The organism is Vibrio sp. Y20_XG_PY13 (assembly GCF_024181925.1).
Classification (GTDB): Bacteria; Pseudomonadota; Gammaproteobacteria; order Enterobacterales; family Vibrionaceae; genus Vibrio; species Vibrio parahaemolyticus.
Genome location: NZ_JAMZAL010000001.1, coordinates 114762 through 172432 on the forward strand (window position 1 = coordinate 114762; position 57671 = coordinate 172432).

51 protein-coding genes (1 of these 51 only partly in view) are annotated in these 57671 nt (G+C 47.1%); 32 read left to right on the forward strand and 19 right to left on the reverse strand.

Annotated elements, in window-relative coordinates; genetic code table 11:
- The first annotated feature begins 212 nt into the window (after nt 1–212).
- Nucleotides 213–1451 (forward strand): NRAMP family divalent metal transporter, encoded by a 1239-nt coding sequence (locus tag NL646_RS00550; protein ID WP_253663697.1) that lies wholly within the window; start codon nt 213–215, stop codon nt 1449–1451.
- A gap of 47 nt (nt 1452–1498) precedes the next feature.
- Here NL646_RS00550 and NL646_RS00555 read toward each other — a convergent pair whose 3' ends face one another.
- Both NL646_RS00555 and clcA read right to left on the reverse strand, forming a co-directional pair.
- Nucleotides 1499–2446 (reverse strand): TDT family transporter, encoded by a 948-nt coding sequence (locus tag NL646_RS00555; protein ID WP_005499251.1) that lies wholly within the window; start codon nt 2444–2446, stop codon nt 1499–1501.
- A 443-nt stretch (nt 2447–2889) separates the two neighbouring features.
- Complete coding sequence (gene clcA / locus NL646_RS00560) at nt 2890–4293, reverse strand: H(+)/Cl(-) exchange transporter ClcA (protein WP_253663698.1); 1404 nt, start codon at nt 4291–4293, stop codon at nt 2890–2892.
- A gap of 503 nt (nt 4294–4796) precedes the next feature.
- On the opposite strand from clcA, the gene NL646_RS00565 reads away from it, so the two are divergent.
- Nucleotides 4797–5375, forward strand: coding sequence for a hypothetical protein (locus NL646_RS00565; RefSeq protein WP_253663699.1), 579 nt, complete (start codon nt 4797–4799; stop codon nt 5373–5375).
- Here the strand turns inward: NL646_RS00565 and NL646_RS00570 are convergent.
- Complete coding sequence (locus NL646_RS00570) at nt 5362–5769, reverse strand: transcriptional regulator (protein ID WP_005499247.1); 408 nt, start codon at nt 5767–5769, stop codon at nt 5362–5364. The two genes, NL646_RS00565 and NL646_RS00570, sit on opposite strands and share 14 nt — an antisense overlap.
- 95 nt (nt 5770–5864) lie before the next feature.
- Here NL646_RS00570 and NL646_RS00575 point away from each other — a divergent pair, with 95 nt between their 5' ends.
- The 5 genes from NL646_RS00575 (at nt 5865) to NL646_RS00595 (ending at nt 11684) form a co-directional block, all read left to right on the forward strand.
- On the forward strand, nt 5865–6773 hold the full coding sequence (locus NL646_RS00575) for an aldo/keto reductase family oxidoreductase (protein ID WP_253663700.1): 909 nt from the start codon (nt 5865–5867) through the stop codon (nt 6771–6773).
- Nucleotides 6774–7131: 358 nt separating this feature from the next.
- The gene (locus NL646_RS00580; RefSeq protein WP_005463571.1) at nt 7132–8136 is read left to right on the forward strand and encodes a response regulator; all 1005 of its coding nucleotides are present in this window, start codon (nt 7132–7134) and stop codon (nt 8134–8136) included.
- Complete coding sequence (locus NL646_RS00585; protein WP_005463573.1) at nt 8136–8573, forward strand: PAS domain-containing protein; 438 nt, start codon at nt 8136–8138, stop codon at nt 8571–8573. The genes NL646_RS00580 and NL646_RS00585 overlap by 1 nt, the downstream gene beginning before the upstream one ends.
- Nucleotides 8574–8662: 89 nt before the next feature.
- Nucleotides 8663–10204 carry an NAD(P)H-hydrate dehydratase gene (locus NL646_RS00590; protein ID WP_021452211.1) on the forward strand — a complete coding sequence of 514 codons (1542 nt, stop codon included), beginning with the start codon at nt 8663–8665 and terminating at the stop codon, nt 10202–10204.
- 433 nt (nt 10205–10637) lie between these two features.
- Entirely contained in the window at nt 10638–11684 is a 1047-nt protein-coding gene (locus NL646_RS00595) for a GMP reductase (protein WP_253663701.1), read from the forward strand.
- Nucleotides 11685–11736: 52 nt separating this feature from the next.
- On the opposite strand, the gene NL646_RS00600 is transcribed toward NL646_RS00595, so the two are convergent.
- From NL646_RS00600 to NL646_RS00610, 3 genes are all read right to left on the reverse strand, one after another.
- Nucleotides 11737–13770 (reverse strand): acetoacetate--CoA ligase, encoded by a 2034-nt coding sequence (locus NL646_RS00600; protein ID WP_253663702.1) that lies wholly within the window; start codon nt 13768–13770, stop codon nt 11737–11739.
- Nucleotides 13771–13853: 83 nt separating this feature from the next.
- Entirely contained in the window at nt 13854–14780 is a 927-nt protein-coding gene (locus tag NL646_RS00605) for an electron transfer flavoprotein subunit alpha/FixB family protein (RefSeq protein ID WP_029797007.1), read from the reverse strand.
- The gene (locus NL646_RS00610) at nt 14777–15529 is read right to left on the reverse strand and encodes an electron transfer flavoprotein subunit beta/FixA family protein (protein WP_017447395.1); all 753 of its coding nucleotides are present in this window, start codon (nt 15527–15529) and stop codon (nt 14777–14779) included. Before NL646_RS00610 ends, NL646_RS00605 begins: the two co-directional genes overlap by 4 nt.
- 159 nt (nt 15530–15688) lie before the next feature.
- Here NL646_RS00610 and NL646_RS00615 point away from each other — a divergent pair, with 159 nt between their 5' ends.
- The 10 genes from NL646_RS00615 to NL646_RS00660 all read left to right on the forward strand — a co-directional run bounded on the left by NL646_RS00615 (nt 15689) and on the right by NL646_RS00660 (nt 27078).
- A complete protein-coding gene (locus NL646_RS00615) occupies nt 15689–17326 on the forward strand; it encodes an electron transfer flavoprotein-ubiquinone oxidoreductase (RefSeq protein ID WP_253663932.1) in 1638 nt (545 codons plus the stop codon).
- Nucleotides 17327–17567: 241 nt separating this feature from the next.
- Entirely contained in the window at nt 17568–18368 is an 801-nt protein-coding gene (locus NL646_RS00620; RefSeq protein ID WP_014233943.1) for an ABC transporter ATP-binding protein, read from the forward strand.
- Nucleotides 18368–20320, forward strand: coding sequence for a long-chain fatty acid--CoA ligase (locus tag NL646_RS00625; RefSeq protein WP_253663703.1), 1953 nt, complete (start codon nt 18368–18370; stop codon nt 20318–20320). Before NL646_RS00620 ends, NL646_RS00625 begins: the two co-directional genes overlap by 1 nt.
- Nucleotides 20320–21213, forward strand: a complete 894-nt coding sequence (locus NL646_RS00630) for a branched-chain amino acid ABC transporter permease (RefSeq protein WP_020333763.1) — start codon at nt 20320–20322, stop codon at nt 21211–21213. The genes NL646_RS00625 and NL646_RS00630 overlap by 1 nt, the downstream gene beginning before the upstream one ends.
- Before the next feature lie 11 nt (nt 21214–21224).
- Nucleotides 21225–22292 carry a branched-chain amino acid ABC transporter permease gene (locus tag NL646_RS00635; protein ID WP_014233946.1) on the forward strand — a complete coding sequence of 356 codons (1068 nt, stop codon included), beginning with the start codon at nt 21225–21227 and terminating at the stop codon, nt 22290–22292.
- Nucleotides 22293–22337: 45 nt separating this feature from the next.
- Entirely contained in the window at nt 22338–23582 is a 1245-nt protein-coding gene (locus NL646_RS00640) for an ABC transporter substrate-binding protein (RefSeq protein ID WP_253663704.1), read from the forward strand.
- A 79-nt stretch (nt 23583–23661) separates the two neighbouring features.
- Nucleotides 23662–24483, forward strand: a complete 822-nt coding sequence (locus tag NL646_RS00645) for an ABC transporter ATP-binding protein (RefSeq protein ID WP_237314862.1) — start codon at nt 23662–23664, stop codon at nt 24481–24483.
- A 9-nt stretch (nt 24484–24492) separates the two neighbouring features.
- Nucleotides 24493–25695, forward strand: coding sequence for a phenylacetate--CoA ligase family protein (locus NL646_RS00650; protein ID WP_253663705.1), 1203 nt, complete (start codon nt 24493–24495; stop codon nt 25693–25695).
- 165 nt (nt 25696–25860) lie between these two features.
- Nucleotides 25861–26463 carry a methyltransferase domain-containing protein gene (locus NL646_RS00655; protein ID WP_253663706.1) on the forward strand — a complete coding sequence of 201 codons (603 nt, stop codon included), beginning with the start codon at nt 25861–25863 and terminating at the stop codon, nt 26461–26463.
- 198 nt (nt 26464–26661) lie between these two features.
- Entirely contained in the window at nt 26662–27078 is a 417-nt protein-coding gene (locus NL646_RS00660) for a hypothetical protein (protein ID WP_253663707.1), read from the forward strand.
- Between the two features lie 189 nt (nt 27079–27267).
- Here NL646_RS00660 and NL646_RS00665 read toward each other — a convergent pair whose 3' ends face one another.
- Both NL646_RS00665 and NL646_RS00670 read right to left on the reverse strand, forming a co-directional pair.
- Nucleotides 27268–27930 carry a c-type cytochrome gene (locus tag NL646_RS00665; protein WP_253663708.1) on the reverse strand — a complete coding sequence of 221 codons (663 nt, stop codon included), beginning with the start codon at nt 27928–27930 and terminating at the stop codon, nt 27268–27270.
- A gap of 43 nt (nt 27931–27973) precedes the next feature.
- Nucleotides 27974–29287: a molybdopterin-dependent oxidoreductase gene (locus NL646_RS00670; protein ID WP_140308092.1), complete on the reverse strand. Its 1314-nt coding sequence runs from the start codon at nt 29285–29287 to the stop codon at nt 27974–27976.
- Between the two features lie 234 nt (nt 29288–29521).
- On the opposite strand from NL646_RS00670, the gene NL646_RS00675 reads away from it, so the two are divergent.
- From NL646_RS00675 to NL646_RS00685, 3 genes are all read left to right on the forward strand, one after another.
- A complete protein-coding gene (locus NL646_RS00675; RefSeq protein ID WP_023623662.1) occupies nt 29522–29878 on the forward strand; it encodes a MerR family transcriptional regulator in 357 nt (118 codons plus the stop codon).
- Between the two features lie 58 nt (nt 29879–29936).
- Nucleotides 29937–30314: a carboxymuconolactone decarboxylase family protein gene (locus NL646_RS00680; RefSeq protein WP_253663709.1), complete on the forward strand. Its 378-nt coding sequence runs from the start codon at nt 29937–29939 to the stop codon at nt 30312–30314.
- Nucleotides 30315–30408: 94 nt separating this feature from the next.
- A complete protein-coding gene (locus NL646_RS00685) occupies nt 30409–31164 on the forward strand; it encodes a PhzF family phenazine biosynthesis protein (RefSeq protein WP_058964958.1) in 756 nt (251 codons plus the stop codon).
- A gap of 58 nt (nt 31165–31222) precedes the next feature.
- Here NL646_RS00685 and NL646_RS00690 read toward each other — a convergent pair whose 3' ends face one another.
- The 3 genes from NL646_RS00690 to NL646_RS00700 are packed head-to-tail and all read right to left on the reverse strand — an operon-like array spanning nt 31223 to nt 33772.
- Complete coding sequence (locus NL646_RS00690) at nt 31223–31351, reverse strand: DUF2474 domain-containing protein (RefSeq protein WP_015313385.1); 129 nt, start codon at nt 31349–31351, stop codon at nt 31223–31225.
- Between the two features lie 20 nt (nt 31352–31371).
- Entirely contained in the window at nt 31372–32379 is a 1008-nt protein-coding gene (gene cydB, locus NL646_RS00695; RefSeq protein ID WP_102599967.1) for a cytochrome d ubiquinol oxidase subunit II, read from the reverse strand.
- A 28-nt stretch (nt 32380–32407) separates the two neighbouring features.
- Nucleotides 32408–33772, reverse strand: coding sequence for a cytochrome ubiquinol oxidase subunit I (locus NL646_RS00700; RefSeq protein WP_029798091.1), 1365 nt, complete (start codon nt 33770–33772; stop codon nt 32408–32410).
- A 154-nt stretch (nt 33773–33926) separates the two neighbouring features.
- Between NL646_RS00700 and NL646_RS00705 the strand changes: the two genes are divergently transcribed.
- Nucleotides 33927–35342, forward strand: a complete 1416-nt coding sequence (locus NL646_RS00705) for a PLP-dependent aminotransferase family protein (RefSeq protein WP_253663710.1) — start codon at nt 33927–33929, stop codon at nt 35340–35342.
- 9 nt (nt 35343–35351) lie between these two features.
- Here the strand turns inward: NL646_RS00705 and NL646_RS00710 are convergent, their stop codons facing one another.
- The gene (locus NL646_RS00710; protein ID WP_005499187.1) at nt 35352–35900 is read right to left on the reverse strand and encodes a sugar O-acetyltransferase; all 549 of its coding nucleotides are present in this window, start codon (nt 35898–35900) and stop codon (nt 35352–35354) included.
- 338 nt (nt 35901–36238) lie between these two features.
- Here NL646_RS00710 and NL646_RS00715 point away from each other — a divergent pair, with 338 nt between their 5' ends.
- Entirely contained in the window at nt 36239–37105 is an 867-nt protein-coding gene (locus tag NL646_RS00715) for a mechanosensitive ion channel family protein (protein WP_005463614.1), read from the forward strand.
- 98 nt (nt 37106–37203) lie between these two features.
- Here NL646_RS00715 and NL646_RS00720 read toward each other — a convergent pair whose 3' ends face one another.
- Nucleotides 37204–37530 (reverse strand): DUF1840 domain-containing protein, encoded by a 327-nt coding sequence (locus NL646_RS00720; RefSeq protein WP_005463615.1) that lies wholly within the window; start codon nt 37528–37530, stop codon nt 37204–37206.
- Nucleotides 37531–37662: 132 nt separating this feature from the next.
- On the opposite strand from NL646_RS00720, the gene NL646_RS00725 reads away from it, so the two are divergent.
- Complete coding sequence (locus NL646_RS00725; RefSeq protein WP_025790892.1) at nt 37663–38499, forward strand: phosphate/phosphite/phosphonate ABC transporter substrate-binding protein; 837 nt, start codon at nt 37663–37665, stop codon at nt 38497–38499.
- An 11-nt stretch (nt 38500–38510) separates the two neighbouring features.
- Entirely contained in the window at nt 38511–41132 is a 2622-nt protein-coding gene (locus NL646_RS00730) for an ATP-binding protein (RefSeq protein ID WP_253663711.1), read from the forward strand.
- A 94-nt stretch (nt 41133–41226) separates the two neighbouring features.
- Here the strand turns inward: NL646_RS00730 and NL646_RS00735 are convergent, their stop codons facing one another.
- The 6 genes from NL646_RS00735 to NL646_RS00760 form a co-directional block, all read right to left on the reverse strand.
- Nucleotides 41227–42129, reverse strand: a complete 903-nt coding sequence (locus tag NL646_RS00735; protein WP_253663712.1) for a hydroxymethylglutaryl-CoA lyase — start codon at nt 42127–42129, stop codon at nt 41227–41229.
- A complete protein-coding gene (locus NL646_RS00740; RefSeq protein WP_253663713.1) occupies nt 42110–44170 on the reverse strand; it encodes an acetyl/propionyl/methylcrotonyl-CoA carboxylase subunit alpha in 2061 nt (686 codons plus the stop codon). The genes NL646_RS00735 and NL646_RS00740 overlap by 20 nt, the downstream gene beginning before the upstream one ends.
- Nucleotides 44163–44945, reverse strand: a complete 783-nt coding sequence (locus NL646_RS00745) for an enoyl-CoA hydratase-related protein (RefSeq protein ID WP_253663714.1) — start codon at nt 44943–44945, stop codon at nt 44163–44165. Before NL646_RS00745 ends, NL646_RS00740 begins: the two co-directional genes overlap by 8 nt.
- 107 nt (nt 44946–45052) lie before the next feature.
- Nucleotides 45053–46660, reverse strand: a complete 1608-nt coding sequence (locus tag NL646_RS00750; protein WP_253663715.1) for a carboxyl transferase domain-containing protein — start codon at nt 46658–46660, stop codon at nt 45053–45055.
- Between the two features lie 98 nt (nt 46661–46758).
- Nucleotides 46759–47928, reverse strand: coding sequence for an isovaleryl-CoA dehydrogenase (locus NL646_RS00755; protein ID WP_140258479.1), 1170 nt, complete (start codon nt 47926–47928; stop codon nt 46759–46761).
- Between the two features lie 45 nt (nt 47929–47973).
- The gene (locus NL646_RS00760; protein ID WP_005373242.1) at nt 47974–48360 is read right to left on the reverse strand and encodes a MerR family DNA-binding transcriptional regulator; all 387 of its coding nucleotides are present in this window, start codon (nt 48358–48360) and stop codon (nt 47974–47976) included.
- A gap of 209 nt (nt 48361–48569) precedes the next feature.
- On the opposite strand from NL646_RS00760, the gene NL646_RS00765 reads away from it, so the two are divergent.
- The 8 genes from NL646_RS00765 to NL646_RS00800 all read left to right on the forward strand — a co-directional run.
- Complete coding sequence (locus tag NL646_RS00765) at nt 48570–49748, forward strand: thiolase family protein (RefSeq protein WP_253663716.1); 1179 nt, start codon at nt 48570–48572, stop codon at nt 49746–49748.
- A 63-nt stretch (nt 49749–49811) separates the two neighbouring features.
- Nucleotides 49812–51305 carry a CoA-acylating methylmalonate-semialdehyde dehydrogenase gene (locus tag NL646_RS00770; protein ID WP_029795697.1) on the forward strand — a complete coding sequence of 498 codons (1494 nt, stop codon included), beginning with the start codon at nt 49812–49814 and terminating at the stop codon, nt 51303–51305.
- Nucleotides 51306–51392: 87 nt separating this feature from the next.
- Nucleotides 51393–52547, forward strand: a complete 1155-nt coding sequence (locus NL646_RS00775) for an acyl-CoA dehydrogenase family protein (RefSeq protein WP_253663717.1) — start codon at nt 51393–51395, stop codon at nt 52545–52547.
- 49 nt (nt 52548–52596) lie between these two features.
- Nucleotides 52597–53373: an enoyl-CoA hydratase gene (locus tag NL646_RS00780; protein ID WP_140316482.1), complete on the forward strand. Its 777-nt coding sequence runs from the start codon at nt 52597–52599 to the stop codon at nt 53371–53373.
- A gap of 10 nt (nt 53374–53383) precedes the next feature.
- A complete protein-coding gene (locus NL646_RS00785) occupies nt 53384–54514 on the forward strand; it encodes an enoyl-CoA hydratase/isomerase family protein (protein ID WP_253663718.1) in 1131 nt (376 codons plus the stop codon).
- Nucleotides 54515–54532: 18 nt separating this feature from the next.
- The gene (gene mmsB / locus NL646_RS00790; RefSeq protein WP_253663719.1) at nt 54533–55429 is read left to right on the forward strand and encodes a 3-hydroxyisobutyrate dehydrogenase; all 897 of its coding nucleotides are present in this window, start codon (nt 54533–54535) and stop codon (nt 55427–55429) included.
- A gap of 9 nt (nt 55430–55438) precedes the next feature.
- Nucleotides 55439–56197 (forward strand): SDR family oxidoreductase, encoded by a 759-nt coding sequence (locus NL646_RS00795; RefSeq protein ID WP_025612311.1) that lies wholly within the window; start codon nt 55439–55441, stop codon nt 56195–56197.
- A gap of 455 nt (nt 56198–56652) precedes the next feature.
- Nucleotides 56653–57671: the 5' end (the start) of a GGDEF domain-containing protein gene (locus NL646_RS00800; RefSeq protein WP_024700722.1), read on the forward strand. It continues 1030 nt past the right edge of the window; 1019 of the gene's 2049 nt are visible here — the first part of the coding sequence; the start codon lies at nt 56653–56655; its stop codon lies off the right edge, out of view.

Genomic DNA, 57671 nt, shown 5'->3' on the forward strand with positions numbered 1-57671 from the left:
CTGAATCATGGGTAAGTGAGTCGCAATAAATAATATTTATGCAATTGTGTGTTGACAGTCACATTCGTTGCTCTTAGTATATGCGCCCAATGAACGGCTGCAACGTGTAATCGTTTGTTTTGAAAAGAGATATCTCTCTAAGTTCAGCTGATCTCGGTCAGTTGTCTTTCTTTTTTTCTAATAATAGAAAGACAACAAATTTGAGACTTGGCATGACTACACAAAGCACTATCAGCACCTCTTCCATTTCCGCTCCTGTAACAGAAACCAGTTGGCAAAAGAAAGCCATGCTAAGTGTCGCGTTTTTGATGGCGACGACCTCTGTTGGCCCAGGCTTTTTGACTCAAACTGCTGTTTTCACGAACATCTACAAAGTCGACATGGCGTTTCCAGTATTGGCTTCGATCTTTATCACGTTTGGTATCGTGATGAACTTGTGGCGCATTGTGGGCGTTTCTGGCATGCGAATCCAAGACATTGCGAACAAAGTGGCACCGGGTATGGGTTATGGTGTCGGTATTCTCCTTGCGCTTGGAGCTGTGGCGTTTAACTTTGGCAACGTAAGTGGCGCGGCGTTAGGCATTAATGTGTTAACGGGCGTGGACACGACTTGGGGTGCGCTGTTTACTGGTGTGGTCGGCTGTTTGCTGTTTGTGGTTCATAACGCCTCCAAACGAATGGACCAAATGGCTCGCTACCTTGGCTTGTTCATGATTGTTCTGATCGCATACGTGGCAATGACGAGCTTACCTCCGATGGGAGAGACACTAAGTGCAGCGGTGATGCCTATGGATGTTGGAAGCATGCTTCTGCCTACATTGACTATCGTTGGCGGCGCAGTTGGCGGTTACTACACGGGTGCACAACGCCTAGTGGACATCGGCTTGAAAGGTAAAGAGAATGTACCTTCCATCACTTCAACGGCGTGGGCTGGTATCTCTATTGCGGTGGTTATTCGCGTCCTACTGTTTTTAGCGGTGTTTGGCGTTATTGCGACAGGCGCAACGTTGGATTCAGCTAACCCGGCAGCCGACGCTTTCCGTCAAGGTGCTGGCCAGCTTGGTTACTTCATCTTTGGCTTAGTACTGTTTGTTGCTTCCATCACGTCTGTAGTGGGTAACTCTTACATGGCTATCTCATTAATTAAGACGCTTTTCCCCGTTGTAGCGCGAAACGAAAAAGCGTGGTGTGTCGGCTTCATTATCCTAACCTCGCTAGGCACGGTTACCATGGATATGCCAATTCTTCTACTTATGTTAGCGGGTTTAGTGAACAGCATTATCCTTCCTATCGTTTTGGGTACCGTCTTAGTTGCGACAAAACGCAAAGATATCGTCGGTGACTACCAACACCCAATGTACTTAACGCTAACTGGAGCAGCGATTGTTATCGTGATGGCTGCATCGAGTTTGACTAACGTCGGTAACTTCATGGCGAAGTTTACGGGTTAATACTTTGTTGATAGTGATAAAAAACGGCCTCTTAATGAGGCCGTTTTTTATGCTTGTTTGGTCGGGGTTCTTACAATTTCTGGCCAGTACATTTTCACATAACCTGCCGATACCCAAACGACCAATACGGTCGCGATACTGAGTTCTAAAAAGCCGAAATCGTGTAACCAATGCCATTGAGGATGAGATTGTGCGAAAAAAGAGGTTAATCGGTGCATCGCAATGGCGCTGATGACTGAAGGAAAAGTCACCGCTGCAATCGAGGGTTGGAACTTCAATCGAAGTAAGCGGAAATAACATAAGTAGATCAGTAGCGTCATTGTGATCGCGATTCCCGCCAACGCGCCCGTCAGAATAGGGTCGGGTTGGGGAAAATTCACTAAATAAGCTGCCAGTGACAAGTTAACTGGCGCGGCCATAATCGCGAGCGTTGGTCTTGCTCGTCTTGGCAGTGAGCCAAAAAACACCAAGCGATACAACACCAGTGGCAGCATAAAGAAGTAAATGCCGATACACATGATCGCGAGGGTTTCGGAAAACAGATTATGACCGAATTGCGAACCAGCCAACGAGCTACTGATTAATCCAACAGGGTAGAGAAACCAGCTCGGGACGATGTTCGACATTTTGAAGTTCATGAGCTGGAAGCCAAAAAACAGCACCATCATTGTAAAATGAAGCAGTACAGCTAAACACCAAAGGGGATAGGCAATGAGTGGTGAAACCGACGCGAGATAATCGGTCAGGATCAATAATGCCATACTCATTGGTGCCATTAAGCTACCACTTAACGGGTGCTTAATATCCGCCATAAATAGGCGAGGATTGGTGGCGTACTTAATCAGAACGGGAGCGAGCAATAACGCGCCAAATGAAGCCAGAAAAGGACGAATTGGCGTACCAATATCGGGAACATAGAGCGCCCACGCTTGGCCAAGCCCGATCATACCCAGTGCCAGCGCCGCTTGAGAAGGTGGGACACTATAAAATTGCACAAGTCTTTTCCAGTTCAAACCTACTCCGAATTGATTTTGCCCGAATGAAACGAAAAGTGATGTTTAAAACCAAATTATCTTTGGTTGCTTTGCGTGTGAAAATCGCGAACGGCGCGGAACCAGAACGTTGATTCTTTTCATCTTAGCCTGCTGCTGCCTTGCATTGCGAAACGCAAATTTTCAACGCATGTTTTACGCAATTGTTGACTCATTTTGGCCTGTAATGGGCGGATTTGAGTGGAACAATTGCTCTATTTTATGGCGCGAATATTAACAAGTTTAACAGGCGATGACGCCTAAACATGATGGGTAAATATCAGAGAATGAGAATTTTGTGAGTTTGGTATCGAATATTTGCGTACCGTTGCAAAATTATAGAAATGCAGGCTCCAAACATTCGTGATACTTACAAGTAGTTTTGGAGCCGGAGTGCTTTAAGTTGCCTAGGAGGCCTGATTTTCAGGGAGATCTTGTTGACGTAGCTTGTCATTTTTAAGCGTACGATGCAGCAACTGGCTGTAAATAGGTTGTCCACCAAGCAACTGTGCGACAATCACCGCTCCTAGACAGGTAATGATTAGCGGAAGAATCAGATAGTAGTTGTTGGTCATTTCGATCACCAACAAAATACCAGTTATAGGCGCGCGAACTGTCGCAGCGAACAGCGCTCCCATTCCTGCAATCGCAAAAACGCCAGGTTCTATATCAAGCGTGGGCAACAGAACATCTGCGCTTGCGCCAAATGCGTATCCAAATAGTGTGCCCAGCGCGAGCATTGGCGCGAAAATACCGCCTGGTGCGCCAGAGCCAAAGCAAAGCAAAGTTGTGACCACGCGACCAATAAACAGCAGCACTAAAATAGAGATCGAGTAGTTACCTGTTGTGACATCGGGAATAAGTGCAATACCCCCGCCCGTTAATTGAGGTACGTAAAGCAACAGCAGGCCAAATACGCCGCCCAAAATAGAGCCCGTGATCAGGTAACGTTTACGGTCGTTTTTATGAATAGCAACAAAGCTGTCTTGCGCCACTGTAATCAGTTTGTTGAAAATCACGCCAAACACGCCAAACAGTGCGCCAAGTAATAGGAACAACCACAACGTTTGTAGCGCTGGGGATTGATATTGCGGCATGGTGATTACGGCGTCTTGACCATTGATGGCGCGGAACACAATGTTCGCCATAATGGCAGAAATGATCACGGCACGAATCGAGATAAGCGAGTAGCGAAACTGAGGTCGCATTTCCTCAACTACGAACATGATCCCCGCAAGCGGTGCATTAAAGGCCGCAGCCAAACCGCCAGCAGCACCAGAAGCGAGCAGGGAATGGCGGGTATCGTCATCTTTAACGCGGAAAATATCGGTCACCATTCGACCTACAGCACCGCCCATTTGCACCGTTGGGCCTTCACGACCGAGCACCATACCAGAGCCAAGTGCGCCCATGCCGCCGAAGAATTTTACTGGCAGGACTCGCCACCAACGCACAGGACGAATGTTGTCCATCGCACCTTCAATTTCAGGGATACCTGAGCCCGCCGACTCTGGGGCAAAGCGGTGAACAAGAAAGTAGCCAATAAAAGCAAGCAGCGCGCTGATCAGCACCGCAGCAAGCCAAAGAGGAAGTACGCTACCGATTTCGCTTCTCAGCCATTCGGTGCGGGTTTCAGAAACAAAATGAACCGCAAGTTCGAAGTAAGTACCGACGAAACCAGCTAACGTGCCGACGATGGCGGCCATAATCAGGACAGAAAATGGTGTGGACCCTCGAGAGACAAACTGGTTAATCGCATCTTTCGGTACGTGCGCTAACACAGATTTCACAATTCTCTCTCGTTTGGTCATTAACAAATTCTCCTGAAGCTTGTGGAAAGGAAGAACGAAAGTATACGCTTCGGAGAGTCTAGACCTAATCAGTAAAGATGCAATTTAGCTTTCCACTATTGAGTGTTCGAAGAATCTCGACGACAACCATTATTTAGGATTGTGCTATTGCTCTCATATTTGGCGGTTTTTTGATATAAAAAAACTTGTTTTCTGAGCAAAATGAACCATGCTTTAAGTGTAAAGCAACATGACTGCTTCAGAAGGAGGGATGTGAGGTTTTACACACAATTTGGATGGATTCAAACCCTACAGTAAGTCCTCGTTTTATGTTCGGGATGCATCAATAGACATCATCGATTCGCAAACTCACGATTGAGTAACGAGGTAGAGGCGCACGCAAGAGTGCGCCTTCTTAATGTCTGCTAGATAACATTTTCGTACTCGCCTCTAAATTATTCTCTTTGATAAATCCAAGCCTAGCGTTAAGGTCGTTGTTTTACGTTTTTCACTTTAAACACACCATGCGATTTGCTTCTCGAACTTTGCTATTTTTTTGCTGTGTCGCAGTATCCTTTTCTTCATTGGCTTCGCAACGCTGGTGGCAAGAAGTCTTGTCTTCTACACCGTACCAGAAACTGAGTGAACAGGTTCAACATGATGGGAACTGGTATCCGTGTGATGTGCAGATTGGCGAGACAGAAAATCTCGGCCGTTCTTTCTGTTTAGATGAGTTTTCTTACTATCAGCAGACGCTATACGGCGAGGTGGTATTCGAAGAAAAGAAAGCGCAATTCTCCTTTTTAACCGAGTATCAGAGACAAACGCTGAGTGAGCTCATTCTTAATCTAAGAAAAGATGGTTTGGTGATGCGAAGCTTAGCAATCGGCAACGAGCAATACGATGTCGCAGCGTCGCTGAAAAACAAATCTGCAGGAGAGGTCGACAAAGAAGTGGTGTTACTGATAAATCGCTACCCGCCAGAGATTGAGAGGTCTATGGTTTGGGTAAAAGCAGATGAGTTTACAGAGCCATCACCGCACGTAGTCATTACTTTACGCAGTGATGGCGAAATGATCGAGTTGCGACTTACTCGGCTTTAGTCTCTTTATGCAAAGCAAGAAATGTCGCCATGGCGGATTCATCTAAAAATCCGTCTGCCTTTTTATGTGCGCGCAGGTATTGGTACCCTGCAATGAGCTTTCGATGAAGCTCTTCTTTATCTTCTGTCAGCTCTTCATTCATCACGTGTTGGAAAGCCAATTTATAGGCATCCATATCCACCACTTCAGCTCGACGGTAGAGATAACCGCAACCCGTCGCTAACCATTCAAGAGAGCAGTTAGCCCGCATCGCAATCTGATTGGCTTTGGTTAGGCTAGGTTCGCTGCCTTTTAGGTACTTTCGGATGAGCGCTTCCGACACATCAACGCGTCGCGCAAATCCGCTGATGCTTTCTTCGCCAATCAAAGTGGCTAAACGTTGGGCAAAAGACATATTTCGTACTCCAGTTCGAATTGCGAAAGTTTACCCGTTGAGACGATGTGAAAACAAGACTAGGATGAATGCAGTTCAATTAAAGGAGAAAACCCATGGTTGCAAAAGTTGTGACTGCACCAAATGGCCCTGAATTTTCAGAGCTAGTTCAAGGATATTGGCGTGCGGCAGATTGGGGAATGACGGCTCAAGAGCGTTTGTCATTTCTTAAGCAACATATTGAGTTAGGGATCACTACGGTCGATCACGCAGACATTTACGGTAATTACGAATGTGAAGCGTTGTTTGGTGAAGCGTTAGCCTTGGATAAAAGTGTTCGCGACCAAATCCAGATCGTGACCAAATGTGACATTAATTTGTGTGGTGACAAAACACCTAAACGCAAAATTAATCACTACGACACAAGTTCTGCACACATTTACCAATCAGTGAACAACTCACTTGAGCGCTTAAATGTGGATGAAATCGATGTGCTATTGATCCATCGTCCAGATGTATTGATGGATGCTGATGAAGTTGCGGAAGCATTCACGGAGCTGCACAAAGTAGGTAAAGTGAAGCACTTTGGTGTGTCTAACTTTACGCCGCGTCAGTTCGAATTGCTGCAATCGCGCCTTGGTAAACCTCTTGTGACTAACCAAGTGGAAATCAACCCGCTTAATTTTGAGGTTGCGCACGATGGAACGCTGGGCCAAATGCAAATGTTGCGCACGCGTCCAATGGCTTGGTCTTGTTTAGGTGGCGGCTCAATCTTCAGTGGGGAAAGCGAGCAAGCGATTCGCGTTCGTAACGAGCTAGAAGCGATTCGTGAAGAAGTGGGTGCGACCAGCATTGACCAAGTTATTTACGCTTGGGTACGTCGCTTGCCATCTAAGCCAATTCCAATCATTGGTTCGGGGAAAATTGAGCGTGTGCAAACGGCCGTGAATGCGCTGAATATCGAATTGACTCGCGAGCAATGGTATCGAGTTTGGGTTGCTTCGAAAGGTCACGGTGTGCCATAGAAAGCGCATTAGCATCGTGATTTTACTTAAGGCATCTTATTAGATGCCTTTTTTGATGTTTCCTCTTTCCTTTCTTCACTTTAGCAAGTAACGAACTTTTTCTCGGTTTTCTGGAGCTTAGATAAACGCAACCCTATGCGTATCAAGGGCTGAGAATGGTCAGTAGGCTTTGTTCGATGTCACTAAATCGACAGTGAAATGCGTTGTTTCTTGTTGGCTAGGTTCACTCATCTATTGATCTTGCGTATGCTTACTGCATAAACAAAAAATACAAATTCCTCGTCAGTTTTCTCGTACTATATGCGGTAACAATCTGGTAGACTCCAGCGCAGATTGTTGAATATAAAAAGGTGATTGAATGTCTTTTCCTGTACTCATCTGTGATGATTCAGCGTTAGCACGCAAGCAGATGGCTAGATCACTGCCAGCAACATTGAATCCGGATATTACGTTTGCTATCCACGGAAAAAATGCGCTTGAAGAATTAGCGCAAAAAGAATTTAAACTGATGTTTCTTGACCTCACCATGCCAGAAATGGACGGTTTTGAAACCTTAGAAAACATGCAGCGTTTAGGAAATAAAACGCCAGTTGTGGTTGTGTCGGGGGATATTCAACCCAAAGCCAAAGAGCGCGTTTTCGCGTTAGGTGCCAAAGCATTTATTCAAAAGCCCATCGCAAAGGATGAGCTAAAAAACGCCCTCAAAGAGCTGATTGAGCCAGAGCCTCGACCGCTTATCATCACACCAAGCGTGATTGAGCTGCCAATTCTCCGCCGACGCGATATTTACATGGAAGTGGCGAACGTTTCTATCGGCCGAGCTGCCGACGCGTTAGCTCGCCATTTTGATGTATTTGTTCAACTGCCTTTACCAAACGTGAATATCTTTGAAGTGAGTGAGCTTCACATGGCGCTGCGTGACTTGGCATCGCATGATAACGTCTCAGGCGTTTGTCAGGGCTTTTGTGGCGAAGGTATTGCCGGGGAAGCATTGGTCATTTTGAGTGACTCTAGCGTATCGGATCTGAAAAAGCTGATGAAAGTGCCAGCCGACAGTGAAGAGCTTGAAGAACTCGAGCTGTTGATGGATATCTCTAACATCTTGGTTGGCTCGTTCCTAAATGGTTTAGGCGAGCAATCAGAAGTGCGCTTCTTCCAAAGTCCGCCGGTATTGCTTGGTCAGCACATTTCGATTGATTCCATTATTGAGTCCACAACGGGCGCATTCAAACGCACAATGACGTTTGAAGTGAGCTACAACATCGAAGGCACATCGATTCGCTGTGATTTGCTGTTTATGTTTGTTGATGAATCGCTGCCATTGCTTGATAACAAACTCGCATACCTAATGGAGGAGTTCTAATGTTGAATATGCCAGCAGAGTTTGAACAATTCCATTGGATGGTCGACATGGTACAGAACGTCGATATGGGGTTGGTGGTGATTGATCGAGATTACAATGTTCAAGTCTGGAACGGTTTTATGACGCACCACAGCGGTTTGCAATCGCATGAGGCAATTGGCCGTTCGATCTTCGATATCTTCCCAGAAATCCCGCCGGAATGGTTTAAGTTGAAGACGAAACCCGTGTACGACTTGGGTTGCAGAAGCTTTATTACGTGGCGTCAACGTCCGTATTTGTTTCGCTGCCGCAACGTACGACCTGTTACACAACAGGCGGAGTTTATGTACCAGAACGTAACGCTCAACCCAATGCGAACACCAACTGGAAAAATCAACTCACTGTTTTTGTCTATCCAAGACGCGACAGCAGAAGCCTTGATGTCGCAACATAAATAGCGATTGAAATTTATTCGTTAAAAGCCAAGGGGAACCTTGGCTTTTTTGTATACTTATAGTTGTGTTTCCCCAATGCGCAGAACGTAAATATGGACTTTAATCTTGCCTTAAAACTCTACACCGCCGAGCAAGTCAAAAACGGAGAAGTGGTTGCCGCCCACATGGCAGGCGTTTCTATGTATAGCCTAATGCAGCGAGCTGGCATGGCTGTTTACGAACGATTTCTTCATTTATACCCAAGAGCGAAAAACGTTCTTGTCGTTTGTGGCAAAGGCAACAACGGTGGCGATGGCTACGTGTTTGCATCCCTTGCAAAGCAAGCTCAGTTGAATGTTCAAGTTTTTCAAATTGGTGATGTAACGCAGCTTCAGGGCGATGCTTTGCGTGCGTATCAAGACTGGCAAACCGTTGATGGTAAAAACAGCAGTTGGGATGATTGGAATACTGCGTTACTTGAAGCGGAAGTGATCATCGACGCTATGTTAGGCACGGGGCTAAAGGGTGAAGTCCGAACTGAATATCGTCGCTACATAGAGCAGATCAACCAAATTCAGTGCCCTGTTATTGCGGTCGATATCCCGTCCGGCTTGTGCGCTAACACTGGCTCAGTTTTAGGTGACGCAATCCAAGCGGACCATACAGTTACGTTTATTGGCGTTAAGCAAGGGTTATGTACCGCTCAAGCGAGAGACCGAATTGGTGAGCTGCACTTTTGTGGTTTGGGCGTCAACGTGGAATTCGATTCCATAGAAGAAGAAAGCGCACTGGGTATTGACCATAAAGTCATCCCTCGTTTGCTTCCAAAACCAAAAGCGACCGCTCACAAAGGTGATAACGGTAAATTACTTTGCGTCGGCGGGAATCAAGGTATGTCTGGCGCAATCCGTTTGTGCGCGTCTGCGGCGGTTCGAAGCGGGGCAGGGTTAACAGCAAGTATTACGCACCCAGATAGTTTCATCCCTCTGCAGGTCAGTTGCCCAGAAGTGATGAGTCAAAGCATAACCACGGATTTACTCAGAGATACGGAAAACGCGCTCACTAAGCGTATTCGCTGGGCGGATGTTTTGGTGTTTGGCCCCGGTTTTGGCGACGATGAGTGGGCGTATCAAGCTTATCAATACCTATCTCAAGAACAAAAACCGAAAGTTGTGGATGCGGATGGTCTAAATATTCTGGCAATGTTAAGTCAACGATGTGATGGCACATTGGTGTGTGACAACCAACGTGTCATCACTCCTCATCCGGGAGAAGCCGCTCGTTTGTTAAATGTGACCACTCAACAGGTTGAAAGTGATCGATATTCCGCAGCACGCCAACTGCAAGAACGCTATGGTGGCGTAGTGGTGTTAAAAGGTGCAGGAACGCTGGTTTTTGATGGTGTCAGAATGTATGTGTGCCTCGCAGGTAATCCGGGCATGGCGACGGGCGGAATGGGTGACGTACTTTCTGGTGTGATTGGTGCACTGCTTGCCAAAGGTTTACCGATCTCTATCGCAGCGCGATTAGGAGTCATGATTCATAGCCACGCAGCCGATCTCAATGCAGAAAAACATGGAGAAGTGGGATTATTAGCCACAGATGTCGTGGAGACTCTTCGCGCTGCGACTCATATTCAGCGAGCGAAAAACTGAATCTCGGGCGAAAATGTGACTTTAGAAGTGAAATTTCTTTAATGATCTTCGAGATGTATACGCGAGATTGAAGGTTAACTGGTTGAGTTTTAATCAGGTTTGAGAGGTATATCGGTCAAGATAAAAGTGAATGACGCAAAGGTTTGCGCAATGGATTAGCTTTTAGGTTTTCTTAAGTTGTTGAATTTGTTAATTAAGAAGAAAAAAGAGTGTCTTGAAAGGGATTTTTGATATGCGATTTTCAAGATGGTAACACAAAAAAAATGCAAATATCAGACTTGTAGGAAAGAAATCACAGCCTATAATGCTGAAAACCGGAGCGTCTGCCAACGCTCCGGTTTTTTTGTGTCCGAAGAACAGTGAACCCGTCTGCCAACGGTTTCACTACGCACTCTGAGATGACACATATACATATGAATCAAGGAATTACACAATGCGTATCGAACAAGAACTTAAGTTAGGTTTTAAAGATGTACTGTTTCGCCCGAAACGTTCTACCCTGAAAAGCCGTTCTCAAGTAAATTTAACCCGCGATTTTACATTCAAGCATAGTGGTCGTCAATGGTCTGGTGTGCCTGTAATCGCAGCGAACATGGATTCAGTTGGTAGCTTTGAAATGGCTAAAGCACTGGCTGAGCATGGTGTAATGACAGCCGTTCACAAACACTACACAGTGAACGACTGGGCAGACTTCGTAAAATCTGCTGACAACGCAACGCTAAAAAACGTGATGGTGTCTACGGGAACTTCTGACGCAGATTTCCAAAAAACAAAAGACATCATGGCACTTTCTGACGAGCTCATCTTTATCTGTGTTGATATCGCAAACGGCTACTCAGAGCATTTAGTTGAGTACGTAGAGCGTGTACGTGCAGAGTTTCCAGACAAAGTGATTTCTGCGGGTAACGTGGTTACTGGTGATATGTGTGAAGAGCTTATTCTTGCTGGCGCAGACATCGTAAAAGTGGGCATTGGCCCAGGTTCAGTATGTACTACTCGTGTCAAAACGGGTGTGGGTTATCCTCAGCTTTCTGCAATCATTGAGTGTGGTGATGCGGCGCACGGCCTGGGTGGTATGATCATCGGTGACGGTGGTTGTTCATGCGCGGGTGACGTATCAAAAGCGTTTGGCGGCGGTGCAGACTTCGTGATGCTTGGCGGTATGTTAGCGGGTCACGAAGAGTCAGGCGGCGAAATCATAGAGAAAGATGGTGAGACCTTCATGAAGTTCTACGGCATGTCTTCTCAGTCGGCTATGGACAAGCACTCAGGTGGTGTGGCTAAGTACCGTGCAGCTGAAGGTAAAACCGTACTATTGCCATACCGTGGTAGTGTTCACGGCACTATCCAGGACATCCTTGGTGGCGTGCGTTCAACCTGTACCTACGTAGGCGCAGCAAAGCTTAAAGAGCTAACGAAGCGTACGACATTCATCCGCGTACAAGAACAAGAGAACAACGTATTCGGTAAAGAGAAGTAATTTAAAACTTCGAATAAATTGAAATAGTAAGAGCCGCAATAGCGGCTCTTTTTTATAGCGCATTGGTCAGTGCGGGCTGTGTTTCAACGGCAATTGCCGCTATCTCTTCCAAAACTTCCGGATTCGCAATTGCGCCGATATTTTTAACTGTCTGACCATTCACGACCTGCTTTACTGCCAGTTCAACCGTTTTGCCGGAACGCGTTCGTGGAATATCACTGAGTGCGAAGATCTTGCGCGGGACATGTCGCGGTGAGCAGTTCGCTTTCAACGTTTGGCGGATCAAGTCAGTCAGTTGTGGCGTTAACTCAACACTTTGGCTTAATTTGACGAATAACCAGATCTCTTCAGATTGCTGGCTCAACTTACCGACGGCAATCGAATCTACGATACCCGATAGCGCGTTCACTTGTTGATAGATTTCTGCTGTGCCAATACGTACTCCGCCGGGATTGAGCGTTGCGTCACTTCGGCCGTAGAAGATAAAGCCGCCGTTTGCGGTTTGCATGACGTCATCACCGTGGTGCCAAGTATCCGCAAATTTGCTCCAGTAAGCATCGTGATAACGTTCGCCATTGTCATGCCAAAAGCCGATAGGAAAGTTTGGCAGCGAGTTGTTACATGTCAGTTCTCCGCGTTGTGAAACTACTTCGCTCCCTGCGTCATCAAGTACTTTTACATTGTTACCGAGCCCCGCGCCTTGGCATTCCCCTTTGTAGACGGGAGAAATCGGGTTACCGAGAACAAAGCAGCCACAAATGTCGGTTCCGCCTGCGATGGAAGCTAAGTGTAAATCCTGTTTGATATGTTGATAAACGTAACTGAACTGCTCAGGATAGAGCACGGAACCTGTGGAGCATAAGGTCTTCAGCGAATCCAAATTATGCTCTGACCGAGGCGAATAATTGGCTTGCTCAAGCGCTTCGAGATACTTTGCAGAGGTACCAAACAGTGACACCGACTGTTCTTCCGCCAAGCGCCAAAGCACAGAATGGTCGGGGTACACGGGGCTACCGTCGTAAATCACCAACGTGGCACCGCTCGCGAGTGCGGAAACATGCCAGTTCCACATCATCCAACCACAAGTGGTGTAGTAGAAAACCTTGTCGAGAGGTTTTACATCGCAGTGCAGCTGATGTTCTTTCAAATGATTGAGTAAGGTTCCACCTACGGAATGGACAATGCACTTAGGCTGCCCTGTGGTTCCTGACGAATATAAAATGAATAACGGGTCATTAAACAGTACTGGTTGGTAGTGAATAGCTTGTGGAGCAATGTGTTCAGACAACTCGTTCCATGTGACGAAGTCGGAGTCGGATCGTTCGTCTCTTGGTTTTAATTCGCTGCTTGGCGTTAAATAGTCAATTTGGCAAACGCTGATGGTGTTTCCGAGTTTGCTGCTAATCGCTCGGTTTTTTTGCGTCATATCGAAGATCTTGCCGCCAAATTGGTAGCCATTACAACAAAACAATACTTTGGGTGTCACTTGGCCGAATCGCTCTAACACGCTGTCGACGCCAAAATCTGGAGAGGTCGATGTCCAAATAGCACCGAGGCTGGTGGTCGCAAGCATCGCGATGACGGTCTCAGGAAGGTAGGGCAAGTAGGCCGCCACGACATCTCCTTTGCCGACACCATTTGCAATCAACCATTGTTGGACGATGGACACTTGCTCAATCAATTGTTGACCAGAGAGCTGTTTTTGCTCGCCATTTTCATTGCTGAAAACAATCAATTGTCGCTCTGGTGATTGCTCTGCGTGTACAAGTAAATTCTGAGCGTAGTTAAGGGTTGTATCGCAGAACCAAACCGTATCTCTGTTGATATTTGGTGAGTTTGAATCGCTCCATTTTGGCTCGCCTAAACTTTTGACTTGTGAACCTAACTTGCCAACGACTTTACAAAATTGCCAAGTGTGCTGCCAAAATGCGTCATTGTGTTCAATAGACCAGCGGTGTAATGACGCATAATCGCTAATCTCATTACTTGCGCTGTTTCGTGTATTAGTGCTCTCGATAAATCGAAGCAGGTTACTGTCTCTGACTCGCTCAGCAGATGGCGACCAAATAGGAGTTTGGCTTGGCATAGTTCCCTCTATATTCAATCCATTGTTAACTTACATTGATCAAAAAGGGCGAGCATCATCATGCTCGCCCTTAGTCGGTTTATTTATAGTTGTTCAGCGAGCTGAGGCAATATCTCAAACAGATCGCCGACTAACCCATAATCCGCCACTTCGAAGATTGGGGAGTCTGGATCTTTGTTGATAGCGACAATCACTTTCGACTCTTTCATGCCGGCAAGGTGTTGGATTGCACCAGAGATCCCGACGGCAATGTAAAGCTTAGGCGCGACGATTTTGCCGGTTTGACCGACTTGTAAGTCGTTAGCGACAAAACCTGCATCGACAGCAGCGCGAGACGCGCCAATCGCTGCGCCGAGTTTGTCGGCGACTTTTTCGATAAGTTCGAAGTTCTCTTTGCTGCCCACGCCACGACCGCCAGAAATCACGATTTCCGCAGCCGTCAGTTCAGGTCTTTCAGAAACAGTCTTGTCGATAGCAACTAGCTCTATAACGGGAGATTGAGCCGAGGTTTGCTGATGTTCGATATCGACTTGGCTGTTGCAAGAAACAGGATCAAAAGCAGATGCGCGCACGGTGACCACACGCAAACTGTCGTTTGAAGTCACTTTAGCGAAAGCGTTGCCCGCATAAATTGGGCGTATAAACGTTTTGTCATCCACCACTTGAACGATGTCAGAGATTTGCCCAACACCACATTTAGCGGCGATACGTGGCGCAAGATCTTTGCCTTTGGACGATGAGTTAGCCCAAATGCCGTCAAAGCCTTCAGCAAGTCCGACTACGACAGGCGCGATATTTTCGGCGAATTGGTGCACCAGCGATTCGTCGTCAATACAAATTACTTTTGCAATACCATCGACACGGCTGGCTTGCTGAGCGACTTCTTCACATTGATAACCAATCACGAGTAATGTGTTATCTTGGCCCGTTTGACTTGCGGCATTCACGACTTTCAACGTATCGGCGTGCAGTTGGTTGTTGTCATGTTCTGCAATAATTAGATTCTTCATGAAATCACCTTCGCTTCGTTACGTAGCTTATCGAGAAGTTCTGAAACAGACTCCACTTTGATACCGGCTTTTCTTTGTGCTGGTGGGGTAACTTCCGTGATGGTTTGGCTAAACACAACTTCAACGCCCAAGCTCTCTGGTGTGATCGTGTCGAGGGGCTTACGTTTGGCCTTCATGATATTAGGTAGGGAAGCGAAGCGAGGCTCGTTTAAACGCAAATCAGTGCTGATCACCGCTGGCAAGTTCATTGCTACCGTCATCAATCCACCATCGACTTCTCGCACCACCTGCACTTTTTGGTCTTCAATTTTTACATCCGATGCAAAAGTAGCCTGAGGCCAGTCAAGCAAAGCAGCCAGCATCTGCGCGACTTGGTTGTTGTCCGTATCGATCGATTGTTTGCCGGTGATCACCAGTTGGGCTTGCTCTTGTTCAACAATCGCTTTGAGCAACTTGGACACCACAAGTGGTTCAATTTTGTCCGCCGTGTCGATATGTATCGCGCGATCTGCTCCTAGTGCTAGGGCCGTGCGCAATTGTTCCTGACATTGTGTGCCGCCAGCACTCACAACGATGACTTCTTCTGCAATCCCTTGCTCTTTTAGTCGCACCGCTTCTTCAACGGCGATTTCGCAAAACGGGTTGATAGTCATCTTGACGTTATTGGTTTCAACATCGCTGTTGTCCGGTTTAACACGGACCTTAATGTAAGGATCAATGACCCTTTTAATTGGCACTAGTATTTTCACGTTAGATTCCTTTTTACAGTGAAGACTATGTGTTTACAGTGAAGACGATGTGATGACGTCTTTAAATTGATGTTAATTTACCTTTACGTTTGCGTCAACTTTAAATATATTGTTGTTTAACAAGTTGGCAACATGCAAAAAGAAGAAGGGAATACAACCATGGAAAGAGACTGCATGGAGTTTGATGTTCTGATTGTTGGCGCAGGGCCTGCGGGCTTGTCTGCTGCCTGCCGCATTAAACAGTTGGCAATGGAAAAAAACCAAGAAATCTCAGTTTGTGTTGTCGAGAAAGGTTCAGAAGTCGGAGCGCACATACTCTCTGGCGCGGTGTTTGAAACGCGCAGTCTGGAGGAGTTGTTTCCTGATTGGGAGGCAATGGGTGCCCCACTGAATACTAAAGTCAATCAGGATAAAACCTACTATCTGAGTAATGAACTCAATGGTCATGAGCTGCCAACGTGGGCAGTGCCTAATACGTTACACAACGAAGGTAACTACATAATAAGCTTAGGTAACTTATGCCGCTGGATGGCGAATGAAGCGGAAAACTTAGGCGTAGAAATTTACCCAGGTTTCAGTGCTAGTCAGGCTATCTTTGACGAGCAAAACCGTGTTTGTGGGGTAATTACTGGCGATATGGGCTTGGATAAAAATGGCGAGCAGAAAGCCAATTTTGAGCCGGGTATTGAGCTTCGCGCTAAGTTTACTCTGTTTGCCGAAGGTGCACGTGGTCATATCGGTAAACAATTGACTAACAAATTTAATCTGGCTGATGATAAAACGCCTCAGCACTATGCGATTGGCTTTAAAGAGCTGTGGGAAGTTCCAGCCGAGCAGCATCAGCAAGGGTTAGTTGTGCATGGATTAGGCTGGCCACTTGCGAGTGAGGCAACAGGGGGAAGCTACCTTTATCATTTGGAAGGTAACCAAGTTGCGGTTGGTCTGATCGTCGACCTTAATTATACCAACCCTCATCTCAGCCCGTTTGACGAATTCCAACGGTTCAAACATCACCCGATGATTGAGCAGTACCTTAAAAATGGTAAGCGCATCAGCTATGGCGCGAGAGCGATCGCTAAAGGTGGGTTCCACTCCCTTCCAACTCAACAATTTGCTGGGGGATTACTGATTGGCTGCGATGCCGGAACGCTCAATGGTGCCAAAATTAAAGGCACTCATACCGCAATGAAATCGGGGATGCTTGCCGCCGAAGCGGTATTCGAAGCAATTTTAAATCAGTCGGTTAGTGCTGATTACCAGAAACATTTCCAACAGTCTTGGTTATACGAAGAACTGTATCAGGCGCGTAACTTTTCTAGTGGTATTCACCGCTTTGGCGCTTGGTTAGGTGGAGGCTTGGCGATGCTGGAACACAACGTGTTAAAAGGCAAAGCGAAGTGGAACGTACGCTGTGATAATCCTGATCATCAGTCGTTACTTTTGGCAGAAAAGAGCAATGAGATTGCCTATCCCAAACCGGATGGCGTATTGAGTTTTGATCGCCTCTCTTCAGTCTATTTGTCCAATATCTTCCACGAAGAAGATCAGCCATGTCATTTGCATCTTACTAGTCAGCGAATTCCAATAGAGCAGAACTTAGCTCTTTACGCCGAACCAGCACAGCGCTATTGCCCTGCTGGGGTGTATGAAATTGTAAAGGGTGAGGAACAAGCTGAATTACAAATTAATGCGGCGAACTGCATTCACTGTAAAACCTGCGACATCAAGGACCCAAGTCAAAACATTACCTGGACACCTCCAGAAGGGGGCGGTGGCCCTAACTATCCGAACATGTAATTTTGCATGTAATTTCTATTAACAATTTATTTACTTAAAGTTTGCGTCAGTTCAAATCTTAATCGATGAACTGGATTGCAACTTCAACTTCTAGGCACTATTCTGACTTTAACTTGACGTTTACGTAAACTGAATAAATGAGTTGATGCATAGGTGTATAAGCAGTTGCCAGTATCAACGTCAGGCTGGATATGGAAATAGTGCTTCACGGAACGCACTCAAAAAGAAAGGGAGATCAACTATGGTATCGGAAACACCTCTTTTGCAGGTAAACGATATTTCATTGGCCTTTGGTGGGGTTAAAGCTTTAACCGATGTGAGCTTCCATGTGAACGAAAAGGAAATCTTTTCAATCATTGGTCCCAATGGTGCTGGTAAAACATCAATGCTCAACTGCATTTCAGGACGATACACGCCTAACAAAGGCTCCGTAGTGTTTGCCGGAAATGACGTCACCAAGCGTACACCGAGTCAACGAGCAGAGTTAGGTCTGGGTAGAACGTTCCAGAACCTGGCGCTTTTTTCTCATATGTCTGTACTCGACAACATCATGGTTGGCCGCCATCACCTGTTGAAAAACAACTTTGTAACAGGTCCGCTCTACTGGTTCTCTAACGCACAAAAAGAAGAGATGGCACACCGCAAGTACGTCGAAGACGTCATCGACTTTTTAGAAATCCAACACATCCGTAAAGCCACCGCTGGCACGCTTTCTTACGGGTTACGTAAGCGTGTTGAGCTTGCTCGCGCTATTGCTTTGAAGCCAAAACTCCTTCTGCTTGATGAACCGATGGCCGGCATGAACCTTGAAGAAAAGGAAGACATGGCACGTTACATCATGGATCTCAACGAAGAACTGGACATAACCATCATCATGATCGAGCACGATATGGGTGTGGTCATGGACATATCCAATCGGGTGCTCGTTTTGGACTTTGGTAAACACATTGCGATGGGGCAGCCAGAAGAAGTCATGGCGAATCCACACGTGAAACAAGCTTATTTGGGTGAAGAACTTCCGACATTAGAGGAGAGTGCATAATGGCACAGCAACATAATGATTGGGCAGATATAACCAACTTAGATACCTTTCCAAAAGTGTTGCAGCACAACGCCAAGCACTGGCCAGATCAGGTCGCTATGCGCGAGAAGGAATTTGGTATTTGGCGAGAATTTACTTGGCAGGATTATGAAGATCGAGTCAAGTGGATGGCGCTTGCACTACAAGATTTAGGTGTTGGTGAGCAAGACGTTGTGGGGCTTTTAGGCGACAACCGACCTGAATGGGTGTGGGGCGAACTGGCCGCGCATGCGATCAAAGGTTATTCACTGGGCATCTATCAAGATTCGATGCACGAGGAAGTGGCGTATTTAATCAACTATGCCAAAGCGAAAGTAGTGATTGCAGAAGATGAAGAGCAATGTGACAAGTTGCTTGAGTTGGGCGATGAGATCCCGAGCGTTGAGTTCATCATTTATTGTGATCCACGCGGAATGCGCAAGTACGATGATCCAAGACTTATCGATGTCGAGAAAGCGTATAAAAAAGGTCAGTTAATCGACAAAGCTGACCCTGACAAATATCTTAATATGGTTGCGGCAACCAAAGGCAGCGATCTTTCGATTCTCTGTACCACTTCGGGTACGACTTCTAAACCAAAGCTTGCACAGCTTCACAGCGGCACGTTTTTGGATCACTGTGCGGCTTATCTTCGTGCCGATCCACGTTCACCAGGTGATAACTACGTTTCGGTACTTCCTCTGCCTTGGATTATGGAGCAGGTATATGTGGTTGGTCAGGCGTTGATTTCCCGTCAAATCGTCAACTTTGTCGAAGAGCAGGAAACCATGATGGCGGACTTACGCGAGATTGGCCCAAACTTCGTTTTATTGGCTCCGCGTGTATGGGAAAACATTGTGGCAGACGTGTCTGCTCGAATGATGGACTCTACGCCGTTTAAGCAAAAAATGTACAAACTCGGCATGAAGTTGGCGAATCAAGCCTTGGATCAGGGTAAACGCTCCAAGCTAGCCGAATGGATACTTCTGCGTGCACTACGTGACCGTTTAGGTTTCTCGAATCTGACCTCTGCGGCAACAGGCGGTGCGGCAATGGGCCCAGACACTTTCCGTTACTTGCAAGCGATTGGTGTGCCACTCAAACAGCTTTATGGTCAGACCGAAATGTGTGGCGCGTACACCGTGCATAAAGCGGATGATGTCGACTACGATTCAGTCGGTGTGGCGTTTGACAATGCGGAAGTGAAAGTTATTAACCCAGACAGCAATGGTGTGGGTGAGATCATTGCCAAAAGTACTGGCATGTTTACCGGCTACCTCAACAACCAAGCCGCTTACGATGAAGATGTGCAAGATGGCTGGATGCACACTGGCGACGCGGGCTACTTTAAGGATTCTGGTCACTTAGTGGTGATTGACCGACTAAAAGACATGTCGGAAACCAGCCATGGCGACCGTTACTCTCCGCAGTTTATTGAAAACAAACTCAAGTTCTCACCATTTATCGCGGAAGCGGTTGTGGTGGGTAAAGACAGACCTTGGCTCTCTGCAATTATCTGTATTCGTTACGCGATCGTCGCCAAATGGGCAGAGCAAAAGGGTATTGCGTTCACCAACTACACCAACCTTTCTGCGCAACCTGAGGTGTATAAAGCGATTCGCGAAGAAGTACTCAAAGTGAACGAGTCTCTGCCGGACGCACAGAAAATCAGCAAATTTATTCTGCTTTATAAAGAGTTGGATGCCGATGACGGCGAGTTAACCCGTACGCGTAAAGTTCGTCGTGGTGTGGTTGCGGAGAAATACGGTGACATCATCGAAACCATTTACAGTGCTGCGCCAAATGTCGATGTCGATACGGTGATTATTTATCAGGATGGGACTAAGACACGCATTCAAACGTCACTGGTGATTGAAACGCTTATTCAACATGAGCTGACACTGGTGGATAGCGAACAACGGAGGATCGCATAGTGAATACGGATTTATTACTGCAACTCGTCATTAATGGCGTAATCGTCGGCATGTTGTATGGCGTTGTCGCCATGTGCTTTGTATTGATTTACAAATCGACTCAGGTGGTGAACTTCGCGCAAGGTGAATTTCTACTGATCGGCGCATGGGTGTGCTGGGCGGCGTTGGTTCACCTTCAATTACCGTTCTTTGTCGGCTTCTTACTGACACTCGCCTTTATGATGGTGTTTGGTATTGCTGTGCAAACCATTGTACTCAGGCCTTTAATCGGTGAGCCGATCATCTCGGTCATTATGGTGACGATCGGTCTGTCGATGTTCTTCCAGGCACTGATGAAATGGATATTTGGCGTATCAGCCGTTTCTTATCCACAAGTATTCGAAACAAACGTGGTGAATATCGGTGGTCTCAACGTTGAATTTGCTTACATCCTTAGCTTGATCTTCTCAATGATCATCATGGGTGCGTTCTACTGGTTCTTCAAATTCAGCAAAATGGGTTTGGCGATGCGAGCGACAGCATTTAACCAGCAAGTAGCCCAGAGTCTTGGCATTTCCATCAAGAAAGTGTTTGCGATCAGTTGGGCTATTTCGGCGATGGTATCCGCGACAGCAGGGATTGTTATCGGGATTGTAAACGGTGTTTCTGACGCGCTATCCATCATCGGCATCAAAGTATTCCCAGCGGTAATCTTAGGTGGCTTGGACTCGGTGGTCGGGGCGATTGTTGGTGGTATCACTATCGGGTTACTAGAGAATCTGGCTGAGTTCTTTGATAGCCAATACCTGCAAGTCGGTAACCTTTACAACATCGCACCTTTCTATGTGCTGTTAATCATTCTTGCCTTCAAGCCATACGGCCTGTTTGGTACCAAAGATATTGAGCGTATTTAAGGAGAAATAACATGGCTCAACTTAGCATGCGCCCATGTGGGGATTTTCGAACCACATACAAAAGTGATACGCCGATTTTTGAAACCAAAACCATTAGAAGACTAGCGATAGCGGGTGTTATCGCGATGTTGGCAGCGCCGCTGGTTCTGGATATCTACTTCCTCAACCTATTTATTCAGATTGCATATCTGGGTATTGCAGCGCTGGGCTTGAACATTCTGGTTGGCTTTACCGGGCAAATTTCGTTAGGTCACGGTGCGTTCTTTGGCTTTGGCGCATTTGCATCGGCATGGCTGAACAACCAATACAACATTCCTGTGGTGCTTGCCATTCCGCTCGCGGGTTACCTGACTATGATTGTCGGGATGATCTTTGGTCTGCCAGCGGCGCGTATCAAAGGGTTGTACCTCGCAATCGCAACCTTAGCCGCGCAGTTCATCTTAGAAGATTTCTTTGCTCGCGCTGAGTGGTTCAGTGGTGGTTCATACGGTGCAAGTGCAAACCCAATCAATCTGTTTGGTTTCGAATTTTCGACCGATGAAAGCTTCTTCTATGTTGCACTGTTTGCGCTGATCTTTATGTACATGTGGGCATCGAACCTGATTCGTTCGCGTGATGGACGTGCGTTTGTCTCAGTACGAGATCACTACTTATCCGCAGAAATCATGGGTATCAACCTGACCAAGTATCGTCTGCTTTCTTTTGGTGTCTGCGCATTCTACGCAGGTATCGGCGGCGCACTCTACGGTCATTACTTAGGCTTTGTCTCTGCGGAAGGCTTCACCATCATGATGTCTATCCAGTTCCTGGCGATGATCATCATCGGTGGTCTTGGGTCAGTAAAAGGCACCTTAATGGGCACGATATTTATCGTATTGCTGCCAGAAGTTTTAGAGTTTGGCGTAACGGGTTTGGCTGCGTTTAGCGATAACACTTCGTTTATTGATGGGCTGGCTTACTTCAAAGAAATGGCAATTGGTCTGGTCATCATGCTGTTTCTGATTTTTGAACCTCAAGGGTTGTCACATCGCTGGCAGCAGATTCGAGCATATTGGAAACATTATCCGTTCTCTTATTAACGTGTACTTAAGTGGAATATACCTCAATAACAAGGACAACGAGTTATGAACAAAGGACATTTAGCGACAACGTTGGTGCTATCTTCGGCACTGTTTACTACCGCATCTTGGGCAAAAGATTCCGTGTTTGTCGGGCATCTGGTGGATTTCTCTGGTCCAACGGCTTATGTAAGTAAACCGTACGGCTCTGGTGTACGAGATGCACTGCAGTGGATTAACGAAAATGGCGGCATCAACGGTACCGAATTAGAATTTGAAACGGTTGATATGGCATACAAAGTGCCAGTTGCGATTTCCAACTACAAACGTTGGGTTGCCCGTAAGAACATGGTAGCGCTGCAAGGTTGGGGTACGGCGGATACCGAAGCGTTAATCTCTTTTGTCACCAAAGACAAAGTGCCAGTATTTTCGGCATCTTACTCGGGCCACTTAACTGACCCAACGGGTAAAAACCCGAAAACAGCCAAACCTGCTCCTTACAACTTCTTCTACGGCGCTTCTTACTCAGATGCCTGTCGTGCATTGGTGAAATGGGCCAAAGAAGACTGGGCAGCGAAAGGCAATACCACTGCGCCTAAATTTACTCACATCGGTGATAACCACCCGTTCCCGAATGCGCCAAAAGAGGCGTGTGCAGAGTATGCTAAAGAACTGGGCTTTGAAGTACAAAACCCAGTGGTCGTGTCACTGAAACCGGGCGATTTCAAAGCGCAATGTCTGTCACTTAAAGAGTCTGGTACCAACTACGGCTACATCGCAAACTTAGGTGGTTCGGTTATTTCTCTGGTGAAATCGTGTAACACGGTCGGCACCGACTTCCAATACATGGCGAACATCTGGGGCGGTGATAAACCAGTTATTGAAGCGGCGGGTGACGGTCTGAAAGACTACGTTTTCCCGGGTATGACCGCATTCTGGGGTGATGATACAGAAGGAATGAAACTGGTTGAGGAAATTTCCAAACTGTCAGAATCAGAACCGGGAGAGTTTCGAACTCACCACTACATCCGTGGCGTTTGCTCTGCGTTCTACATGAAAGAAGCGATGGAGTGGGCGAAAGACAACGGTGGTATTACGGGTGATAACATCAAGAAAGGCATGTACGTACACAAAAACTGGGTACCAAAAGGTCTAGAGGGAGTATGTATTCCTGCTAACTGGCAACCAGAAGATCACCGTGGCACAACAACCGTAAACGTGTTTATGGGCAATAACCAAGGTGGCGCGGTAGACATCAAGAAAGTGTCTCAGGTTACATTGTCACGCCGTGATGATTGGTTAGGTTACTAATCTTCTACTTACTAAGCATAACGATTACTAAGAATAGGATAGGTGAGAGGCAACTCTCACCTGCACAAGGAGTGGCTTGATGAGTGAATTAGCAACGAATATAGAACCAGCAGAAATCCTGCTCTCGGTGAACAATATCGAAGTGGTCTACGACGAAGTAATTTTGGTTCTGCGTGGTGTGAGCCTTGAAGTACCAAAAGGTCAAATCGTGACGCTATTAGGCGCAAACGGGGCGGGTAAATCGACCACACTAAAAGCGATTTCGGGTTTGTTGAAAACCGAAGACGGTGAAGTGACTCGTGGTGAAATTAACTTCATGGGCGAGCGTATCGATAACAAAAGCCCAGAAGAGATTGTCCGTTCGGGCATTTTCCAAGTGATGGAAGGGCGTAGAATCGTCGAAGACATGACGGTTATTGAAAACCTTCGTTTAGGGGCGTTTACCCGCAACGACAACGAGGTCGAGAAAGACATCGAAATGGTGTTTGACTACTTCCCTCGACTCAAAGAACGTACTGGTCTCGCGGGCTACTTGTCGGGCGGCGAGCAGCAAATGCTCGCGATTGGCCGCGCATTGATGGCGCGCCCGAAAATGATCTTACTTGATGAGCCGTCGATGGGGCTTTCACCACTGTTGGTGAAAGAGGTGTTCAGCATCATCGAGAAGATCAACAAAGACCAAGGCATTACCATGTTGCTGGTGGAACAGAACGCAAACTTTGCACTGCATGCTGCCGACTATGGCTACATCATGGAATCCGGCAAAATTGTGCTCGATGGCAGTAAGCACGAGCTGCTTAATAACGAAGACGTGAAAGAGTTCTATCTGGGTGGCGGCGATGAAGAGCGCAAGAGCTTCAAGAATCTTAAGTCCTACAAACGTCGTAAGCGTTGGTTGTAAGGAGCAGTGATGAACGAATTATTCGATGCAAAAGAGTCTTTTTCTCCTGCAGAGAGAGAAGAATCGTTGTTTCAACGTCTGCCGACACTGATTGAAAACGCAAAAGCGAACAGCGAGCACTACGGCAACATCTTCGCAGATATCGACGCGTCAAAAGCAAGTAATCGTGAAGGGCTTGCTCAGTTTCCGATCACTCGCAAATTCAATGTCCCAAGCCAGCAGCAACTCAAGCCGCCATTTGGTGGCTTAAACAGTGTTGCGATTGGTCAGATGGCGCGTGTATACCAATCTCCGGGGCCCTTGTATGAGGCGCAAACGGATGAATCGGACTTCTGGCGTATGGGACGAGCGTTTCATGCCGCAGGATTTCGCTGTGGTGACTTGGTCCACAACACGCTCTCTTACCACTTTTCTCCGGGTGGGTTCATTATGGATGGCGGTGCAAGAGCGTGTGGTTGTGCGGTATTTCCAGCAGGGGTAGGTAATACCGAAGCGCAGATTGAAGCGATCAAACAGCTTCAGCCGACGGGTTACACGGGAACGCCATCTTATTTGTTGACGTTGTTACAGAAATACCAAGAGCAATACGGCGAGTTACCTAGCTTTACCAAAGCGTTGGTTTCTGGTGAAGCCGTCACCGCAGACATGCAACAAGCGTTTACGGACAAAGGGATTGCTGTATTTCAAGCCTACGCGAGTGCCGAGCTTGGTTTGATTGCGTATCAAGTTGCTGACGAGCAAGGCTTAGTGATCGCCGAGGATATTATTGTTGAAATCGTTGATCCCGACGGTATGCCTGTCCCGCCGGGTGAGGTCGGTGAAGTAGTGGTGACCTCGCTTGATGAGAAGTTTCCTCTTATTCGCTACGCAACGGGAGATTTATCGGCTTATTTAGACTCAGACTCCGATTTGCCACGCACAAATGCGCGAATAAAGGGTTGGATGGGGCGTGCGGACTCGGCGGTGAAAGTCAAAGGTCTGTTTGTTTATCCGCATCAGATCCAAGAAGTCTGTCGTCGCCACGATATTAAAGGCTCCTTGAAAATTGAGCGCGATGGCTTCAACGATGCCATCACATTCTGTTGTCATGATGTACATGTATCAGCAGAGGACATTCAAGCGACACTTCAATCCGTCACCAAACTGAAAGGCAATGTTCAGTTTGTCGCAAACGATGCGGATCAGCCCTTGATCAATGATTTGCGTAGTTAGATGAATAATAAGAACAGTCACGTCATTAACAACGTTAAACATCAACACTAGGCATTTAACGATAGGCTATAAAAGAAGAAGGGATACCGAGATTCATCGCGTATCCCTTTCTGTTATGAGTGCATGCTTTTGTTAAATGTGTGCATGTAAGCGAGAACAAGAACGATGAAAAGCAAAGGTTCACCAATCATCAATGAACAATTTTGGGATGCGCTGTTTTTCAACGGCACGATGCCTTGGGATCGTAGCCAAACGCCAAACGAGCTGAAGCACTACTTAAAGCGCATTGCTGACAAGACTCACTCGGTGTTTATCCCCGGCTGCGGCGCAGCTTATGAAGTATCGCATTTTGTCGATTGCGGACATGACGTTATCGCGATGGATTACAGCGCAGAAGCCGTCAACCTTGCGAAATCTCAGCTTGGTCAATATCAAGATAAAGTGATGTTGGGTGATGTGTTTGGAGCCGAGTTGTCACAGTCGTTTGATGTGATTTACGAGCGCGCCTTTTTAGCCGCACTGCCGAGAGAGATGTGGGATGAGTATTTTGCAATGGTCGAACGTTTACTGCCAAGTAATGGCTTGCTGGTGGGGTATTTTGTTATCAGCGACGACTACCGATCGCGTTTTCCTCCCTTTTGTTTGCGTAGCGGAGAGATTGAACAAAAGCTAGCGGCCAACTTCCACCTAATCGAAAGCGCACCCGTTACCGACAGCGTTGATGTCTTCAAAGGCAAAGAACAGTGGAGGGTGTGGCAGAAGAAATGAGGTCATGGCGATTCAATCTGACATTGTTGGTGATCTTTAGTTGTCCAATTACCTATTAGTAGTTTAGTAGTTTAGTAGTTGACTCATTTTTGGATTAGATATGGAGACATAGATTATACCGAATAGACACCTTGCTATCCTCGAACTCCATTGCCTAGACTTTAATCTGATTACCCATGCTAAACGAAGGTATTCTTCATGAAAATAATGTCTAAATGTAATGTGTTCGTTATCTATTTATTCACTTTGGGGCTTTTAGGCTGCGCAAGCACGAAAGACAATATGGTGGCCAAAGGGTTTCCTGTTCAATATGCAGAGGGTTTTGATGACGGGTGCCACAGTGGATACAAAGCGGCTGGAAGCTTGTTTGATGAATTTAAGAAAGACATTTCCCGATTTAACTCTGATAAAAAGTATGCTCAAGGTTGGTCTGATGGATTCAGACAGTGTGAGAGTGAACAGGAAGCAATTGAGCGTCAAACCCGAATAACAATAGAGCAGCAAAAACTGATTGAACAACGCAAAGCCAATGAGCGCTCAGAGACATATCTTCTTGAAAAACATGCATTAGAAGGAGTCGATACAAGCGGACTTGAGAGTTTAACCCCCAAGTAGCGGTGGAGTATTGTGATTGCGAGTCGATGTACTTTCCATACATTTAGTATTTCGCAAAACGACGTAAATGTATGGAATGGGCCGCAGTCGCTTACTATAACTGGCGGTCGCGCTGAACTTCACTTTGTCCAAGGACAGGTTGAATCTCGTGTAATCAAATATCAAATAGCGATAGCTGCTGACGTTTGGTTACCCCCCATAATAGTTAGAAAGGTATTCCAGAATGGCTTCTCGGTCGTCGCCTGATAAATCTTCCATTCCTTGCTCCTCAATCATCCAGTCGAGGGTTTCATCCCATCTTTGGCGGCTTAGTCCTTGTTGTGTGACCATGTGTAACGAATGACAGGTTGAGCAGACTGCTGCGACGAGATCCATATTCTCTCCCGGCGTTAATATCCCATCACCTGGCGATTTAACCTCCAATCCTGATGAAGTCATATTCCAATTGGGTGGTGTCGGGTTTTTCGTTGCAAGCCATGCAATGATAGCCGCGCGCGAACCGGGATCTGTTACGCCAGGGAAGACCATGTTGGTTCCTGGCGCGAAGTCATTCGGAGCGGATAAAAATGCGTCCAACTTTTCAGCGTCCCACTTTCCTTGATGTTGTCTAATTCCGTCGCTGTAACTGAAGCCCTCAAAACTGGCGATATTGCGCTCCGCTAGCCCCCATAAGGGCGGGCCAACCAGCGTTACGCCATTCGGTTCAAATTGATGGCAGGCTTTACAAACCATGGCTTGCTTCTCGCCTGCTGCAATCAACTCGTCATTGCTCGCCAGGACAGGGGCGCTCAACAAAACCAAAAGGGTGAAAGCGAGCGGGAGTACCCGCTCTGATGGTTGTTTTGTTCTCACCGTGTCATGTCCCCTAAGTGCTCACCATTCTGCTACTGACTCTTTAACTTCGTACAATTAATGCGATGCGGTGGAAAGTGTTGTTGAGGTAACCTTTCGGATTCCATGCGATGGCAAAAGGCTGGCTGATGCCTTGATCGTCAGTTGCTTTCGCCCACACTTCGTAGTAACCCGCTTGAGGGAACTTCACCTTAGCATTGAACGTTTGCCAAGCACCGTCATTGGCAGGAGCTGCGAGGTCGGCATCCATCCATGTTGCGCCAAAATCAATCGAAATCTGCACTTTGATCACTTTTCGGTCGCCAGACCAAGCATGTCCGCGAATGGCTATTTCATTGCCATTGACTTCTGTGTTGGTTTGCGGAGAGGTGATGAGTGATTTTACTGGCATGCGCTCTATGATCTCGAAATCCTCTTTAGCCACGTTTTCTCCCGGGGCGACAGGTCGGTTAGGGACTCGATAGGAAGTACCTGTCATTTTTGGCCCATCGTGTATTTGATCGCGAATTTGAATACGAGTGAGCCATTTTTGTGAACAAGAACCCGGCCAACCTGGAACCACTAAACGCAATGGCGCGCCATTCATAGGGTGAAGTGCTTCGCCGTTTTGGGCAAAGGCGATGAGATTTTCACTGCCCATGGCTTTAGCGATGGGTACGCCACGAGAAATTGGCAACTTGCCTTCTTTGCCTGAAAGATGTTTGTCGGCACCATAGTGCGCGGTGTAAACGGCTCCGTCTTTTACGCCTGCTGCTTTGAGCACGTCGGCCAAGCGAACGCCTGTCCAACTGGAGCAAGCCACAGCGCCGTAAGTCCATTGATTACCGGATGCTTTGGGATCAAAGAAAGCACGGCCGTTACCGCCACATTCAACGACCAGTTGTTGTTCTAAGACATCGAAGTTCTTTTTGAGATCGGCAATCGACAGCGACATTGGTTTGTCGACCAATCCATCAATGGTCAACGTCCAAGTTTCAGGGTTCACGTCTGCTGGTGGAATACCGTTGTTGCGAATGAAATGGCGTCGAGTTGGAGTTACGTCGTCATTCAACAAATGGGGTGGGGTTTCTGCATTCATCGGTCTGTCGTTGAGGACCGTTAAACCGTCTTTGCCTTCGATCATGACGTCATCAAGACCCTCTGCAAAAGCTGCGGGGATGATGCCAGCCGGCATATTGCGATGGAATGGGATAAAGCCACCAAGCGCGGCGGCCATGGTCGCTAACCCCGCACCTTTTAGAAAACCGCGCCTGTCTGGGTAGCTGACTCGTCCAAAGACTTTCTCATCCGCAGATTTGGGATTGTTTTCATAATACTTATAGATCCCTTGCGGTTTGTTTTTCTCGTTCTCACTCATGATGTGTTCCTTTGCCGGCACACGCCCAAGAACTGCTACGTCATTCTTGTCCCTTAGTTCGTATCGCCGATCTCTACAGTTGCCTTACTAAAGGGTTTACATCAATAAAAGTAGACGACTATTTATAGTCTTAACAACATCGGTAAGAAACTAGACTGCTTGCTTTGCAAAGGTTATCCATAGTGTGGTTACATTGCTTGTGGTCACAGGAAGGGACAATCCTAGGTAAAAATAATGAATATGAAAGAGTTTTCTAGCGCAGTTGGGTTGTCGTCATACACGCTTCGATACTATGAAAAAATTGGCTTACTGAAACATGTCCACCGAAATAGCAGTGGGCACCGTGTCTACACCCATCGAGATATTGATTGGGTCAACTTCATCAAGCGGCTGAAAGAGACGGGAATGCCGTTAGAAGAGATTCAAGAATATGCTTCATTGAGGGAGATAGGCTCGCAAACGACTGCTGACAGACAAAAGCTTTTGGAAGTTCATCGAGATAACTTAATCGAACATATCCGACAACAAAATGAGCATCTGAAACGATTAGAAGAAAAAATAAATCTGTATAAAAGCGGAAAAGTACGTTGACTTAGAGTTCACTCTAACTTGTAAGGTGTGCGGGTATTCACTCAAAGGAGCTCACAAAATGGAAAATACGCGATTTCAAACAGGGTTAGAGCAGTTATCAAAAATCGATGGAGAGGCTGGCCAAAAAGTTATCGAAAGCCTGAACGACATTTGCTCTGATTTAGCTAAATTCACGATTGAGTATCCGTTTGGCGACATCTACACCCGTGAAGGGCTAGATCTAAAATCGCGAGAGATCGCTACGGTGTCCGCATTGACGGCGATGGGGAACTGTACTCCACAGCTTAAAGTGCATTTACATGCTGCGCTAAATGTTGGTTGCACGGAAGAAGAGATCAAAGAAGTGATCATACAAATGTCTGTTTACGCAGGATTTCCAGCTGCATTAAATGGCATGTTTGTCTTTAAAGAAGTTCTCTCGGAAAGGCAAGTTTAGCTGCTTGCAAGCAACATTGAAAGTGAGCGTTAGGAGTCTCTAACGCTTTTATTTTTATATTTTTTAACGCGTTATTAAACCGCAAGGATGGTGGATGATTAAAGCGCAAATATATGATGTATTTTGTGATGAGTTGGCTCAAGGTAACCCTTGTGGCGTTGTCGAACTAAATCACTGGCTGAGTGATTCTGAGTTACTTCAAATCACTCATCAGGTCGCTCAACCTGTCACATCATTTGTGGTTAAGTCTGGCAGTGACTACCACATTCGTTGGTTTACTCTAGCAGGGGAAATCAACTTATGCGGACATGGGAGTTTAGGAGCAGGAGCCGCGCTCATTTCTAAATATCATCGGAATGAGGTCATTCTTCAAAGTTCGCATGGTCATATTACGGTTTCTGAACTGGATGGAATGTACAGGATTGTGATGCCAAGTTGGCAAGCCAAGCCTCATGCCATCCCCTTGGATATTTCAGGCTTCTCCAATCGCCCCATAGGTGCTTTTACAACGCGTGATTTGGTTGTTGTTCTCGAATCCGAAGATGATGTTGTTCGCTATCAACCTAACTTTGATGAGCTGATTAAAATTGATGAGTTTCATGCTGTCATCGTGACGGCTCAAAGTTCTGATAGTGGCTATGTGTTGCGTTACTTTGCACCTAAAATCGGTATTTCAGAAGATCTTGCCACAGGCTCGGCTCAGTGCTCATTAGCGCCTTATTGGTTTGAAAAGCTGGGCAAAGAAAAATTGACGGCTCGTCAGCTATCTCGTGCTGGTGGTTATTTTGAAGTGGCTCGTGGTTCAGAATCTACTATCGTATTGTCTGCACACGTAAAAAGTCGGACTTGAATGTAAACGCCTCTAGCTCTTACACAAGCTCTAGAGGCATCCATTTAAAAGTGCCGAGCTAAGATTTTAACCCTGCAGCGGTCATCATGACGCGAAACAGCATTGATACGAACCCCAGAGCTAGCACACTGGCCGCCCAGATCCCAACCATCCAAGCCCACTGGCGGCACCAATTTTTGATTTTCATACTCACTCCTTATCAACTCGTTAATGGTACGCTTCGTCTTCTTTCACTTTTCCGGAGAAAACGTAGTAACTCCAAAAGGTGTAAGCCAGAATGATCGGGATGATGATCACCGCTCCAACGAGCATAAAGCGCTGACTGCTTGCAGGAGCGGCTGCTTCCCATATCGATATGTTAGGAGGAATGATATTTGGCCAGATACTGATGCCAAGCCCAGCGAACCCGAGAATCACGATCACCAATGCCATCACGAAAGGGCTGCGCTCTTTTCGCTTTTTTACGGAGTCGGCAATCTTCAAACAGACCAGCCCAGTAATGACAGGTACGGGCAATAAGTAGAACAAATTGGGCAGAGAAAACCATCTTTCCGCAATGGCAGGGTAAGCAAGTGGAGTCCAAGCGCTCACAATGACTAATGCGGAGATCATTGCCAGTAGTGTTTTGTTAGTGAAGCGGTACATCGTGTTTTGCAGTGCACCTTCCGTTTTCATGATGAGCCATGTACTACCAAGCAGCGCGTACGTTGCGACTAAACCCAAACCACAAAAGATGGGAAAAGGGGTGAGCCAGTCTAATTGGCTACCTACGAAGACGCGGTTTTCCACTGCAAAGCCTTGAATTACCGCGCCAACAACGATGCCTTGGAAAAACGTGGTTAAAATCGAGCCGACCATAAAAGAGCGGTCCCAGAACTTTAAGTGGTTTTCCAATGCTTTAAAGCGAAACTCAAACGCTACGCCACGAAAGATCAAAGCAATCAACATCAACGTCAAAGGGATGGTTAGCGCTTCAATAATTACCGCGTAAGCCATCGGAAAAGCGCCAAATAGAGATGCGCCTCCAAGCACAATCCAAGTTTCGTTGCCGTCCCAAACTGGCGCGACACTGTTGACCATGACGTCTTTTTGTTTTTCATCCTTGATGAAGGGCATCAGTATTCCAATACCCAAATCGAAGCCATCCATGATGATGTACATCAAAGTGGCAAAAACGATGATCGCGAACCAAATCACGGATAAATCAAAATGCATATTCTCTACCTTCACTTTGTGACAAATTCTAGATGCGGCCTGAAACAGTCGTCATGTCGTGCTCATCGTGTTCGATAGCATCGGGGCCTTTCTTGATTTGGTGGATCATGTAGTAATACCCAAAACCAAACACCAAGCTGTACACAACAAGGAAACACAGCAGGCTGATGCTCATTTGTAGGTCTCCGTGTGCAGAAACCGCGTCACGCGTTTTTTGTACGCCATACACCACCCAAGGTTGCCGACCAACCTCAGTCGTAAACCAGCCAGCGAGTATTGCGATAAGACCAGATGGCCCCATAAATAATGAAAACTTGAGGAACCAACGCGAGGTATAAAGCGTGTTCTTTTTTCGTAACCACATGCTGTAGAAGCTTTGAAAAATCATCAGAAGTCCTAGCCCGACCATGATTCGAAATGACCAAAAGACGATAGGTGAGTTCGGTCGTTCCTCTTTCGGGAAGTCTTTCAGCGCCGGGATTGGCTCAGTTAAACTGTGGCGTAGGATCAAACTTCCTAGAACAGGAATTTCTAAGGCATAGTCTGTGCGTTCTTGCTCCATGTTTGGCATGCCGAACAAAATCAATGGGGTTGGTTTGCCATCGCTGTTATCCCAATGTCCTTCGATGGCAGCGATTTTGGCGGGCTGGTGTTCCAGAGTGTTTAACCCGTGCACATCGCCAATCACAGCTTGAAGTGGCGCAAGGAACACTAAGATCCCGAGCGACATTGAAAACATCGTTTTTACCGCAGTCGTTTGATTGCCTCTCAATAAATGCCAAGCGGCTGACGCGCCTACAAAGAGTGCTGAACTGACGAAAGCCGCGACGCTCATGTGCGCCAAACGATAAGGAAATGAAGGATTGAAAACGATAGCAAACCAGTCGGTTGGCACCACGCGTCCGTCGACAATTTCATAGCCTTGTGGCGTTTGCATCCAACTGTTGGAGGCGAGAATCCAGAACGTCGAAATGATCGTGCCTAACGCCACCATCGAGGTTGCAAAAAAGTGCAGCTTTTCGCCGACGCGACGCCAACCAAACAGCATCACGCCAAGAAATCCGGCTTCGAGAAAGAAAGCCGTTAACACTTCATAAGTCAGTAATGGGCCAGTGATAGAACCAGCGAAGTCGGAGAAACCACTCCAGTTGGTGCCGAATTGATAGGCCATGACAAGACCAGATACAACACCCATTCCAAAGTTAACCGCAAAAATTTTCGACCAGAAGTGATAGAGCTTTTGGTAATCGGGATTACGTGTTTTTAGCCATAAGCCTTCCAGCACGGCGAGATAGGTGGCCAAACCTATGGTGATAGCGGGGAAAATAATATGAAAGGATACCGTAAAGGCGAACTGTATCCGTGCAAGCATAAATGCGTCGAGGCCAAACATTAAACTTCCTTTGATCTTTTAAGTTTTATGAGAGAGCTATTTTAAAAGGAGCGGAATGAGGGAAGTAGGTACAGACAGTGACTATAAACCTATAACAGATTAAATATTGAAGTGTTATTATTTTGAATTCGGCTTTAGGGAAGGGGATTTGCGTTTGGCGAAGTATCAAGAGTTAGTGGAACAGCTTAAAAGGCAGATAAAATCGGGGATATGGCATCCGGGTGACAAGCTGCCTTCTCTGCGTCGCCAATCTGAACACTCGTGTTTGAGCTTGATGACGGTATTGCACGCTTATCAAATTCTGGAATCTCAAGGCTGGGTAACGTCACAGCCGCGCTCTGGTTATCGAGTCGCTCCCAATATTAAGAGTGCAAATGAACCCCAAGCGCCAGCCGCGGTTTTGTGGACAGAGCAGGTAGACATCAATGAGTTTATCTTTGATGTGCTGCAGGCGAGTAAAAATCCATCCATGATCAATTTTGGCTTTGCCTATCCAGATCCAAGTTTGTACCCACGCTATCACGTGAATCGGGCGATGAGCGCAGCCGCCCGCAATATGCCGATTTCTACCGCCTTTGATAACTTACCGCCGGGAAACGAACAATTACGCACCATCATCGCGAAGCGTTATGCTGCGAAAGGCATTGAAATTTCACCCGATGAAATTGTTATTACGGCAGGCGCGCTGGAGGCGTTAACGCTCAGTTTGCAAGCCTGCACAAGACCGGGAGATTGGGTGGTTGTGGAGTCGCCTGCATTCTACGGTGCATTACAATCCTTAGAGCGGTTAGGTTTGAAAGCGCTCTCAGTAAGAACAGACCCAGTCACGGGCATTGACCTAGACTCATTGGAACGAGCGCTGCAAACACACGATGTGAAAGCATGTTGGCTGATGTCGAACTTCCAAAATCCTCTGGGTTTTACGCTCACCAACGAGAAAAAACAAAAGCTGATTGAGCTGACACAGCGATATAACGTGCCAGTGATTGAAGATGATGTGTACAGCGAACTGCATGCCGAGAATGACTCGGTTTACCCACTAAGAATGTTTGATGACACGGGCAATACCATGTTGTGCTCCTCGTTTTCAAAATCGTTAATCGCAGGGCTACGTATTGGTTGGGTTGCGGCGGGAAAGCGGGCGCTAGAGGTACAAAAGTTACAGCTAATGAGTACATTAGCGACGAGCGCACCAGTGCAAATGACATTGGTGCACTATTTAACAAGCCGCAATTACGAATCGCATTTGAAGCAGTTACGGAAAAAGCTGTTTGAACGTAAAAGTAAGATGACGGATCTGCTTAGTGAGCTGTTACCTGAAGAAGTCAAAGTGTTAAGCCAAAGCGGCGGGTACTTTATTTGGTTAGAGCTTCCCAAGCATATCGACGCCTTGCAGATATATCGAGAAGCGCTAAAAGATAATATCAGCATCGCACCGGGAAAGATGTTCAGCCTGACAGAACAATACGATCACTGTATTCGTCTTAACGCTTCTTTTGAGCTTAATGACAAATACGTCCATGCTCTCAATTTGCTTGCCAACATTATTCGCGATCATTTGGCGAAATAGCGACTTTCTTCAGTTTTTTGGTTTAATGGAGCGCGCCGGATTTCCAGCAACTCGATCGCCCGGCGCAACGTCTTTGGTTATGACAGAGCCAGCGCCGACGACGGCTTCATCGCCAATGGTCACGCCTGGCAGTATGATTGCGCCCCCACCAATCCAAACGTTATTGCCAATTTTTACCGGTTTGGCGATCTCATCTCCGGCTAAGCGTCTTTGTGTATCGAGTGAATGAGCGGCTGTGTAAATTTGCACTCTAGGCCCAATCATGACGTTCGCGCCAATCTCAACCTGCCCATTGTCCAGAATAATGGCATCCCAGTTGATGTAGGTGTTTTCCCCGATGGACAAGTGACAACCGTAGGTAAGTTGAAGCGGTGGCTCTATACAGGCGCTGTTTTCTAATTGGACGCCCATTTCTGCCAATAGTTGTCTACGGATATCTGGGTTTGGCTCGTGGTTAAATTGGAAGACAAGCTGCGCGGTTTTGGCGCGCATTAGCTTTAGTTCTTCATCCAGACAATTATAGGTTTCTCCAGAGCGCATCCGAGTCAGTTCTGACATAACAATCATTCCATCAATATTATTTGCAATAAGGTGCATAATGATAAGTGAAGGAGATTCGAAGTGAAAATTTGATGCTTAAAAATCAGAAAGTTATCACTGATTTGCCTTGCGTATTCAGTCGGTTGATTGGCTCGTTTAGTACACAAAGACGTACTCCTTAAATGGCTTAATCGTGTTGAAGCCAAAGCGGGAAACCACTCGAAGCGTTTTGCGTAGATTACAATATAGTTAATAAAAAGAACTTAATTGAGCCACTTGCGCTATCGATTGGGCTAAAAATATAAGACTTATGCGCTCTGGCTTGCTGGTAACGATGAATCAAGAGTGAGCACTTTATGTTCGAACGGGTCATTTCATTTTTAGAAACAACGCTGTTTACCTTTAACGAACAACCTATCACGTTGTGGGCGATATTGATGGTGCCGACATGGGTGATTGTCGCTTTATGGTTGTCCAAAATTTTAATCAAAACCGTTACGTCAAGAATGTCTTCATCGGGGAAAGATCCAAACGTCATTCATTTGGTTAAACGGATATTATTTGTCATCGCTCTCGCCATTATTTTTATGACCACACTTTCGATGATCAATGTACCAATTACCGCGTTCGCCTTTCTGTCTGGTGCCATCGCTATCGGCTTCGGTTTTGGTGCACAAAACATCATTAACAACTTCATAAGTGGCTGGATTTTGATTGGTGAAAAGCCAATCCGAATTGGGGACTTTTTAGAGGTCGAGGGCGCCAAAGGCATTGTCGAGCAAATAAATACACGTTCAACGCGAATCAGGCGAACCGATGGCGTTCACATGCTCATTCCCAACAGTCAATTGATTGAGAACGTGGTGATCAACTGGACGTTATGCGACAGATTAGTTCGTGGCTCGGTCGTCGTCGGCGTCGCGTATGGGAGCGATGTCAAACAGGTTGCTGCCTTAATGGCGGAGGTGACTTCGCAGCAAGCGCAAGTTCTGAGTTCGCCAGCTCCAGACGTGTTTTTTCAAGACTTTGGCGATAATGCTTTGATCTTCGAATCTTATTTTTGGATTAACTCAACGGTTGAAGGCGGGATTCGATCGGTCGCAAGTGCCATACGTTTTGAAATCTATGAAGCTTTCGAAAAGCACGGTATTGAAATCGCGTTTCCACAACGAGATGTGCACATTGATGGGGAAATCAAGTTGTCTAGGGAGAGAAACGGATAGGGCGATAAGCGGTGTTGGTGCCCTTATCTTGGCTTCGAGTAGTGAGAGCGAGGCGGTCACAATATGGATTCACCTCGCTAGAAACCAGTTTGAAGGCGTTATTGGTTGTCCCACATGACTTCGCATTCTTCTTTGATTGCTGATTTTAGCAACTCAATCAGTGGAAACGCTCTGCGCCCTAAGCTTACCGCAGGCTCTACTTGTTCTTCCTTTTCGTCTACATCTACATCAGTAGGGAGGTTTTCCTCAGCCGCATTTTTCGCAGATAGAGCAGAAGTTAACTTTGATAGCGCGTCAGGAACATCTTGAGCGGAAATTGACCCCGGCACTGTGCCGCTGTGACCCATCATTTTGATCATCTCTAATGCAATGTCGCCAAACATCGTGACATTTGCGTAGCTACGACAACGAAATGTAATAAGCATGTACTGCTCCTATTTTTAGGTGTTCGTTTGAGTATAAATCCTATCCGAGACATGAGGCAATTTAACGCGTTAATTCGCAATCTTTCAAATAGCTATCTATCTTTAACGGAAGACAAACACAAGGAGGTGATTTTGTTGAATTCTCAATTGCAGAAGCTGACTTGGCTGTTTAAAAGGCGAATTTTTACGTTGCTTATGACGTTATGCATATTGTCGCCTTCCATCTTCGCTCAGCCCTCTCTTGTTTTTGGTGTAGTGCCACAACAATCGGCCACCAAATTAGTTCAACAATGGCAACCCTTACTGCAACGTTGGGGCGAGCTTGCCGGAGTTGAAATCAAATTTGCTACTGCGCGTGATATTCCTACTTTTGAAGCCCGTTTATTGGCTGGAGAATATGACATCGCGTACATGAATCCTTATCACTTTACGCTGGTGAATCAAACTCCGGGTTATACGGCGTTAGCAAGAGCGAAGAACAAGCGTATTACAGGGATTATTGTGGCGAGAAAAGGGCAGTCAGTTACTCTTGATGATCTGCAAGAAGAGACGATTGCTTTTCCGGCTCCGCGCGCGTTTGCGGCTTCCATCATCACGCAATCTGAACTAGAACAGAAAGGCATCAAATTTACGCCCAAATATGTGGGTTCGCACGATTCGGTCTATTTAGGTGTTCTGAAAGGCTTGTATATCGCTGGTGGTGGCGTGAAGCGTACCTTTGAGAGCTTGCCGAGTGAAACCAAAGAACAACTGAGCGTGATTTATACAACCGCAGGTTATACCCCTCATGCCATTGCAGTCTCGAATGAGGTAGATGAAGAGATGGCTTTGGCATTGCGAGCGGCGATCTCACAACTCAATGAGGATCCCAAAGCACAGGAGAGCTTCGCTTTACTCAATATTGATGGATTGCAATTGGCGCAAGACCAAGATTGGCAAGACGTCGTCCAATTGGGCATTTCGAGATAAGTGGGCGCTTTATGACGCTGCGTTCAAAAACGATAATCGGCATTGCACTCATCGAAGCACTTGCGCTCGGTGTACTCATCATCAGCGGCCTCAACTGGTTTAAAAGCTCGAACGAGACCAGTCTCGAAGTTGGTAGCCAGAATTTGGTGAGTGTGTTTGCTCAAGCTTCGAGAGACGCGGTAATCGCAACGGATCTGGCGTACTTAGACAGCTTTGCACGCTCTGTCGTAAGTGAGCACAAGTTGGCTTACATCCGTATCGTCAATCAAGATGGCATCGAACTTACGCTTCAAGGTGATTACACAGGCGTTGACACCAATGTTCGTCCTTTCGATGCAAGCGACGGTGTTTATGACGTGGCGAAAGCAATCACTTTAGGCGATCAGACTTTTGGCGTGGTAGAAATGGGTGTTCACGTCGAGCATGTTCATCAAATGCTTTCGTTTGCGACTCATGCGAGTTTGGTGATTGCCTTTGTCGAAATGTCGCTGGTGGCGTTGTTTTCATTTGCGCTAGGCAGCTACTTGATGAAGCGTCTGGATCTTCTCCGCACTGGGGTAATTAAGGTTTCACAGCAAGGGCCGGGTTCGCAAATTTCTATTTCAGGCAATGATGAAGTCACGCGCGTTGGAGAGGCGTTTAACCAAATGTCGCGCTCTTTAGCGCTAGCGCAAAATAAACTTCAGCAAGAACATCAGACCCAACAGCAGTTATCCGCAAAAATATCGCAGCTTGCCGAGGTGGCGGAACACGCTCGCGATACCATCATCATTACGCATCCTGACGGCACGATTGCTTGGGTAAACTCTGCGTTTGAGCAGTTAACCGAATATTCGTTAGAGGAAGTGGTTGGTAAATCACCGGGCGAACTGCTGCAAGGTGAAGACACCGACGCAAACACCGTCGCGCTGCTCTCGCAAAGTGTTCGCAGCCATTCCCCGGTTAGGGTTGAGATACTCAATTACACCAAGTCGCGGCGCCCATATTGGGTCGAGTTGGAGCTGTCTCCAGTGTTTGATGAAAATGGCGAGCTACTGCGTTTTATTGCGGTAGAACGTGACATCACCGATAGACGCGAGATGGAGAAGCGTTTGTCGTCTGCATTGGATAAATCGAAAAAAGCCACGCAAGCCAAGTCGGAATTTCTGGCGAACATGAGTCATGAGATTCGCACTCCAATGAACGCGATCATGGGGATCAGCGAGATATTGCTTGAGAACGAAAACCGCCGAGAGCCAAGGGAGTTATTGCTCCTGCTGCACAAATCTGCCAATAACCTTGTGACCATCATTAACGACATCCTCGATTACAGCAAAGTCGAAGCAGGCAAGTTGACGCTTGTTGAAGAGGAGTTTGATTTGCGCTCGTTAGTCGAGAGTTGCACGGCATTGTGTGCGTATCAAGCGGATAAAAAGAACCTTAAGTTATTGGTTGATATGCCATTAGCCATGAATACGGTCGTGGTCGGTGATAAAGGTCGGATTAATCAAATCTTACTTAACTTGCTCGGCAATGCAGTGAAATTCACGGATGAAGGTCATGTGCAGCTGAAAGTAAGAGAAAGTGAGCTCGGTTTTGATTTTTCAGTGACCGATACAGGCATTGGAATTCCTGAAGACAGGCTAACTCATATTATGGATAAATTTGAGCAGGTCGATACCTCCGCGACAAGGCGACATGAAGGAACGGGCTTAGGGTTGGCAATCTCAAAACGTTTGATCAGCATGTACAACGGTGAGCTTTGTGTGCACTCGGATTTTGGCAAAGGATCGTGTTTTAGCTTTAGTTTGCAGTTGCCTAAACGAAGTCAGCCTCATTCTGAACCGGTAGAACTGAATGCAAATCGACTATTGTTGATTGATGATTATCTACCGCGCGTGGAACATTTGATGCGCTTAGCTAAAGAGATTGGCATCGAGGTGACTCATAGCAACGATTGGGCTGCGGCGCAGTCTTTGGGCAGAGATTTGGATGATTTTGACCGCATCATCGCGAGCGTGAACAATGCTCAGGATAGAGATGCGCTCTATGAGCTTGATGCGACAGAATCAGCCGCCAAACGGGTACTGTTTCTCGCCCCTTGTGTGATGGAGGAAGGGCTGGCATGGTCGTGCGAACGGGATCGTTTACTGCCGCAACCTGTCACGCAGCATAAACTGCAAACCCTGTACTCTAGCAAAATACAAAAGCGTCGAGCGCTTTCCTCACAAGACAATCCAGATTTTTCTAATTTGCACCTTTTGGTTGCAGAAGACAGCCATATCAACCGAATCTTGATTGAAAAAATGTTGCAAGACACCGGTGTGAAACTGACGTTGGCGGAAGATGGTGTCGAGGCCGTTGAACTCTACAAGCAGCTTTCCCCTGATTTGGTGATTACCGATATTTCTATGCCAAACAAAGATGGTTTTGGTGTGACAAAAGACATTCGTGAGTTACAGGAAAACGGTGAGTTTCCTTGGTGTCCAATCGTGGCGTTTTCTGCTCACGCGATGCAAGAAGAGCAGCAAAAAAGTATTGCACTAGGGATGAATGATTACCTGACGAAGCCAGTTCAGAAAAGCGATTTACTCGATATGATTGCGAAGTGGGGACGGCATACTCAAATGGCTGAAAAGCACGCCTCTGGTTAGTGCTTTTGTGAATCGTATTTGGCCCTAATAAAACGGGCATGTTGTTACGCATGCCCGTTTGTATTTATTGGTTGCTTATCGCGGATGGAGTCTTTTACAAGCAGTGCGGATCACCCAGAGCGAGTGCTACTTTGGAAAACGGACGTTTACCTAACGCACGGCAAATTTGCCAACCCGCTTCATTGATAATGTTGAGATCAATCCCCGTTTCAATGCCAAGCTGTTCACACAGATAAAGCACATCTTCCGTTGCAACATTGCCACTGGCCCCCTTTGCATAAGGGCAGCCGCCCAAACCAGCTACAGCGCCGTCAATGGTGTTGATGCCCATTAACAAGGCTTGGTAAATATTGGCTAGTGCTTGCCCGTAGGTGTCGTGGAAGTGCACTGCTAACGCGTCTTTCGGCAGTTGCGTTAACAGCGAATCCAGCATGGCAATGACGCGATTAGGCGTTGCCTTACCGACAGTATCGCCCAGAGATATTTCATAACATCCCATATCAAACAACGTATTGGCGACCGAAGTGGTTTGCTCTGGCTTCATTTCTCCCTCATAAGGGCACACCATGGTGCAAGACAAATATCCGCGCACAGGTATGTTATGGTGCTTTGCGAGTTCGATAACCGGTTCAAAGCGAGAGAGGCTTTCGGCAATACTGCAGTTGATGTTTTTCTGGCTGAACGCTTCTGAAGCGGAGCCAAATACCGCAATTTGCTTTACACCGCTTTCCAGCGCACGTTCTAACCCTGCGAGATTTGGTGTGAGCGCGCTATAAACCACGTTTGGCTTTTGCGTGATACCAGCAAACACCTGATCGGAATCGGCCATTTGAGGTACCCATTTCGGCGAGACGAAAGAGCCTGCTTCAATGTGCTCTAAGCCACTGTTGCTTAGCAGATTAATCAACCGGATTTTATCAACCAGCGTCACTGCCGTTTCATTCTGCAAGCCATCACGCGCGCCGACTTCGACGATATTAACCTTCGCTGGTAGCATATTCGTGCTCCTTATCTTCACAGACATTATCGGGTGCAGAAATTAAATGCAGCAGGATGGAACCGTGCTGTACTTGGTCTCCATGTTGATAAAACACTTCATCAACGGTCGCTGCTACCGGAGCGGTAATGGTGTATTCCATCTTCATCGCTTCGAGTACTAACAGCGGATCGCCAGCCGCTACTTTGTCTCCCTTATTTACCATGACCGCCGAGATCACGCCGTTCAGTGGTGCGGTTGGACTAAGTTCGTCGTCTTTGCCTTTTGGTGATTCAAAATTGGGTTGATGAGCGAACGTACGTTGCTGACCAAGATAAAACACGGTTGTCTTTTGTTCGTCGTTGAGCGCGTTAAAGGTGTAACGCACATTATCAATATCGACGATAAACTGGTTGCCACTTTCAAGCAGGATGACCTGATGCAGCTCCTCACCGCATCGGACAGTTATGTGATTAAGGTGCAGAGCCCCTGTTTCTTGCGATGATTGTTGCAAGCGTACTTGATGGTTGGCATTGGCATCCGTGAAGTTAAATCGATAAACGTTGTCAACTGATAGCCTAAAACCTTGCGTGGTTGGAGAGGGTAACGTTGAGCTGCCTGATTTTGAAGTGAGATCATTCCAGCGAGCAACCGCCGCCAACGTTAGCCAGATAGAATCCGACACGTTTTGCTGCTCACTTATGCCTTGCTGGTGTGTGACGAGGAAACCTGTATCAAGCTCAATCTCGGCAAAGGCTGGCTGCGAAATAATGCTATGCAGATAACCGATGTTTGTCGTTACTCCACGTACGTGGTATTGAGTCAACGCCTGTTTAAGCTGTTTTAGGGCGATATCACGAGTTTGACCCCAGACGATCAGTTTGCTGATCATCGGATCGTAGTATTCGCTGATGGTATCGCCTTGGGTAACACCACTATCAACGCGTACACACGCTAGGCGCACATTGCTGTCTGATACGGGTTCTTTTAAGTAATCAATGCGGCCAGTCGACGGCATAAAGTCGTTGTCGGCATCTTCGGCGTAAATTCGCAGCTCGATTGAGTGACCGTTATGAGTGATTTCAGATTGCGAGATCGGTAAATGCTCGCCAGCCGCAACTTTGAATTGCCATTCAACCAAATCAACGCCGGTGATCAATTCAGTGACAGGGTGTTCAACTTGCAGACGGGTATTCATCTCCATGAAGTAGAATTGACCGTGGCTATCGAGCAAGAATTCAACCGTACCAGCGCCAACATAATCGATCGCTTGAGCGGCCTGAACTGCGGCTTCACCCATTTGTTTTCGCAGTTCATCACTAAGACCGGGGGCAGGTGCTTCTTCCACAACTTTTTGGTGACGACGTTGAATGGAACAATCGCGATCAGACAGATAAACACAGTTGCCATGTTGGTCAGCAAATACCTGAACTTCAACGTGGCGAGGCTGCAATATGCATTTTTCGACAAGAAGCTGCTTATCGCCAAAGCTTGAAAGTGCTTCACGCTGCGCACCGTCGATGGCCAAGGGCATTTCGGCTGCGCTATTGACCACTCGCATGCCTTTACCACCGCCACCTTGAGTCGCTTTTAGCATCACCGGATAACCAATTTTGTCCGCTTCCGCTAATAAGTGCTCTACGCTGTTGTCTGTGCCGTGATAGCCGGGAACCAATGGTACGTTCGCCTCTGACATGATGGCTTTGGCTTGCGACTTCGAACCCATTGCTTCAATTGCGCTGGTGGGAGGGCCGATAAAAACAATACCATTTTCGCTGCACGCTTTGGCTAGTTTCGGGTTCTCGGAGAGAAAACCATACCCAGGATGGATAGCATCGGCTTGCCATTTTTTCGCCGCGTCGATAATCGCATCGATATCGAGATACGATTCACTCGCCGGAGCAGGGCCGATAAACTCGGCGAAATCCGCCTGTTTTACATGTAAGCTGCTGCGATCCGCTTCGGAATAGACGGCAACCGTCTCGATAGCCATGCTTTTTGCGGTTTTAATGATTCGGCATGCAATTTCACCACGATTTGCGATCAGTATTCTTTTAAACATGATTCCTCCAATTGGCGGCGCGCTTTTCGAAAAATGCACTCAGTCCTTCTTGCCCTTCACTGGACACGCGGGCGGTTGCAATGGCTTGGCTGGTGTATTCAATTAATGAGTGATCGATAGGTTGATTGTCACAACGTAAGCAGAGTGCTTTTGCTGCCTGCATGGCTTGCGGACCATTATTAAGCAGGTGATCAATGATGCGGTTGACGGCTTCTCGTGGCTGAGAGTCGGTCTGGTGAAGAATGTTCATCGATAGCGCGGTTTCGGCATCAATCAACTCGGCAGTTAAAAAGTAGCGTCGGCTTTGGCGTTGTCCAATTGCTCGGATCACGTAGGGGCCGATGGTCGCGGGCAATAAGCCGAGTTTCACTTCACTCAAACAGAAGCGGCTTTCAGGTGTGCCGATACCGATATCGCAGCAGCAGATAAGCCCCAGTGCACCACCAAATGCAGCGCCATGCACCATAGCAATGGTTGGTTTGCTAAAGGTATCCAGCGTATGCAAAAGTTTTGCTAGTTGCTGTGCATCTTGAAGGTTTTCACTCTCGGTTTTGGTGGCCATTGACTGCATCCAGCCGAGATCCGCACCCGCAGAAAAGTGTTTTCCCTGTGCAGTTAACACCAGTGCACGGAGAGAATCTTCCTTTTCGAGTTGTTCTAGTGTCTCAATCAGTGAAGCAATCAATTCGTCATTAAACGCGTTGTGTTTTTCTGGTCGATTGAGGCTCAACCAGGCAACGCCATTGCTGTCTTTTTCAAGCAGTAGTCCGGTCATGTGACTTCCTTTGTCTGACATTTCAGTCTGATATTCCAATGCTCGCTAATCAGCATTTGATTCGTCATTGCTAGGTAGCGAAGAGTTAAGGTTTGCCTTGTATCTGGCTACATGCGGAAAATGCCAAATTTGCTGTCTGGTATTGGAGCATTAAGCGCAGCAGACAGAGCTATACCGACAACATCGCGTGTTTTCGCCGGATCAATAATCCCGTCGTCCCACAGGCGGGCACTGGCGTAATAAGCGTGGCTTTGGACTTGATATTGCTCCGCAATTGGACGTTTGAACGCTTCTTCTTCCTCTACGCTCCAGCTTTCACCTTTGCGAGTTTTGATATCGCGGGTCACTTGCGCCATCACGCCAGCCGCTTGCTCTCCACCCATTACGGAGATGCGCGCGTTTGGCCACATCCACATCATGGTTGGATCATAAGCTCGGCCACACATGCCGTAGTTCCCTGCGCCATACGAGCCACCAATAACCACGGTAAACTTCGGCACGTCTGCACACGCAACAGCAGTTACCATTTTCGCACCATGTTTGGCGATGCCTTCGGCTTCGTACTTCTGACCGACCATAAAGCCCGTTATGTTCTGGAAGAAAAGCAGAGGAATTTTGCGTTGTGCGCACAGCTCAATAAAATGCGCGCCTTTCTGCGCCGACTCTGAGAATAGAATGCCGTTGTTAGCGACGATGCCAATCGGCATACCGTGAATATGGGCAAAGCCACAGACTAAGGTTTCACCAAATAGCGCTTTAAATTCATCGAACTGCGAATCATCAACAATTCGGGCAATCACTTCTTTTACATCAAACGGCTTTTTAAGATCGGTTCCGACGATGCCGTACAGTTCTTGTGCAGGAAAGCGTGGTTCCTGTGGTGCCTTTTGCTTGAGTTGGACGGGTTTCAAGTGGTTGATTTGTGAAACCGCTTGTCTTGCCAGCTCTAATGCATGGTGGTCGTTTTCTGCGTAATAGTCCGCCACACCAGATGTACGGCAGTGAACGTCTGCGCCGCCAAGATCTTCCGCACTGACTTCTTCGCCTGTTGCTGCTTTTACCAGAGGAGGGCCCGCTAAGAAGATCGTGCCTTGTTCTTTTACGATGATGGAAACATCGCACATGGCAGGAACATAAGCACCGCCAGCGGTACACAGCCCCATCACCACAGCAATTTGTGGGATGCCTTTGGCCGACATACGGGCTTGGTTATAGAAAATACGGCCAAAATGGTCTTTGTCTGGGAAGACTTCATCTTGGCGGGGTAGGTTAGCACCGCCAGAGTCGACTAAGTAAACACACGGCAGTTGGCATTTTTCTGCAATTTCCTGTGCACGTAAGTGTTTTTTCACCGTAAGTGGGTAGTAACTGCCGCCTTTTACCGTCACGTCGTTAGCGACGATCATGCACTCAGTGCCGTCTACCACACCCACACCTGCAACCACTCCGGCGCATGGAACGTAATCAGGATACACATCCCAGCCAGCAAACTGACCGATTTCTAAAAAAGATGAACCGGGGTCTAGTAGGGCAAGAATGCGCTCACGTACCGGAAGTTTGCCTTTCTTCTGCTGATGTTCTCTAGCTTTTTCACCGCCACCATCTTCTATTTGGGCAGTCACGGTATAAAGTTGATCTACAAGCGAAGCCATAGAGCGGTAGTTTTCCTGATACTGCTCTGAATGGGTATTAATATTGGTCGTCAAACAAGCCATAAATAGCCGATCTCCATTCGGTAGACGGGTGACAAACCCCGTCTTTATTTAGGTTGAATAAGGAAGTTGTTTCGAGTTAGAACGCCTAGGTATGTTGATTAGGCGCTTTCGTTAAACAATTCGCGACCAATAAGCATGCGGCGAATTTCTGAAGTGCCCGCACCGATTTCATACAGCTTGGCATCGCGTAGCAAACGACCTGTATCAAACTCATTGATATAGCCATTACCGCCAAGTAACTGAATGGCATCCAATGCCATCTTGGTTGCCAGCTCAGCGCTGTAGAGGATCGCACCAGCAGAGTCTTTACGTGTGGTTTCACCACGATCACAAGCGGCAGCGACGGCGTAAACGTAGGCTTTTGCGGCATTCATTTGCGTGTACATATCGGCGATTTTTGCTTGAACAAGCTGGAATTCACCGATGGATTTGCCAAATTGTTTGCGGTCATGGATATAAGGCACAACGATGTCCATACATGCTTGCATAATGCCAAGCGGGCCACCGGCAAGCACCACTCGCTCGTAGTCCAAACCGCTCATCAACACTTTCACACCTTGGTTTTCTTCGCCGAGAATATTTTCCGCAGGGACTTCGCAGTTTTGGAAGACCAGCTCACACGTATTCGAGCCGCGCATGCCCAACTTGTCGAGTTTTTGTGCTTGAGTAAATCCAGGGAATCCGCGTTCTACGATAAAGGCCGTGATGCCTTTAGAATGCTGGCTTGGGTCGGTTTTGGCGTAGACAACATAGGTGTGTGCATCTGGGCCGTTGGTGATCCACATTTTGTTGCCATTTAGCAGGAAAATATCGCCTTTACGTTCGGCTTTGAGCTGCATGGATACCACATCGGAACCTGCGCCAGGCTCGCTCATTGCTAGCGCACCAATATGTTCGCCAGAGATGAGCTTAGGTAGGTATTTCTCTTTTTGCGCTTGTGTGCCGTTGCGGTGGATTTGGTTGACACAAAGATTGGAGTGAGCGCCGTAACTTAATGCGACCGAGGCGGAAGCTCGGCTGATCTCTTCCATGGCCATAACGTGGGCGAGATAGCCCATGCCTGCACCACCAAACTCTTCGCTGGTGGTCACACCTAAAAGACCCATATCACCCAGTTTGGACCAAAGATGGTTTGGAAAGTCGTTAGTTTGGTCGATAGATTGCGCTAGCGGCGCAATTTCTCTTGCAGCAAAACTATTGATTTGCTCGCGAAGCAAATCGGTATTTTCGTCATAAACAAAGTTCAGGGAAGAGTAGGTAGATTTCATTGCGTGTCCTTGCCTTTACGTCACCTACATCCCAGAGTTGAGGTGTCAGGTGACTTTTTCGCCTTTCATGGATCTCAGTGTGTTTTGGCATCGCAACTGTGCCGCATTTAACTCCATCATTACCGCTTGAATGTCGTTTGCTTGCTGTTGCAATGCTGCCTTCTTCTCTTCGATCAACCGAATCATATAGTTCAACTGCTCAGTACTTTGATCGGTATCGTAGAGTTCAAATAACTCTTTGATATCTGCAAGAGAAAAGCCCAATCGCTTACCTCGCAAAATCAGTTTTAGTCGAATTCGATCGCGACCATTGTAGATTCGAGTGTTGCCTTTACGTTCTGGAGTTAGGAGACCTAAATCTTCGTAGAAGCGAATACTTCGGGTAGTAATGTCGAACTCTTTCGCGAGCTCGCTGATCTTAAATGTGTTCATTCCTTAACCTTACGACTTTCGTATAACATTCATACGAATATACAATTCGTTAACGTTAAAGTAAACAAACAACACCCACTCTTGAGCCTTGATATCACTCGCATTTACTCGAAATAAAAGAATCACTCGAACAAACAATAACCGCAAACTTGACGTTAACGTAAATGTTAGTATAGTTATGACGTAAACGTCAATAAAAGGTTAATGGAATGAAAAATGAAACATGGATTGTTGCCGCTAAGCGAACGCCTATCGGCTCTTTTCAAGGTGCATTAGCTTCAACAGATGTCACGGAACTCGGTGCGAAAGCCATTCAGGGCGCTTTAGCAGAAAGTCAGCTTGATGCAGACAAAATAGATGAAGTACTGATGGGCTGTGTTCTGCCAGCTGGTGTGGGGCAAGCCCCTGCAAGACAAGCAAGTCTTAAAGCTGAAATGCCACAATCGATTGGTTGTACGACACTGAACAAAGTTTGTGGATCGGGTATGAAAACCGTCATGCTGGCATATGACCTTATTCAATCTGGCAATGCGCATGCTGTCATCGCTGGTGGCATGGAAAACATGTCGTCTTCTCCTTATCTATTAAAGAAAGCGCGTGATGGTTTCCGTTTAGGTCACGAGCAAGTGCTTGATCACATGTTTTATGACGGTTTGCAGGATGCCTACCAAGGCGAGCTGATGGGTGTCTTTGCAGAACAGACGGCGCAAAAGTATCAGTTCAGCCGTGAAAGTATGGATTCCTGGGCGCAGCAGTCGGTGACTCGTGCGCAGCAAGCAATCGAACAAGGTTTGTTCAAAGAAGAGATCGTGCCTGTTAACGTAAAAAGTCGACGTGGTGACACCTTGGTTGTAGACGATGAGCAACCGAGTAAACTCGACGTCGCTAAAATTCCTACCTTACGTCCTGCGTTTGCTAAAGATGGCGGCGTAACGGCGGCAAATTCCAGTTCTATTTCCGATGGTGCATCGGCAATGGTATTGGTTGACAGTGAATTTGGCCGTCAGGAAAACCTTCAACCTCTAGCCAAAATTGTCGCGTACAGCACGCATGCAAGACAGCCTGATGAGTTCACCATCGCCCCCGTCTTCGCAATTGAAACGCTGTTGGAAAAAACGGGCTGGGACAAATCAGACGTGGACCTTTGGGAAATCAATGAAGCCTTTGCTGTTGTGACTCAATACGCGGTGAAGGCACTCGAACTGGACGAGAGCAAAGTGAACCCTCGCGGCGGTGCATGTGCTTTAGGCCACCCCATTGGTGCAAGTGGTAACCGAATCCTCGTTACTTTGATTCACGCTCTTAAACAAACAGGCGGTAAACGTGGCGTTGCATCGCTTTGTATTGGTGGCGGCGAGGCTACCGCAATCGCGATTGAAATCTGCTAAATCATTCTCAACTCAACTACTCACAGTAGTCAGTGAAACGCTGAAAAATACAAGGATGTCATCATGACAGAACAAGTAAAGCAGTATATCGGTGGTGAATTCGCCATCTCCGACTCAAAACAATGGCTAGATGTAACCAACCCGGCAACCAACGAAGTGATTGCGCAAGTACCTTGTGCCACGGAATCGGAAATGAATGCGGCGATCGCCAGCGCAACAGAAACATTCAAGCGTTGGAAAGAAGTTGCAGCGCCGGAGCGTGCGAGATTGATGCTGCGCTATCAACACTTGCTAAAAGAGCAACACGATGAGTTGGCGATACTGCTTTCAAGTGAGACAGGTAAAACTCTAGCGGATGCAAAAGGTGATGTTTGGCGCGGAATTGAGGTTGTAGAACAAGCGGCGAACATTTGTAGCTCAATGATGGGTGAAACGGTGGAAAACGTTGCGACCAATATTGATGGTTACTCTTACATTCAACCGCTCGGCGTTTGTGCTGGCATTACACCGTTTAACTTCCCTGCGATGATCCCATTGTGGATGTTCCCGATGGCGATAGCTTGTGGCAACACCTTTATTTTGAAGCCGTCAGAGCAAGTGCCATTAACGGCAATGAAACTGGCGGAGCTGTTTGAACAAGCAGGCGCACCAAAAGGCGTATTGCAAATTGTTCACGGCACCAAAGAGCAAGTCGACCGCATTCTGACTGATCCAGTCGTTCGTGCGATCTCTTTTGTTGGTTCTGTGCCAGTTGGTGAGTACATCTACAAAACGGGTACGGACAACCTAAAACGCGTGCAGTCGTTTGCGGGTGCGAAGAACCACATGGTCATCATGCCAGATGCAAACAAACAGCAAGTGATTAATAACTTGGTTGGCGCGTCCGTCGGTGCCGCAGGTCAGCGTTGTATGGCGATTTCGGTGGCAGTATTTGTCGGCGAAACTAAAGAATGGATTCCAGAGCTTAAAGAGGCGTTAGCTCAAGTACAGCCTGGCGCGTGGGATGATGAAACTGCCGGTTATGGCCCGTTGATTAGCCCTCAAGCGAAGCAGCGCGTGGTGAATCTGATTAATGAAGGCAAAGCGTCAGGCGCGAACTGTGTTCTGGATGGGACAGATTGCCAAGTACCTGGCTTCCCGAACGGTAACTGGGTCGGTCCAACACTGTTTACCAACGTGACCACAGACATGTCGATTTATCAGGAAGAGATTTTTGGCCCAGTGCTGCTGACAATGGAAGTCGACAATTTAGATGAGGCAATTGAGCTGATCAATGCAAACCGTTTCGGTAATGGTACGTCTATTTTCACAGCGAATGGCGCAGCCGCGAGAAAGTATCAGCACAATATCGAAGTGGGTAACGTGGGTATCAACGTGCCGATTCCGGTGCCTTTGCCGTTCTTCTCATTTACGGGTTGGAAAGGCAGCTTCTACGGCGATCTGCATGCTTACGGCAAACAAGCGGTTCGCTTCTACACCGAAACGAAAACCGTCACCGCGCGTTGGTTTGAAGATGACATTCCAAGCGGTCCAAACATGACTATCCAACTTAGCTAATTACTGGATTGGCGATACCTCTAGCCAAGCCCTCCGTTTAAGTGGGCTTGGCTTCAAGTGCAACGAATTAGACCTTAGGACTTCAAGATGGATTTTGAATTAAACGAAGATCAACTCGCGTTTGCCGAAGTAGCAAAGCAGTTTGCAGACCAAATGTTAGCACCGTATGCGGCCGAGTGGGATGAAAACCATCACTTCCCTAAAGATGTGCTTCGTCAGGCGGGTGAGCTTGGCTTTTTGAGCATCTATACACCGCCAGAGCATGGTGGTTTGGGATTGTCTCGTTTGGATGCGGCGATAATTTTCGAGCAGTTGGCTATGGGTTGTACCGCGACTACTGCGTTTATGACCATTCACAACATGGCGACGTGGATGATCACCAGTTTTGCCAAAACCGAAGTGGCGCAGCAATTTAGCGCGGATTTAATTTCGGGTGAAAAGCTTGCTTCCTACTGTTTAACCGAGCCAAACGCAGGCTCTGACGCCGCTTCTCTAACGACCAGTGCGGTACGTGACGGTGACGAGTTTGTCCTCAATGGCGCAAAAGTGTTTATCTCTGGCGCGGGTGATACAGATGTTCTCGTCGTGATGGCGCGTTCGTGTGGTGAAGGAGCGGGTGGCGTTTCTGCATTCGTTGTTCCTGCTGATTGCGAAGGCATTAGCTACGGCAAGAAAGAAGCGAAAATGGGTTGGAATTGCCAGCCAACGCGCATGATCACCTTCGAAAATGTCCGCATTCCTGCCGACTATCTGTTGGGTGAAGAGGGCGAAGGCTTTAAGTTCGCCATGCTTGGTCTTGATGGCGGTCGAATCAACATCGCTACTTGTTCAGTCGGCACGGCACAACAAGCGCTGAATGAAGCCAAGCAATACATGACCGAGCGTAAACAGTTCGGACGTTCATTGGCACAATTCCAAGCCCTGCAATTCAAACTGGCTGATATGGCGACTGAGCTGGTTGCCGCGCGTCAAATGGTGCGACTTGCTGCCGCTAAACTCGATGCTCAACACGTTGAAAAAAGTGCGTATTGTGCCATGGCAAAACGCTTTGCTACTGATGTGGGCTTTAAAGTCTGCGATCAGGCGCTGCAAATTCACGGTGGCTATGGCTACATCAAAGAATACCCAGTCGAGCGCCATTTCCGAGACATTCGTGTTCACCAAATTCTTGAAGGTACCAACGAAATCATGCGTCTGATCATTTCAAGACGTTTACTCACGGAAGGCGTTGAACTGCTTTAGTCAGCGAGATACAGCCTTACCTTAAGGAATAACAAAGGACTGAAAGATTATGAAGGCACAAATTAAATTAGAGCGTGAAGCGCATATCGCTAAGCTCACGATTAGCAATCCACCTGCAAACACTTGGACGATGGAGTCTCTGAATCAGCTAAAAGAGTTGGCGATTGAACTCAGTAATGATCGCTCTATTTATGCGTTGGTACTGACAGGCGAAGGCGAGAAGTTCTTTTCTGCTGGAGCAGATCTCAACAACTTTTCATCGGGCGATAAATCGCAAGCAGCAGATATGGCGTTCGCATTTGGTGAAGCTTTTGAAGCCTTGTCTGCGTTCGATGGTGTTTCTATCGCAGCGATTAATGGTTATGCGATGGGCGGCGGTTTGGAAGTGGCAATGGCGTGTGACATTCGCATTGCAGAAGAACAAGTACAAATGGCACTTCCTGAAGCATCGGTAGGCTTGTTGCCGTGTGCGGGCGGAACGCAAAACCTGCCCGCGTTGGTTGGTGAAGGTTGGGCGAAGCGCATGATCCTGTGTGGTGAACGTGTGACTGCGGATCGAGCAGAACAAATCGGTTTGGTTGAAGAAGTCGTTGCAAAAGGCAAAGCTCTGGATGCTGCGATGGCACTGGCACAGCGTGTCGCAGGTCAATCGCCGAAATCCATTTCTGCATGCAAAACGCTCATTCAAGGTCGACGCAGCCAAACTCACGCGGCAGGACTCGTATTGGAGCGTGAACTGTTCTTACAGCTGTTCAATACACAAGATCAGACAGAGGGTGTGAACGCCTTCTTGCAGAAACGTAAAGCCAACTGGACGAACAGTTAACGGAGGCGTCATGGCCAGCAAAGTAAATGTGTCACAAATTGAGTGTGCCGACGGTTCGGCTATTGGTGTGTTGGAGTTAGATAACCCAGCCGCACTCAACGCACTTAGCTATGTGATGATCGAGCAGCTCTATAACCAACTGGTAGAGTGGCAATCGAACGACAGCATCGTCGCGGTATTCTTGCATGCTCAAGGTGAAAAAGCGTTTTGTGCTGGTGGCGATATTCAAGCGATCTACCGTGCACTTGAAAACAAAGAGCAAGACTTTGATTCTGCATTTTCAGCGATGGAAACCTTCTTTGACCTCGAATATCGCTGTGATCATCTTATTCACACTTATCCAAAACCGATCATCGCGTGGGGACATGGTTATTTGATGGGCGGCGGTGTGGGCTTATTTATGGGTGCCAGCCATCGCGTAGCAGAAACCACCACACGCTTTGCGATGCCAGAGATCAAGATCGGCCTTTACCCAGACGTAGGCGCGACGTACTTCCTAAATCAGCTGCCAAAACATTTGGCACTTTTTCTGAGTTTGACGGCTTGCCAAATTAACGCGACAGACATGAAAGCGTTGGGATTAAGCCAATGGATTGCAAAGCCAGAAAGCAAACAAGCACTGTTGGATCTGCTTACATCCATAAGTTGGAAAGGTGAAGCGAACATCAACGAAAAAATCGCCACTACGCTGCGTTCGGTACAAGTGGACGAGCCAAGCGAAGGGATGTTGATGCCATATGCGGGATTGATTGAGCAGCTTTGTTCGGGTGATTTAGATTCGATTGTTCGCGCAATCAGCAGTGCTGACGTTGATAACAAGTGGTTCGTCAATGCACAAAAAGCATTGAGCTACGGCAGCCCACTGTCGCTCAATATCACCTATCAGCAGTTAACGCAGTATCAAAATCTCTCTTTAAAAGAGTGTTTTGATATGGAATTTAACCTGACGCTACGTTGTGGCTTAGAAGGTGATTTTAGAGAAGGGGTTCGTGCGCTGATTATCGATAAAACCAATCAACCGACTTGGCAACATCGCACGGTTTCTGACGTAACGCCACAAGCTTTGGAGCGCTTCTTCGCGCCAATTGACTCAGCAGAATACCCACTGACCGCATCGTCGGTTGCCACTGCGGTACTTTAGACAAGGAAGAAATACGACATGGACAGAATTGCATTTATTGGCCTTGGCAATATGGGCGCGCCTATGGCTAAGAACCTACTCAAAGCGGGCTTGAACGTTGAAGTGTTTGATTTGAACCCGAACGCAGTAGAGGAACTTACCGCACTTGGTGCGTCGAGTGCAGATTCGGTAAAACAAGCCGTTCAAGGTGCGGACGTGGTCGTTACCATGTTGCCTGCTAGCCAACACGTTCAAAGCGTTTATCTTGGTCAAGACGGGATCTTAGACAGCGTTGACGCTGGAACGTTACTGATTGATTCATCGACGATTGATCCGGCGACAGCACGATCAGTCGGAGAACAAGCAGAGCTGCGTGGCATCCGTTTTGTGGATGCGCCAGTGTCTGGCGGCGTTGCGGGCGCAGCGGCAGGTACGCTGACTTTCATTGTTGGCGGCTCGCAAGAGAACTTTGTTCAAGCCAAAGTGGTGCTTAACCACATGGGCAAAAACATCTTCCATGCGGGAGACGCCGGAACAGGTCAGGTCGCGAAAATCTGTAACAACATGATGCTGGGCATTTTGATGAGCGGCACCTGTGAAGCACTCAACTTAGGCATGGAAAACGGTCTCGATCCTAAAGTGTTGTCCGACATCATGCTGCAAAGTTCGGGTCGAAACTGGGCACTAGAGCTCTACAACCCGTGTCCGGGCGTGATGGAAAACACACCTGCGAGTAATGGTTATCAGGGCGGTTTCATGAGTCAACTTATGGCGAAAGATCTCGGTCTTGCGATGGAAGCGGCGGTTGCCAGTCAAACGTCGACGCCAATGGGCAGCTTGGCTCGTAATCTGTTTAATTTTCACAACGGTCAGGGCAACGGGCAAAAAGATTTCTCAAGCTTGTTTGAGTTCTACCAAAAGCAAAATCAGGCCTAAGGAGTGCTTATGGAGTTAGCAAATAAGGTCATTGCGATCACGGGGGCTGGGCAGGGGCTGGGTAAACAAATGGCACTGTCACTGGCGGAAAGTGGTGCTCATCTTGCGCTTATTGACCTCAATTCAGACCAACTGGCTGAAACGAAAGCGGAGTGTGAATTTCTCGGCGTTACCGCTCGTTTTTACGTGACGAACGTGGCCGACGAGCAGCAGGTGTGCGCTGCTTTTGCGCAAATTGAAGCGGATTTCAAACAGCTCAATGGCGTGATTAATAATGCAGGCATTATGCGCGATGGGATGTTTGTCAAAGTCAAAGATGGTCAGATCAATACGATGTCGCTAGAGCAGTTTCAGTCCGTTCTGAATGTGAATGTGACTGGCACTTTCCTGTGTGGCCGCGAAGCGAGCAAGGTAATGCTGAACACCGACAGTAAAGGCGTGCTGATTAACATATCCAGCGTTGCGCGCGCCGGGAATATTGGTCAAACCAACTACTCCGCATCCAAAGCGGCAGTGGCTACTATGGCTACAGTGTGGGCGAAAGAGTTAGGGCGTTTTGGCATTCGTTCAGTGGCGATTGCACCGGGTGTCATCAAAACTGCAATGACCGATCAAATAAAACCTGAAGCGATGGAACGCTTGGTTAATATGATTCCTGTGGGACGCTTAGGGCTTGCGGACGAAATTTCATCGACCATAAAATATGTGTTAACCAACGAGTTCGTCACCGGGAGGGTACTAGAAGTCGATGGTGGAATGCGAATGTAATCTTAAAAAGAGAACCAGCAATAACAGTGTTGCTGGTTCTTCCGTATTATTGTAGTGAGCGTTAAAGCGCCACTTTAGTTTCACGTAATGCCCTCTTCCAACAGCGTTTATACGCTAGTTTTCATAACACACCATGCTCAGTGACACGACGCAATTATCTCTTTTATCCAAAATTGTGATGTTTTCGAGCAAAATAACCACAAAATCTATTGTTGCGTCAAAACTGAAATTATTCATTTGTCTCTTAAATGAGAAAATCCCTTTTATGGTTGAAAATTATTCTCTTTGTCTTTTTTGTGGGACGAAATCGTTTCTACATCGAAAGTTGGTGATTTATTATTCACTACAGAATGCATGGGAAAGCATGCGCGGTGTGACCATTGTCATTCACGTGCAAAATAATAATCAAAACTTCCCACCACACTGAAGTAACTACCCATCAGGGAATAATAATAATGTCGCAATTTTATAAGCTCAGAGCGTTGTCGCTTGTGTTTTGGTTCGTGTTTTTGACGACCAAAGTCTACGCACAAAGCCCTGAGCCAAAAGATAAGTTTCTGCAATCTCTTGAAGGGATTGAGAGCCAAATTTACGCGCTGCCACAAAGTTCACTAGCACAAATCGAATCATTAGAAGAAGACTCTCTACTGCAAAACCAGCCCAAGGATCTGTTGATTCGTTATTGGCTGGCGAAGTCGACTGTTCTTGAGTTGTTAGGGCGCGATAAAGAGAGCTTAGCAGTGGTAGATAAAGGGCTGAGTTTGACACCAGAACAAAGCCAAGAGCACTTGCTGTTCAAGCTGATCCAAATTCGAGCCATGATGGGCAATCGAGATATCGATACCGCGCTCTCGTCGTTGGATGCTTTGCTTGAAACGTCACGAGAAAAAGGTGACAAGAAATTGGAATCGGAAGTTCTGTTGCTCAAAGGTCGTTACTACGATGAGCAAGGGGACTATAAGAAATCGTACGCGGCGTTGATGTCTTCGATGGAAGCGGCGGAGTCATCGGGTGCGCAGGGCTTAGTCGAACGAGCAGCGCTAGAGCTCGGTGATGTATTGGTAAAAATTCAAGGCTATGACCGCTCTGAAGTCGTGCTGAAGCAGGCGTATCGTTATTTTAAAGACCGCCGCATGTCGTTTAATGAGTTGCTTAGCGTCCTAACTATTGCAAAGCTACACAAAGCTCAGTTCCAATACGATGAAGCCATCAAATCTTATCAAGCAGCTTTAAAGCTTGCGCAGATTATTGGTGACGGACGTTTTCGTTTTCGGGTGAACTTGGAGCTTGCGGCTCTGTATCGCGAAACCAACAACGAAAAAAACATGCTGCGTCATCTCAAGCTTGCCGAAAACTTGCAGTATCGTGAAACCTCGAATGCGTACTTGGCAACATTTAAGTTGTTGCAAGCTGAGTACATGCTAGAGCGTAAGCAGTATCAAGCTTTGTTAACGATGATTACGCCTTTACTTCC

Bases quoted from the DNA above. Each gene is read 5' to 3' on its own strand.
- NL646_RS00550 (WP_253663697.1), top strand. From the start codon at position 213: ATGACTACACAAAGCACTATCAGCACCTCTTCCATTTCCGCTCCTGTA.
- clcA (WP_253663698.1), bottom strand. From the start codon at position 4,293: ATGACCAAACGAGAGAGAATTGTGAAATCTGTGTTAGCGCACGTACCG.
- NL646_RS00565 (WP_253663699.1), top strand. From the start codon at position 4,797: ATGCGATTTGCTTCTCGAACTTTGCTATTTTTTTGCTGTGTCGCAGTA.
- NL646_RS00570 (WP_005499247.1), bottom strand. From the start codon at position 5,769: ATGTCTTTTGCCCAACGTTTAGCCACTTTGATTGGCGAAGAAAGCATC.
- NL646_RS00575 (WP_253663700.1), top strand. From the start codon at position 5,865: ATGGTTGCAAAAGTTGTGACTGCACCAAATGGCCCTGAATTTTCAGAG.
- NL646_RS00580 (WP_005463571.1), top strand. From the start codon at position 7,132: ATGTCTTTTCCTGTACTCATCTGTGATGATTCAGCGTTAGCACGCAAG.
- NL646_RS00585 (WP_005463573.1), top strand. From the start codon at position 8,136: ATGTTGAATATGCCAGCAGAGTTTGAACAATTCCATTGGATGGTCGAC.
- NL646_RS00590 (WP_021452211.1), top strand. From the start codon at position 8,663: ATGGACTTTAATCTTGCCTTAAAACTCTACACCGCCGAGCAAGTCAAA.
- NL646_RS00595 (WP_253663701.1), top strand. From the start codon at position 10,638: ATGCGTATCGAACAAGAACTTAAGTTAGGTTTTAAAGATGTACTGTTT.
- NL646_RS00600 (WP_253663702.1), bottom strand. From the start codon at position 13,770: ATGCCAAGCCAAACTCCTATTTGGTCGCCATCTGCTGAGCGAGTCAGA.
- NL646_RS00605 (WP_029797007.1), bottom strand. From the start codon at position 14,780: ATGAAGAATCTAATTATTGCAGAACATGACAACAACCAACTGCACGCC.
- NL646_RS00615 (WP_253663932.1), top strand. From the start codon at position 15,689: ATGGAAAGAGACTGCATGGAGTTTGATGTTCTGATTGTTGGCGCAGGG.
- NL646_RS00620 (WP_014233943.1), top strand. From the start codon at position 17,568: ATGGTATCGGAAACACCTCTTTTGCAGGTAAACGATATTTCATTGGCC.
- NL646_RS00625 (WP_253663703.1), top strand. From the start codon at position 18,368: ATGGCACAGCAACATAATGATTGGGCAGATATAACCAACTTAGATACC.
- NL646_RS00635 (WP_014233946.1), top strand. From the start codon at position 21,225: ATGGCTCAACTTAGCATGCGCCCATGTGGGGATTTTCGAACCACATAC.
- NL646_RS00640 (WP_253663704.1), top strand. From the start codon at position 22,338: ATGAACAAAGGACATTTAGCGACAACGTTGGTGCTATCTTCGGCACTG.
- NL646_RS00645 (WP_237314862.1), top strand. From the start codon at position 23,662: ATGAGTGAATTAGCAACGAATATAGAACCAGCAGAAATCCTGCTCTCG.
- NL646_RS00650 (WP_253663705.1), top strand. From the start codon at position 24,493: ATGAACGAATTATTCGATGCAAAAGAGTCTTTTTCTCCTGCAGAGAGA.
- NL646_RS00655 (WP_253663706.1), top strand. From the start codon at position 25,861: ATGAAAAGCAAAGGTTCACCAATCATCAATGAACAATTTTGGGATGCG.
- NL646_RS00660 (WP_253663707.1), top strand. From the start codon at position 26,662: ATGAAAATAATGTCTAAATGTAATGTGTTCGTTATCTATTTATTCACT.
- NL646_RS00670 (WP_140308092.1), bottom strand. From the start codon at position 29,287: ATGAGTGAGAACGAGAAAAACAAACCGCAAGGGATCTATAAGTATTAT.
- NL646_RS00675 (WP_023623662.1), top strand. From the start codon at position 29,522: ATGAATATGAAAGAGTTTTCTAGCGCAGTTGGGTTGTCGTCATACACG.
- NL646_RS00680 (WP_253663709.1), top strand. From the start codon at position 29,937: ATGGAAAATACGCGATTTCAAACAGGGTTAGAGCAGTTATCAAAAATC.
- NL646_RS00685 (WP_058964958.1), top strand. From the start codon at position 30,409: ATGATTAAAGCGCAAATATATGATGTATTTTGTGATGAGTTGGCTCAA.
- NL646_RS00690 (WP_015313385.1), bottom strand. From the start codon at position 31,351: ATGAAAATCAAAAATTGGTGCCGCCAGTGGGCTTGGATGGTTGGGATC.
- cydB (WP_102599967.1), bottom strand. From the start codon at position 32,379: ATGCATTTTGATTTATCCGTGATTTGGTTCGCGATCATCGTTTTTGCC.
- NL646_RS00700 (WP_029798091.1), bottom strand. From the start codon at position 33,772: ATGTTTGGCCTCGACGCATTTATGCTTGCACGGATACAGTTCGCCTTT.
- NL646_RS00710 (WP_005499187.1), bottom strand. From the start codon at position 35,900: ATGTCAGAACTGACTCGGATGCGCTCTGGAGAAACCTATAATTGTCTG.
- NL646_RS00715 (WP_005463614.1), top strand. From the start codon at position 36,239: ATGTTCGAACGGGTCATTTCATTTTTAGAAACAACGCTGTTTACCTTT.
- NL646_RS00720 (WP_005463615.1), bottom strand. From the start codon at position 37,530: ATGCTTATTACATTTCGTTGTCGTAGCTACGCAAATGTCACGATGTTT.
- NL646_RS00730 (WP_253663711.1), top strand. From the start codon at position 38,511: ATGACGCTGCGTTCAAAAACGATAATCGGCATTGCACTCATCGAAGCA.
- NL646_RS00735 (WP_253663712.1), bottom strand. From the start codon at position 42,129: ATGCTACCAGCGAAGGTTAATATCGTCGAAGTCGGCGCGCGTGATGGC.
- NL646_RS00740 (WP_253663713.1), bottom strand. From the start codon at position 44,170: ATGTTTAAAAGAATACTGATCGCAAATCGTGGTGAAATTGCATGCCGA.
- NL646_RS00745 (WP_253663714.1), bottom strand. From the start codon at position 44,945: ATGACCGGACTACTGCTTGAAAAAGACAGCAATGGCGTTGCCTGGTTG.
- NL646_RS00750 (WP_253663715.1), bottom strand. From the start codon at position 46,660: ATGGCTTGTTTGACGACCAATATTAATACCCATTCAGAGCAGTATCAG.
- NL646_RS00755 (WP_140258479.1), bottom strand. From the start codon at position 47,928: ATGAAATCTACCTACTCTTCCCTGAACTTTGTTTATGACGAAAATACC.
- NL646_RS00760 (WP_005373242.1), bottom strand. From the start codon at position 48,360: ATGAACACATTTAAGATCAGCGAGCTCGCGAAAGAGTTCGACATTACT.
- NL646_RS00765 (WP_253663716.1), top strand. From the start codon at position 48,570: ATGAAAAATGAAACATGGATTGTTGCCGCTAAGCGAACGCCTATCGGC.
- NL646_RS00770 (WP_029795697.1), top strand. From the start codon at position 49,812: ATGACAGAACAAGTAAAGCAGTATATCGGTGGTGAATTCGCCATCTCC.
- NL646_RS00775 (WP_253663717.1), top strand. From the start codon at position 51,393: ATGGATTTTGAATTAAACGAAGATCAACTCGCGTTTGCCGAAGTAGCA.
- NL646_RS00780 (WP_140316482.1), top strand. From the start codon at position 52,597: ATGAAGGCACAAATTAAATTAGAGCGTGAAGCGCATATCGCTAAGCTC.
- NL646_RS00785 (WP_253663718.1), top strand. From the start codon at position 53,384: ATGGCCAGCAAAGTAAATGTGTCACAAATTGAGTGTGCCGACGGTTCG.
- mmsB (WP_253663719.1), top strand. From the start codon at position 54,533: ATGGACAGAATTGCATTTATTGGCCTTGGCAATATGGGCGCGCCTATG.
- NL646_RS00795 (WP_025612311.1), top strand. From the start codon at position 55,439: ATGGAGTTAGCAAATAAGGTCATTGCGATCACGGGGGCTGGGCAGGGG.